This is a genomic window from Aeromonas media (assembly GCF_000819985.1).
Taxonomy (GTDB): Bacteria; Pseudomonadota; Gammaproteobacteria; order Enterobacterales; family Aeromonadaceae; genus Aeromonas; species Aeromonas media.
Window position 1 is genome coordinate 1 of the sequence record NZ_CDBZ01000226.1, and the last position, 57,671, is coordinate 57,671.

47 protein-coding genes, 4 tRNA genes and 1 riboswitch (1 of these 52 running past the window's edge) are annotated in these 57,671 nt (G+C 58.6%); of the genes, 30 read left to right on the plus strand and 21 right to left on the minus strand.

Features of this window, described 5'->3' with window-relative positions; translation table 11 throughout:
- Window positions 1–377 precede the first annotated feature (377 nt).
- Window positions 378–869, plus strand: coding sequence for an RNA recognition motif domain-containing protein (locus BN1127_RS20165; RefSeq protein ID WP_005326417.1), 492 nt, complete (start codon window positions 378–380; stop codon window positions 867–869).
- A gap of 4 nt (window positions 870–873) precedes the next feature.
- Here the strand turns inward: BN1127_RS20165 and murI are convergent, their stop codons facing one another.
- Together murI and BN1127_RS20175 are read right to left on the minus strand one after the other, a co-directional pair.
- On the minus strand, window positions 874–1,662 hold the full coding sequence (gene murI, locus BN1127_RS20170) for a glutamate racemase (RefSeq protein ID WP_042650634.1): 789 nt from the start codon (window positions 1,660–1,662) through the stop codon (window positions 874–876).
- A 115-nt stretch (window positions 1,663–1,777) separates the two neighbouring features.
- Window positions 1,778–3,613 carry a TonB-dependent receptor domain-containing protein gene (locus BN1127_RS20175; RefSeq protein WP_042650635.1) on the minus strand — a complete coding sequence of 612 codons (1,836 nt, stop codon included), beginning with the start codon at window positions 3,611–3,613 and terminating at the stop codon, window positions 1,778–1,780.
- A gap of 52 nt (window positions 3,614–3,665) precedes the next feature.
- A riboswitch (cobalamin riboswitch) is annotated at window positions 3,666–3,843 on the minus strand.
- Window positions 3,844–4,052: 209 nt separating this feature from the next.
- Here BN1127_RS20175 and purE point away from each other — a divergent pair.
- Both purE and BN1127_RS20185 read left to right on the plus strand, forming a co-directional pair.
- Entirely contained in the window at window positions 4,053–4,562 is a 510-nt protein-coding gene (gene purE, locus BN1127_RS20180) for a 5-(carboxyamino)imidazole ribonucleotide mutase (RefSeq protein WP_042650636.1), read from the plus strand.
- Entirely contained in the window at window positions 4,559–5,683 is a 1,125-nt protein-coding gene (locus tag BN1127_RS20185; protein ID WP_042650637.1) for a 5-(carboxyamino)imidazole ribonucleotide synthase, read from the plus strand. The genes purE and BN1127_RS20185 overlap by 4 nt, the downstream gene beginning before the upstream one ends.
- 71 nt (window positions 5,684–5,754) lie before the next feature.
- Here BN1127_RS20185 and BN1127_RS20190 read toward each other — a convergent pair whose 3' ends face one another.
- The 4 genes from BN1127_RS20190 to leuE form a co-directional block, all read right to left on the minus strand.
- Entirely contained in the window at window positions 5,755–6,951 is a 1,197-nt protein-coding gene (locus tag BN1127_RS20190; RefSeq protein ID WP_042650638.1) for an L-lactate MFS transporter, read from the minus strand.
- 109 nt (window positions 6,952–7,060) lie between these two features.
- Window positions 7,061–7,792 (minus strand): LytR/AlgR family response regulator transcription factor, encoded by a 732-nt coding sequence (locus tag BN1127_RS20195; protein ID WP_005326410.1) that lies wholly within the window; start codon window positions 7,790–7,792, stop codon window positions 7,061–7,063.
- Window positions 7,793–7,921: 129 nt separating this feature from the next.
- Window positions 7,922–9,595 (minus strand): sensor histidine kinase, encoded by a 1,674-nt coding sequence (locus BN1127_RS20200; protein ID WP_005326409.1) that lies wholly within the window; start codon window positions 9,593–9,595, stop codon window positions 7,922–7,924.
- Window positions 9,596–9,802: 207 nt separating this feature from the next.
- On the minus strand, window positions 9,803–10,441 hold the full coding sequence (gene leuE / locus BN1127_RS20205) for a leucine efflux protein LeuE (RefSeq protein ID WP_005326407.1): 639 nt from the start codon (window positions 10,439–10,441) through the stop codon (window positions 9,803–9,805).
- 222 nt (window positions 10,442–10,663) lie between these two features.
- Here leuE and BN1127_RS20210 point away from each other — a divergent pair, with 222 nt between their 5' ends.
- Window positions 10,664–11,884 carry an MFS transporter gene (locus tag BN1127_RS20210; RefSeq protein ID WP_005326405.1) on the plus strand — a complete coding sequence of 407 codons (1,221 nt, stop codon included), beginning with the start codon at window positions 10,664–10,666 and terminating at the stop codon, window positions 11,882–11,884.
- An 82-nt stretch (window positions 11,885–11,966) separates the two neighbouring features.
- Here the strand turns inward: BN1127_RS20210 and BN1127_RS20215 are convergent, their stop codons facing one another.
- The gene (locus BN1127_RS20215; RefSeq protein ID WP_042650639.1) at window positions 11,967–13,151 is read right to left on the minus strand and encodes a BaiN/RdsA family NAD(P)/FAD-dependent oxidoreductase; all 1,185 of its coding nucleotides are present in this window, start codon (window positions 13,149–13,151) and stop codon (window positions 11,967–11,969) included.
- Window positions 13,152–13,303: 152 nt separating this feature from the next.
- A complete protein-coding gene (gene ftnA, locus BN1127_RS20220; RefSeq protein WP_005326403.1) occupies window positions 13,304–13,828 on the minus strand; it encodes a non-heme ferritin in 525 nt (174 codons plus the stop codon).
- A gap of 209 nt (window positions 13,829–14,037) precedes the next feature.
- Here ftnA and BN1127_RS20225 point away from each other — a divergent pair, with 209 nt between their 5' ends.
- Window positions 14,038–15,813, plus strand: coding sequence for a diguanylate cyclase domain-containing protein (locus BN1127_RS20225; protein ID WP_042650640.1), 1,776 nt, complete (start codon window positions 14,038–14,040; stop codon window positions 15,811–15,813).
- Window positions 15,814–15,956: 143 nt separating this feature from the next.
- Here BN1127_RS20225 and fabV read toward each other — a convergent pair whose 3' ends face one another.
- A complete protein-coding gene (gene fabV, locus BN1127_RS20230; RefSeq protein WP_042650641.1) occupies window positions 15,957–17,144 on the minus strand; it encodes an enoyl-ACP reductase FabV in 1,188 nt (395 codons plus the stop codon).
- Window positions 17,145–17,585: 441 nt separating this feature from the next.
- Between fabV and BN1127_RS20235 the strand changes: the two genes are divergently transcribed.
- Entirely contained in the window at window positions 17,586–18,020 is a 435-nt protein-coding gene (locus BN1127_RS20235; RefSeq protein ID WP_005326399.1) for a universal stress protein, read from the plus strand.
- A 192-nt stretch (window positions 18,021–18,212) separates the two neighbouring features.
- Window positions 18,213–19,226, plus strand: coding sequence for a tryptophan--tRNA ligase (trpS, locus tag BN1127_RS20240; protein WP_042650642.1), 1,014 nt, complete (start codon window positions 18,213–18,215; stop codon window positions 19,224–19,226).
- On the opposite strand, the gene BN1127_RS20245 is transcribed toward trpS, so the two are convergent.
- Window positions 19,205–20,164 (minus strand): LysR family transcriptional regulator, encoded by a 960-nt coding sequence (locus tag BN1127_RS20245; protein ID WP_042650643.1) that lies wholly within the window; start codon window positions 20,162–20,164, stop codon window positions 19,205–19,207. The two genes, trpS and BN1127_RS20245, sit on opposite strands and share 22 nt — an antisense overlap.
- Before the next feature lie 91 nt (window positions 20,165–20,255).
- Here BN1127_RS20245 and BN1127_RS20250 point away from each other — a divergent pair, with 91 nt between their 5' ends.
- Window positions 20,256–21,155, plus strand: a complete 900-nt coding sequence (locus BN1127_RS20250; protein ID WP_042650644.1) for a DMT family transporter — start codon at window positions 20,256–20,258, stop codon at window positions 21,153–21,155.
- On the plus strand, window positions 21,140–21,301 hold the full coding sequence (locus tag BN1127_RS21900) for a hypothetical protein (RefSeq protein WP_082030184.1): 162 nt from the start codon (window positions 21,140–21,142) through the stop codon (window positions 21,299–21,301). The genes BN1127_RS20250 and BN1127_RS21900 overlap by 16 nt, the downstream gene beginning before the upstream one ends.
- A 132-nt stretch (window positions 21,302–21,433) precedes the next feature.
- Here the strand turns inward: BN1127_RS21900 and BN1127_RS20255 are convergent, their stop codons facing one another.
- Window positions 21,434–21,892 (minus strand): DUF6314 family protein, encoded by a 459-nt coding sequence (locus BN1127_RS20255; RefSeq protein ID WP_042650679.1) that lies wholly within the window; start codon window positions 21,890–21,892, stop codon window positions 21,434–21,436.
- Window positions 21,893–21,934: 42 nt separating this feature from the next.
- Between BN1127_RS20255 and BN1127_RS20260 the strand changes: the two genes are divergently transcribed.
- Window positions 21,935–22,795 carry a DMT family transporter gene (locus tag BN1127_RS20260; protein WP_042650645.1) on the plus strand — a complete coding sequence of 287 codons (861 nt, stop codon included), beginning with the start codon at window positions 21,935–21,937 and terminating at the stop codon, window positions 22,793–22,795.
- Between the two features lie 39 nt (window positions 22,796–22,834).
- Here the strand turns inward: BN1127_RS20260 and BN1127_RS20265 are convergent, their stop codons facing one another.
- Together BN1127_RS20265 and BN1127_RS20270 are read right to left on the minus strand one after the other, a co-directional pair.
- Window positions 22,835–23,698, minus strand: a complete 864-nt coding sequence (locus tag BN1127_RS20265) for a GGDEF domain-containing protein (protein ID WP_042650646.1) — start codon at window positions 23,696–23,698, stop codon at window positions 22,835–22,837.
- Window positions 23,699–23,829: 131 nt separating this feature from the next.
- A complete protein-coding gene (locus BN1127_RS20270) occupies window positions 23,830–24,534 on the minus strand; it encodes a 3-deoxy-D-manno-octulosonic acid kinase (protein WP_042650680.1) in 705 nt (234 codons plus the stop codon).
- A gap of 140 nt (window positions 24,535–24,674) precedes the next feature.
- Between BN1127_RS20270 and BN1127_RS20275 the strand changes: the two genes are divergently transcribed.
- The 7 genes from BN1127_RS20275 (at window position 24,675) to BN1127_RS20305 (ending at window position 32,148) form a co-directional block, all read left to right on the plus strand.
- Window positions 24,675–25,730, plus strand: coding sequence for a glycosyltransferase family 9 protein (locus BN1127_RS20275; protein WP_042650681.1), 1,056 nt, complete (start codon window positions 24,675–24,677; stop codon window positions 25,728–25,730).
- Between the two features lie 300 nt (window positions 25,731–26,030).
- Window positions 26,031–26,657, plus strand: a complete 627-nt coding sequence (gene gmk / locus BN1127_RS20280) for a guanylate kinase (RefSeq protein WP_005326356.1) — start codon at window positions 26,031–26,033, stop codon at window positions 26,655–26,657.
- Between the two features lie 79 nt (window positions 26,658–26,736).
- Window positions 26,737–27,012, plus strand: coding sequence for a DNA-directed RNA polymerase subunit omega (rpoZ, locus tag BN1127_RS20285; RefSeq protein WP_005307060.1), 276 nt, complete (start codon window positions 26,737–26,739; stop codon window positions 27,010–27,012).
- 135 nt (window positions 27,013–27,147) lie between these two features.
- A complete protein-coding gene (spoT, locus tag BN1127_RS20290) occupies window positions 27,148–29,265 on the plus strand; it encodes a bifunctional GTP diphosphokinase/guanosine-3',5'-bis pyrophosphate 3'-pyrophosphohydrolase (RefSeq protein ID WP_042650647.1) in 2,118 nt (705 codons plus the stop codon).
- Window positions 29,266–29,372: 107 nt separating this feature from the next.
- Window positions 29,373–30,119: a tRNA (guanosine(18)-2'-O)-methyltransferase TrmH gene (gene trmH, locus BN1127_RS20295; protein WP_042650648.1), complete on the plus strand. Its 747-nt coding sequence runs from the start codon at window positions 29,373–29,375 to the stop codon at window positions 30,117–30,119.
- Entirely contained in the window at window positions 30,109–31,149 is a 1,041-nt protein-coding gene (locus tag BN1127_RS20300; protein ID WP_042650649.1) for an alpha/beta fold hydrolase, read from the plus strand. The genes trmH and BN1127_RS20300 overlap by 11 nt, the downstream gene beginning before the upstream one ends.
- 195 nt (window positions 31,150–31,344) lie before the next feature.
- The gene (locus tag BN1127_RS20305) at window positions 31,345–32,148 is read left to right on the plus strand and encodes a Cof-type HAD-IIB family hydrolase (protein ID WP_041207118.1); all 804 of its coding nucleotides are present in this window, start codon (window positions 31,345–31,347) and stop codon (window positions 32,146–32,148) included.
- A gap of 62 nt (window positions 32,149–32,210) precedes the next feature.
- On the opposite strand, the gene BN1127_RS20310 is transcribed toward BN1127_RS20305, so the two are convergent.
- The 5 genes from BN1127_RS20310 to BN1127_RS20330 form a co-directional block, all read right to left on the minus strand.
- Entirely contained in the window at window positions 32,211–32,714 is a 504-nt protein-coding gene (locus BN1127_RS20310; protein ID WP_042650650.1) for an RICIN domain-containing protein, read from the minus strand.
- A gap of 173 nt (window positions 32,715–32,887) precedes the next feature.
- Window positions 32,888–32,964: transfer RNA gene (locus BN1127_RS20315), tRNA-Pro, on the minus strand.
- A gap of 58 nt (window positions 32,965–33,022) precedes the next feature.
- Window positions 33,023–33,108 (minus strand) — tRNA-Leu (locus BN1127_RS20320).
- Between the two features lie 20 nt (window positions 33,109–33,128).
- Window positions 33,129–33,204: transfer RNA gene (locus BN1127_RS20325), tRNA-His, on the minus strand.
- Between the two features lie 49 nt (window positions 33,205–33,253).
- Window positions 33,254–33,330, minus strand: a tRNA-Arg gene (locus tag BN1127_RS20330).
- A 258-nt stretch (window positions 33,331–33,588) separates the two neighbouring features.
- Between BN1127_RS20330 and BN1127_RS20335 the strand changes: the two genes are divergently transcribed.
- The 10 genes from BN1127_RS20335 to BN1127_RS21910 all read left to right on the plus strand — a co-directional run bounded on the left by BN1127_RS20335 (window position 33,589) and on the right by BN1127_RS21910 (window position 49,922).
- The gene (locus BN1127_RS20335) at window positions 33,589–34,179 is read left to right on the plus strand and encodes a TetR/AcrR family transcriptional regulator (RefSeq protein ID WP_042650651.1); all 591 of its coding nucleotides are present in this window, start codon (window positions 33,589–33,591) and stop codon (window positions 34,177–34,179) included.
- Window positions 34,176–35,282 carry an efflux RND transporter periplasmic adaptor subunit gene (locus tag BN1127_RS20340; protein WP_042650652.1) on the plus strand — a complete coding sequence of 369 codons (1,107 nt, stop codon included), beginning with the start codon at window positions 34,176–34,178 and terminating at the stop codon, window positions 35,280–35,282. The genes BN1127_RS20335 and BN1127_RS20340 overlap by 4 nt, the downstream gene beginning before the upstream one ends.
- A 15-nt stretch (window positions 35,283–35,297) precedes the next feature.
- Window positions 35,298–38,378, plus strand: a complete 3,081-nt coding sequence (locus BN1127_RS20345; RefSeq protein ID WP_005326341.1) for a multidrug efflux RND transporter permease subunit — start codon at window positions 35,298–35,300, stop codon at window positions 38,376–38,378.
- A 121-nt stretch (window positions 38,379–38,499) separates the two neighbouring features.
- Window positions 38,500–40,458, plus strand: coding sequence for an ATP-binding protein (locus BN1127_RS20350; RefSeq protein ID WP_042650653.1), 1,959 nt, complete (start codon window positions 38,500–38,502; stop codon window positions 40,456–40,458).
- A 76-nt stretch (window positions 40,459–40,534) separates the two neighbouring features.
- A complete protein-coding gene (gene gorA, locus BN1127_RS20355; protein ID WP_042650654.1) occupies window positions 40,535–41,884 on the plus strand; it encodes a glutathione-disulfide reductase in 1,350 nt (449 codons plus the stop codon).
- Window positions 41,885–41,984: 100 nt separating this feature from the next.
- Entirely contained in the window at window positions 41,985–43,310 is a 1,326-nt protein-coding gene (locus BN1127_RS20360) for a tyrosine-type recombinase/integrase (protein WP_042650682.1), read from the plus strand.
- A complete protein-coding gene (locus BN1127_RS20365; RefSeq protein ID WP_042650655.1) occupies window positions 43,303–45,030 on the plus strand; it encodes a hypothetical protein in 1,728 nt (575 codons plus the stop codon). Before BN1127_RS20360 ends, BN1127_RS20365 begins: the two co-directional genes overlap by 8 nt.
- Window positions 45,031–45,034: 4 nt before the next feature.
- Window positions 45,035–47,080: a hypothetical protein gene (locus BN1127_RS20370; protein WP_042650656.1), complete on the plus strand. Its 2,046-nt coding sequence runs from the start codon at window positions 45,035–45,037 to the stop codon at window positions 47,078–47,080.
- Window positions 47,077–47,535: a hypothetical protein gene (locus BN1127_RS20375; RefSeq protein ID WP_042650657.1), complete on the plus strand. Its 459-nt coding sequence runs from the start codon at window positions 47,077–47,079 to the stop codon at window positions 47,533–47,535. Before BN1127_RS20370 ends, BN1127_RS20375 begins: the two co-directional genes overlap by 4 nt.
- A 41-nt stretch (window positions 47,536–47,576) precedes the next feature.
- Window positions 47,577–49,922, plus strand: a complete 2,346-nt coding sequence (locus BN1127_RS21910; RefSeq protein ID WP_042650658.1) for an AAA family ATPase — start codon at window positions 47,577–47,579, stop codon at window positions 49,920–49,922.
- Window positions 49,923–50,356: 434 nt separating this feature from the next.
- Here BN1127_RS21910 and BN1127_RS20385 read toward each other — a convergent pair whose 3' ends face one another.
- Genes BN1127_RS20385 through BN1127_RS20395 form a run of 3 tightly spaced genes read right to left on the minus strand, consistent with a single transcriptional unit; the run spans window position 50,357 to window position 53,163 of the window.
- Window positions 50,357–51,145, minus strand: coding sequence for an SDR family NAD(P)-dependent oxidoreductase (locus tag BN1127_RS20385; RefSeq protein WP_042650659.1), 789 nt, complete (start codon window positions 51,143–51,145; stop codon window positions 50,357–50,359).
- A gap of 51 nt (window positions 51,146–51,196) precedes the next feature.
- Window positions 51,197–52,201 (minus strand): NADP-dependent oxidoreductase, encoded by a 1,005-nt coding sequence (locus tag BN1127_RS20390; protein WP_042650660.1) that lies wholly within the window; start codon window positions 52,199–52,201, stop codon window positions 51,197–51,199.
- Window positions 52,202–52,212: 11 nt separating this feature from the next.
- Window positions 52,213–53,163, minus strand: a complete 951-nt coding sequence (locus BN1127_RS20395; RefSeq protein ID WP_082030188.1) for an alpha/beta fold hydrolase — start codon at window positions 53,161–53,163, stop codon at window positions 52,213–52,215.
- Window positions 53,164–53,272: 109 nt separating this feature from the next.
- Between BN1127_RS20395 and BN1127_RS20400 the strand changes: the two genes are divergently transcribed.
- From BN1127_RS20400 to kdpB, 3 genes are all read left to right on the plus strand, one after another.
- Complete coding sequence (locus BN1127_RS20400; protein ID WP_226170909.1) at window positions 53,273–53,710, plus strand: winged helix-turn-helix transcriptional regulator; 438 nt, start codon at window positions 53,273–53,275, stop codon at window positions 53,708–53,710.
- Window positions 53,711–54,040: 330 nt separating this feature from the next.
- On the plus strand, window positions 54,041–55,720 hold the full coding sequence (gene kdpA, locus BN1127_RS20410; protein ID WP_042650662.1) for a potassium-transporting ATPase subunit KdpA: 1,680 nt from the start codon (window positions 54,041–54,043) through the stop codon (window positions 55,718–55,720).
- Window positions 55,721–55,787: 67 nt separating this feature from the next.
- A protein-coding gene (gene kdpB, locus BN1127_RS20415; protein ID WP_042650663.1) for a potassium-transporting ATPase subunit KdpB crosses the window boundary here: on the plus strand, window positions 55,788–57,671 show its 5' portion. It continues 174 nt past the right edge of the window; only the first 1,884 of its 2,058 coding nucleotides appear in the window; its start codon is at window positions 55,788–55,790; its stop codon lies beyond the right edge, outside the window.

Sequence of the window (57,671 nt, forward strand, 5' to 3'; positions counted from 1 at the left end):
TTCGCTTTTCTTTCGGCGCCCACTTCACAAGGAAGCTGGCTCATCAGTCCGGCGTGTTCCGCCGTGCTGGTAGGGGCGCATTATAGGGAGCCAGATCACGATGACAAGGGATTTTTTGAAGAAAGTCACGGAAACTTCAAATTATCCAGTTAGAAACAGCTTACCCAGTGTATATATACAATGTTATCCACAAGCCAATGATTTCAGCTCTGTTTTATTGGCATTTAACCGGGTCTTCCTTGCTTAAGGAATGCCATACTGAAGCGGATAATGTGTCCCTTGTGGTCCATGGTAGCGTCCTGTCGTAAAGCTGGTTACCATGGAGGTGAATAGAGTGTTGCACCTTTTTTGCTTTCATTTACAAAAGGTCTTTAAAGATGAATTTATCCAAGTTTCCCGTTTATGTGCAGGCGGCCGTTCTCGCTCTGGTGTTGGCGCTGGTCGGTTATCTGGTTGCCCAGGCCCTGCAGTTTTCCCTGAAAGCCGAAGTGATTTTTGCCGTAGGTCTGGCCATTGGCGGTTTCGTGGTACCGCTGTTCCTTAACCGGGCTCCTGCTGCTGCGGCCGAGCAGAATGCCAGCCAAGAAACATGCACCTTATATGTAGGCAACCTGCCCTACCGTGCCAACGAGATTGCCGTGCGCGAGCTCTTTGCCGAGCAGGGTCTGGTGATTTCCGTCCGTCTGATGAAAGACAAGGCCACTGGCAAGCGCAGGGGCTTCGGATTTGTTGAGATGCCGGTCGCCGATGCGGCCAAGGCCATAGCCGCGCTCAATGACAAGGAGTATCAGCAGCGCACCCTCAAGGTACGTGAGGCCAACGACAAGCGGGACAGGGATGAGAGGGACGGCGCCGAGGTCGACGCCTGAAGACTCAGTACAGCACCTCTTCGAGTGATGACAGCCCCCATGCTTGCAAGGGGGCTGTCAGTTTTTGGGCCCGGGCATCCAGCAGGCTGCAATAAGCATGGCCCTGTCCTTCACCGATGAGGGTGGATGGAAGCGCGGTCAGTAGATGGGCCACCCGCCTTGCCACCGCATTGCCCGAATCCACCAGTTGGCACTCCGGCATCAGTTGCCGGATTTCATCCCCCAGCAGCGGGAAATGGGTACAACCCAGTACCAGGGTATCCGGTCTCTCCTCCCCTTCTATCCAGTCAGCCAGCACCTCTCGCAGCAGAGCCATGTTGACCGGCTGTCCCGCCAGCTTGCGCTCGGCCTCGATCACTAGCTCGGTAGCCCCCTTGAGCAACACCCGCTTGCCCGGCGCAAACTGGGTGATGAGTTCATGGGTATATTCGCGGCTGACGGTGCCCGGGGTTGCCAACAAACCGATGCAGTCATTACGGGTCAGGGCGGCGGCAGGCTTGATGGCGGGCACCACACCCACCACAGGAATGCTCAGGGTGGCTCGCAGAGATGGCAGAGCTATGGTGCTGGCCGTGTTGCAGGCGATCACCACCAGATCGATGGCGTGTGCGGCCACCATGTGGCTGACCAAGCCGGTGCAGGCAGAAATCAGCTCTGGTTCGCTCAGCTCGCCATAGGGGAAGTGGGCGTTGTCGAAGCAGTAGAAATAGTTGTGTGCCGGCAGGGTGCGACGGATCTCCCCATAGACGGTCAAGCCGCCCATACCGGAGTCGAACACGAGAATATTGGCCACCAGAGCTCCCCCTTGGATGCGAGGCGGCGATCATACTCCCGCCAACGGCCAATAGAAAAGGCCCCGTACAAGACGGGGCCTCGCTTTTTCCTCTCTATATAAGCAGAGCAGCAAATCAGAGACGGTAGTCGGCGGTCAGCTTGAACTCGGTGCCTGGTGAGACATAGCCATAGGCCGGGACATAGTCACGATCGAACAGGTTGTCGATGCGACCGCCCAGGGTCAGCGCAGGTGTCACCCCGTAGCTGGCCCCCAGATTGACCAGGGTGTAAGAGCTCAGCACCACCCGCTCTGCGGGGAAGCTGCTGAAGTTCTTGTCGTCACGCTTGCCCACGTAGAGTAGCTCGGTCGACAGATCCACCTGGCCCAGCTGTACCTGCGTCAGCCAGCTCGCCTTCTGCTTGGCGCGTCGCAGCAGCGGCTGATCGCCATCGTTCTTGTCTTCGGTCTTGGTGTAATCGAAGCTCAGGTCATGATGGAGCGGACCGGTTTCCATCCCCAGCGCCACTTCCACGCCGCGGATCTCGGCATCCGTGTTGTCCGGTTTGCAGCTGGAGAAGGCGCTCTGGCAGGAAATCAGGTTCTGGATCTGGTTGCGATAGAGGTTCACTGACCAATCCCAGGCGGTGTAACGACCGGAGAAGTCCAGCTCCAGGTTCTTGCTCTCTTCCGGCTTCAGATCCGGGTTCTCATAACCGGGATAGTAGAGATCGAGGAAGGTCGGCGCCTTGAAGCCGGTGCCGTAGCTCAAGCGCACATTGTGGTTGTCGTCGATGTCCAGCCCGCTGGCGGCGGACCAGGTGTTGTGACGGCCATACTGCTCGTTGTCATCGGTACGGCCGGACAGCTCCCACAGCAGGGCCTGCCAGCGATAGCTGCCCACCGCAAACAGACCTGTATTGTCGCGATCCGGGGCATTGAAGGCCTGACCATAGCTGCGCGAATCGGACTTCATCTGCTCCTGCTGCCAATCGGCGCCACCGGTCAGGTTGAGCCCCTCGATGCCGCTCCAGCTGTTGATCCAGGAGAAGCGGGTCAAGCCGGTGTGGATCGGCTGGGCACTGGATTCCCCCTGGCTCTCCAGCCAGCTCTTCAGCTTGTTCTCGCCGTAGCTGGCTTCCAGCCGGCTGGTCAGGGTCGCGCTCTGGAACTTGAGGCCACCGTCGTACTGGAAGGCCTTCACCCGGCTCTGGTCGGCCGACTGATAGGCGTCATCCATCTCGGTCTGGTTGTCATAACCCTGGGCGTTGAAATCGGCACTCCAGGCGTCGTTGAAGGCATGGTTCATCCCGACCTGGCCATTGAGGCTATCGAAACCATCCCGATCCGGCTGCTGGGCACCGGCCACCACGTCGAACCCATCGGTCCGCTCATAGCCCACCAGCAGGTTCATGTCGGTCTGTTGGCCAAGCGCCTGCACGGTGCGCAGTTGGCCCTGACCATATCCATGGCTGCCTGCGCCCCCCTTCAGGTGGGTCTCGCTGCCATTCCTGGCGGAGGTCTTGGTGATGAGGTTGATGACGCCACCTATGGCATCCGAGCCGTAGACGGCGGCCCGCGGCCCGCGGATGTACTCGACCCGCTCTATGTTGCCGAGCGGGATCTGGCTGAGATCCGGCGTGCCAGCCACCATGGCGGCGATGGGGCGGCCATTCATTAGCACCAGGGAGTGGTTGGAGTTGGTGCCGCGGATGAAGAGGCTGCTCATATGACCCCGGCCACCCAGGGTGGTGATCTGTACCCCTGGCAGGGTCTTGAGCAGATCCGTCAGGCTCGATACCTGGCGGGATTCAATCTCGGCGCGATCGATCACCACCACAGGGGCCAGCACAGAACTGACGGGTTGTTCCACCCGATTGGCGGTGACCACCATGGTGTCATTGGCAGGAAGGGAAGACTGGGCAAAAGCCGCCGTTGGCAACAGGGCAGCCGCCAATAATTTCTTGGACATGAGAGATCCTTAAGTTCGCGTAAGCATCTACTTCGTGGCCGGTTTCTCTCGGCCCGAAATACGAACTTTGGCAGGTCTTCGGGCTTGGGGGCTGATGGCCTACGGCGACGGCTTCCCACCTGACGGCAGTGCCCTGATGTCGCTTCGTTCCCCCTTACCGCTGCGCGCCAGCTCCGGATTCTCACCGGATTCCCTTTTAAGCATGATGCGCCAAAGCGGGGGGATTATAGGCAGAGCAGGATTGGATGTATAGCCATCTGGATTTCTGTCATCATTTTTCCCACAAGAGGGTGTCGAGTGGCACAATTACCGCCCTGCACCTCTGTCATGGCCGCCGTTGGGCGCAATCTGAAGGGGTCAGACGCAAGAAATGTTGAGCCAGGTCCCACGGCTTTTTGGTAACATGCGGCAAACGTTTGACACCCCCGAGGAAGCCGTAATGACGACCCCCCCAATGATCGGCCTGGTAATGGGCTCTGACTCCGATTGGCCCGTGATGCAAGCGGCCGCCCGCATCCTCAAGAAGCACGGCGTGCCCTATGAAGCGCGCGTCGTCTCCGCCCATCGCACCCCGGATCTGCTGTTCGAATATGCCGCCAGTGCCCGCGAACGCGGTCTGCGCGCTATCATCGCCGGGGCTGGCGGGGCCGCCCACCTGCCAGGCATGCTGGCCGCCAAGACCACAGTGCCTGTGCTCGGTGTGCCCATCCCGACCCGTCAGCTCAAGGGGATGGACTCCCTGCTCTCCATAGTGCAGATGCCCAAAGGGGTGCCGGTCGCCACCTTCGCCATCGGCGAGGCGGGTGCCGCCAACGCCGGTCTGTTTGCCGTCTCCCTGCTGTCGGTTGCCCAGGATGGCGACGCCCCTCGCTATCACCAGCAGCTCGACAGCTTCCGCGCCAACGAGCGCGATCGGGTGCTGGCCCTGCAACTGGAGGACCCGGCATGATACTGCCCCCCGCTACCCTCGGCATGCTAGGAGGCGGCCAGCTCGGCCGCTATTTCGTGATGTCGGCCCATCGCCTCGGTTATCAGGTGATAGTGCTGGATCCGGATCCTGCCAGCATCGCCGGCGCCGCGGCCGACGCCCAGATAGTGGCGACCTATGACGACGCCGAGGCGCTGGCCGAGCTGGCTCGTCGCTGTGATGCCGTCACCTGCGAGTTCGAGAACGTGCCAGCAGCCTCCCTGGCCCTGCTGGAACAGCACCTGCCGGTGCGCCCTGCGGCCAGCGCCGTGCGTGTCTGTCAGGATCGCCGGGAAGAGAAAGCCTTCCTGACCCGCGCCGGGGTGCCGGTCGCCCCGAACCTGACCCTGTTGCCGGGTGAGCCGCTGCCGGCCCTGCCCAGCGACCTCTTCCCCGCCATTCTCAAGACGGCCCGCGAAGGCTACGACGGCAAAGGACAGTGGACTATCCACCAGGCCGACGAGCTGACAGCTGCCCTGGCTGTCAGCGGCGTGCCCTGCGTGCTGGAGAAGCGCCTGCCGCTGGAAGGGGAGTTTGCCCTCACCCTGGCCCGCAGCCCGAGCGGTGCCATCAGCGCCCTGCCCCTGGTGCAGAACTGGCACAGCGGTGGCATCCTGGATCAGACCCGCTCCCCGGCCAATGTCCCGGCCCTGGAAGCAGAGGCCCAGCGTATCGCCGAGCACATCATCGCCGCCCTCGACTATGTGGGGGTGCTGACGGTGGAGTTCTTCCTGGTTGGCGGCGCGCTGCTGGTCAACGAGATGGCTCCTCGCCCCCACAACTCGGGCCACCCCAGCATCGACAACGCCGGCTGCAGCCAGTTCGAGCTGCAGGTGCGCGCCCTGTGCGATCTGCCCCTGCCGGCGCAGGCTGACGTTCAGCCCGCCATCCTGCTCAACCTGCTCGGGGATCTGTGGCAAGACGGTACGCCGGACTGGGCCGGCGCCCTGGCCCTGCCCGGCGTGCACCTGCACCTCTATGGCAAGGGCGACGCCCGCCCCGGACGCAAGATGGGCCATGTGACCGTCACTGGCCGCGACTGGCCGGCGGTCGAGGCCACCGCCAGCCAGCTGCGCACCCTGTTGGGACTGCCGCCGCGCTAAGCGTCGCTGGTACCAACGAAAAGACCCGGGCCAAGGCCCGGGTCTTCTTTTTTACCGCAGTGGGGACCAGGTCAGCCCCGATCCGCCGCCACCGCAACGGGGGCCGGCAGCCGTATGGTGAGAGAGAGCACCAGGGCCACCACCAGCAACACCAGAATGAGGTTGAAGGTCGCCATGAAGCCGCCAAACAGGGAGGCCACGATAGAGCCTATGATGCTGCCCAAGCCAAAGCCCAGATAGATGACGCCGTAGTTCTTGGTCAGATTGTTGAGACCGAAGAAGTCGCTCACCAGGGAGGGATAGACGGTGATGGTGCCGCCGAAGCTGAAGGCGACGCAGGCCACCGCCACGAAGAAGAGGTTGGCATTGAGCGGCACGAACAGCAGCAGCGCCATGCCGGCCAGGGTGATCAACTGGGCGATGGTGATGACCCGGATGCGGGACATCTTGTCGGAGAGAATGCCCAGCACCAGACGGCCACCCAGATTCGCCATGGCGATGATGGCGACGGCGTTGGCGGCGACCACGGCAGGCAGACCCACCATCTTCTCGCCGATGTCCTTGGCCACGCCGATGACGTAGAGGCCGCTCATGCAGGCGGTGAGGAACATCAGCGCCAGCATCCAGTACTGCGGCTTGCGCATCGCCTCGGCCAGGGTGAAATCACGGCTCTCGGTCTGCTGCAGGGAGGCAGCCTGCTGGGGCGCATCCTTCATCAGCATGCCGCCCACCAGCACCATGGACATCGCAATCAGCCCCCACAGCTGGAAGGTGGTCTCAAGGCCGGAGCTGGAGAGCAGCAGCAGGTTGATGTACTTGAAGCCGAGGCTGCCGAGGCCATAGGCCCCGATGGAGCAGGCGGAGATCAGCCCCTTGCGCTCCGGGAACCACTTCACGCAGTTGGAGAGGGTCATCAGGTAGCCGGTGCCGTCGGCGAAGCCCACCAATATGCCGGCACAGAGATAGAGCATGGCCAGATTGCTGGCGTGAGCGGTGAGGAAGAAGCCGATGCCGAGCAGCACGCCGGCCCCCAGGGTGACATTGCGCACCCCGAACCGCTCCTGCAGCTTGCCTGCCAGGGAGGAGGCCACCGCCAGGGAGAGGCTGAGCAGACCGAAGGCAAACGCCACCTGACTGACCGGCTCGTCCAGCTTGTCGGAGAGCTGGGCGTTGAACAGGCTCCAGGTGTAGACGGAGCCCAGCGCAAACTGGGTGATGATGGTACCGATCAGGGTCAGATACCGGGTGCGATTCATCTCTTTAGTCATGATGCGTCTCGGGGAATGGCCATAAGGAAATTGAGGCCACTATAGGCAAGACGCAGCTCGCGCCGATCGATTAAGGCATGAAATGCAGATCGGCGGGCATGAATGACAATCAGAGGCGCATCAGCTGACGGAACGCCTTGATGTTGCTGCGGCTGACCGGCACCTCGAACGGCAGATCATGGAGCCGGATGAGATAGGTGCTGTTGAACCAGGGCACTATCTCGCGGATCTTGTTGATGTTGACGCAGTAGGAGCGGTGGCAGCGGAAGAAACCCTCCGCCGGCAACCGGCTGACAAACTCGCTGAGGGCCATGGTCATCACATAACGATCGGTGCGGGTGTAGACATAGGTGAGCTTCTCGTCCGCTTCCGCATAGTAAATCTGCTCGCAGGGGGTGACGATGATGCGCTCCCCCTTCACCAGATTGACGGTGCGATTGTGCGGCGTGCCCGGCTCGCTCCCCTGCCCCACCTGCGACTTGCCTGCATGTTCGAGCTTTTGCAGCAGATTGATGATGCGCGGCTCGTTGTAGGGCTTGAGGATATAGTCGAACGCCTCCAGCTCGAACGCCTCCACCGCGAACTCCTTGTAGGCGGTGACGAACACGATGTGGGGCGGATGGCTCGACTTGTGCAGGTTCTTGGCCAGCAGCAGGCCATCGATGGAGGGGATCTGGATATCCAGGAACACCACGTCCACCTCGTGATCCTGCAGGTATTTGAAGGCCTCCAGCCCATCCTCGAAGCTCGCCACTATCTCGATCTGGCTGTGCTGGTTCACCAGATAGATCAGCTCCTCCCGAGCCAGATATTCGTCTTCCACTATGATGGCTTTCAGCATGGCATTGCCCCCTGAAGGCACGCAGGAGAGGCCAGCTCCTCCCGTATCAAACATTCATCTTCGACAATAATGGCTGTCAGCATGACAACACCTCTCGCAGCACACCCTTATCCTCAACCATGATGGCCCTCAACATGGCATCGCCTCCTGATCCGGCAGATAGAAACAGACTTCGGTACCCGGCTCCAGCCGCTTGAGGTGCAGGCCGTCACCGTACAGCAGCTTGACCCGCTGATGCACGTTCATCAGGCCTATGCTGCGGCTCTCCACCCGGCCGGCGGCCACCCCGTCGATCACCGTCTGGCTGATGCCGTAGCCGGTGTCCCGCACCGCCACCCGGATACCGCCCGCCAGCTGTTTCACCTCTATGATGACCCGGCCCGGGGCGCTGCGGGGCTGGATGCCGTGCAGGATGGCGTTTTCCACCAAGGGCTGCAACAGCAGGCTCGGCACCTGAATGTGTACGTCGTCCACCTCGAACACCACCTCCAGCTTGTCGCCGAAGCGGGCCTGCTCGATGGCCACGTAGTCACGCACCTGCTGCAGCTCCTCCTGAATATCGATGAGCTCATCCCCCTTGTTGAGGTTGTAGCGCAGGTAGTCCGCCAGATTGGCGATCAGCTGGCGCGCCTGCTGGGGCCGGATGCGGATCAGCGACGAGATGGCGTTGAGGGCATTGAACAGGAAGTGCGGGTTGATCTTGCTCTGCAGTGCGGTGAACTCCGCCTTGCGGGTCATCTCCTTGAGCTGCTCGATGCGCGACACCTCCATCTGAGTGGAGATGAGCTGGGAGAGGCCCACCGCCATCTCCTTGAGGGAGCTGGTGATGCTGTGGGTGCGGCGATAGTAGATCTTGAGAGTGCCGCTCACCGAGCCGTTTTCCCGCAGCGGAATAATGATGACCGAGTGGAAATCGGAGAGGTGATACTGGCGCAGATCGTTGTTGATGATGATCTGGTCGAGCAGCACCGCCTGCTGGGTCATGCCGCTAATGGCGTGGTGCTCGTCCAGCTCGTAGTAATCCTTGCCGACCCCCACGTAGGCCAGCACGTCACGGGTATCCGTGATGGCCACCGCATCGGCATGGATCTCGCTCCTGATCACGCCGCACACCTGACCGAGGGAGTGGCGATCAACCTTCTGGAAGAAGGGCAGCGTCTGGTTCGCTATGTCCAGCGCCAGCTTGGCCTGCTTGGCGGCAATCAGCTCCTTCTCGTCATCCAGATCCTGCACCAGCTTGATGATGAGGCCGATACAGAGCGCCCCAGCGATCATGGGATAGGCGATGTGGCTGACGATTTCCACCCCCACCTCATGGGGTTCGGTCAGCAGCCAGATCAGCAACATGGTCAGCCCCTCACACAGCATGCCCGCCAATATGCCATAGAGCCAGAGCCGCGACTTGCGGCAGCGCAGGTGCAACCAGGTTGCCAGCAGACCGGCGATGATGCTGGCGATGAGACAAGGGATCGAGGTGTGACCATCCATGTCGATGAGGTAACGGTGCAGGCCTGAGATGACCCCGGCCGGAATGCCGACCCAGGGGCCGAACAGGATGCCGCCCGAGATGATGGCGATGATCCGCACATTGATCAGCGCCCCTTCCACCGGAATGCCGGTATAGGTGCTGAACACCGCAAACAGGCAGAAGATGGAAGCCACCAGCACCAGCTCCGCCGGGGTGTGATCCCGCTTCTGGAACAGTCGCTGGAACGGCCGGGTGCGGGTCAGGAGAAAGAGCGTCATCAGCATCAGCGCCGCCCGCTCAAACACCGCCAACAACATCATCTGATTTTCGAGCATGGGGCCTCCGGCCTATGGCCACGAGGGGCACACTATAGAAGGAATCTGGCCATGGACGGCTGACCCCGATCAAATCAGGGACATGAGACCACAACGGCAGGATTGAAAAGAGAGGGACCCTCTCATCGGGCCCCAGTGTACCGCAGGCAGGTACCAGAGAGGCATCGGGCTGCCATATTCAGCCCGATGGAGAAGGCAAGGACGGCATCAGGACGACAGGGTCGCCAGCCTGGCGGCGAAGCCCATGAAAAACAGGCCGATCAGGCCATTGCCCAACCGGGCAAGCCCCTGTTTACGTCGAAAGAAGCGGGCAACCAGAGTGCCGCCGAAGATCAGCAGGGTGAGATAGACGAAGCTCATGGCTTCCAGCATGCCCGCCAGCACTAGGTAGGAGATCCAGGTGTGGGCATAGCTGAAGTCGATGAACTGCACGAAGAAGGAGACGTAGAAGAGGATCGCCTTGGGGTTGGTGAGGCTCAAGGTGAGTGCCTTGGAGAAATAACGCTCCCCCAGCTCGACCGCAGACTCCTGCCCTTCACGCCGGGCAATGAAGTTGGCATGGAGGATCTTCACCCCCAGATAGAGCAGGTAGATGGCGCCGAGGTAACGCACCAGGGTAAACAGCAGGGGGGTGGTACGAATGAGGGAAGCAATCCCCAGGTAGGCGCAGAAGATGAGGATGGCATCGCCGACAAAGACGCCGAGGGCGGCGCGATAGCCCGGTCCTATGCCCCGTACGGTGGCGGTACGCAGCACATAAATGGAGTTGGGTCCCGGCGCAATGATGATGAAGAAGAGTCCCACCAGATAGGTCCAGACGTTGATGACTCCCAGGCTTTCGAACATGTTCCCTCCATGGCGGGCGATGGGCCGGATAGCGGCGGCAGGCTTTCTATACTAATCCGCCCCGCGCCAAGCACAAGATCTGACCTGCCATCCACACACCTTCAGGATGAACGCCTTGCACACCGATCGATAGCCACCCTGGCGTTCGCCCACTTTGGTTATGTCCAGATACACCGGGATAGGGCATGGTAGAGGGAGTATGAAACCGCAGATACCTCACCCATGGACAAGACCTTGATTACCGACACGCCGATCGCCGCGACACCCTCAGCCGACCCCCTGAACACCACCGCGTATCCGGTGATTGCCGCCATCAGCTTCTCGCACCTGTTGAACGACATGATGCAGTCGGTGCTGCTGGCCATCTATCCGTTGTTGAAGCTGGGGCTCGATCTGTCGTTCACCCAGATAGGGCTCATCACCCTTACCTACCAGTTCACGGGCTCGTTGTTGCAGCCGCTGATCGGCCTCTACACCGACCGCAGACCCATGCCGTATTCGCTGCCCCTCGGCATGGGCTTCACCCTGATCGGCTTGCTCTCCCTGTCACAGGCGGGCAGCTTTGGCGCCGTGCTGCTGTCGGCCATGCTGATCGGCATGGGTTCGTCCGTCTTCCACCCGGAATCCTCCCGGGTCGCCCGCATGGCGGCTGGCAACCAGCCAGGTCTGGCCCAATCCCTGTTCCAGATCGGCGGCAACCTCGGCTCGGCCATAGGCCCGCTGCTCGCCGCGCTCATCATAGTGCCGCAGGGACAAGGCAGCGCCGCCTGGTTCTCGCTGTTCGCCCTGGTGGGTGTCATGGTGCTCTGCCTGGTCGGGCGCTGGTCCAGCCATCACGGGGCCAACTTCCACAAGCGGATGAAGGCCCATGCTGGCAGTGGCCTGAGCCGCCGCCAGGTCGGCTGGTCGCTGGCCATCCTCGGTCTGTTGATGTTCTCCAAGTTCTTCTACATGACCAGCCTGAGCAGCTATTACACCTTCTATCTGATGGACAAGTTCAGCCTGTCGCTGGATAGCGCCCAGTTCCATCTGTTTACGTTCCTGTTTGCCGTCGCGGCTGGCACCGTGCTCGGCGGGCCGGTCGGTGACCGCATCGGCCGCAAACGGGTGATCTGGATCTCCATCCTGGGCGTCGCCCCCTTCACCCTGCTGCTGCCCCACGTCGACCTGTTCTGGACTTCGGTGCTCTCGGTGATCATCGGCCTCGTCCTGGCGTCGGCCTTCTCAGCCATCCTGGTCTACGCCCAGGAGCTGGTGCCCGGCAAGGTCGGCACCATCTCCGGCCTCTTCTTCGGCTTCGCCTTCGGCATGGGGGGCATAGGCGCCGCCCTGCTGGGTCAGCTGGCCGATGCGACCAACATAGAGACCGTGTACCAGCTCTGCGCCTACCTGCCGCTCATCGGCCTGCTGACCGCGTTCTTGCCAACCCTTAGAAAGGGATAGCGGGCCGCCCCGCGAGGGATACCGCCTATAAAAAACGCGGCCTGAGCAGGCCGCGTCTGAAGTTGATGAAGGCAAGGGTAGGTCAGCAGTACTGGCCAGCTACCCAGCCGGAAGACCAGGCCCATTGGAAGTTGTAGCCACCAAGCCAGCCGGTCACGTCCACCACCTCGCCGACGAAGTAGAGACCGGGCACCTTGCGCGCCTCCATGGTCTTGGAGGAGAGCTCGTTGGTATCCACCCCCCCCAGGGTCACCTCGGCGGTGCGATAGCCTTCGGTGCCGTTCGGCAGTATCTGCCAATCCCCCAGCAGGGTGGCAACCGCGTCCAGCTCCCGCTCGTTGTACTGGCGCATCGGCTTGCTGACCAGCTGGCCCAGCTCCACCAGCTTGTCGACGAAGCGCTTGGGCAGCTCGCGCCCCAGCACCGTCTTCAGCTCCTGAGCAGGGTGCGCCTGGGCCCAGGCCTTGAGGGCCGCCGGTATATCCAGCTCGGGCAGCAGGTTGATGTGGATCTTCTCCCCCGCCAGCCAGAAGGAGGAGATCTGCAGGATGGCGGGGCCCGAGAGGCCGCGGTGGGTGAACAGCATGGCCTCCTTGAAGCGGGTGCCATCCTCGGCGGTCACCGCCACCGGCAGGCTGACCCCGGCGAGATCGGCGAAGGCTTCTTTCTGTTCCTGATGCAGGGTGAAGGGCACCAGACCGGCGCGGGTGGGCAGCACTGTGAGGCCGAACTGCTCCGCCAGCTTGAAACCGTAGGGAGTGGCGCCGAGCTTGGGCATGGAGAGGCCGCCGGTGGCTACCACCAGGGAGTGGCAACGGATCTCGCCCTTGCTGGTGTCGAGCAGGAAGCCGTCATCCGTCTTGTTGACGGAGAGGATCTCGGTCTGGCACTGCAGGGTCACCCCGGCCCAGTCACACTCGGTGAGCAGCACCTCGACTATCTCCTTGGCGCTCTCGTCACAGAACAGCTGGCCCAGAGTCTTCTCGTGATAATTCACCCCGTGCCTGTCCACCAGATCGATGAAGTCCTGCTGGGTGTAGCGCGCCAGCGCCGACTTGCAGAAGTGCGGATTGCCCGAGAGGAAGGCGTGGGGACCGGCCTGATGGTTGGTGAAGTTGCAGCGACCGCCGCCACTGATGAGGATCTTGCGACCCGGTTTCTTGGCATTGTCCAGCAGCAGCACGGATCGCCCCCGATAACCGGCCTGGGCCGCACACATCAAGCCAGCCGCCCCGGCCCCGATCACCACCACATCCACTTGCTTCATCGTCACTCACCCACCAAAAGAAAAACGGCCCTGCCAAGGGGCCGTCATCGCATCCGGCAGAAACCACAGCGGCGGTTTCATGTCAGCATCAATCGAAAACGGCCCACAAGGGGGCCGTATTGTACTGGCTGAACACTAAGTGTCCACGACTATCAGGCGTTGCCGTCCATGATGCTGGCAGGGGCGCCCTTGGCCAGCTCGGCCAGCTCCTTGTCGATGAAGTAGAGACCCTTGCCATCCTCGCCCACCAGCGACAGACGATCGACGATGCTCTTGAACAACTTCTCCTCTTCGTGCTGCTCGGCCACGTACCACTGCAGGAAGTTGAAGGTGGAGTAGTCCTGGGTGGTGAATGCCACATGGGCCAGGCCGTTGATGCACTTGGTGATGTGGAACTCGTGCTCCAGGGTGGTGCGGAAGATGTCCCCCAGCGAGTTGAACTCGTGGGGAGGCGCATCGATGGCCCCCAGCAGCGGCATGCCACCGGTTTCGCTCACGTAGGTGAACAGGCGCTCCATGTGCTGGCGCTCCTCGGCGGCGTGTTTGCGCAGGAAGGTAGCGGCCCCTTCGAAGCCCTTGTCCTCGCACCAGGCGCTCATCTGCAGGTAGAGATTGGAGGAATAGAATTCAAGATTAATCTGCTCGTTCAACTTCTCGATCATGGCTTTGGCCAACATGATGATTCTCCACTGTGATTTGGTCACGATTGTCGCCACTGTTGCAGTCTGACGCAACCAGATACGACGGCCAGCACTCGCAGTTGTGACCCGGACGCATCTCATCCTGCCACCCATACGGTTATAGAGAAGCAAAGAAACATGGTGTAGGTAGCGTCAGCCATTATGATGGCGCCAGTGGTCGGGGAAAGGATTCAATGAGATTCATTATGGCACTGGCGCTGCTCTGGATAACCCAGTTGCAGGCCACTCCCTCCTTGCTGGAAGAGGCAGAATTGCAGGCGGCGCGCGATCCCGTCGGCTACCTGCAACGCCTCGACGCCAGCCCGCAGCAAAACATGGAGCTGTTCTACGCCAGAGCCCTGGCCCAGGCCGCGCTGGGCCGTTACCAGCAGGCCCTGCTGGACAACGCCCGCGCCCGCGGGCTGGCCAGTGCCCAGCAGGAGCTCCGGCGCCTGCTCGACTTCAGATTGCAGCAGATTGCCCTGACCCTGGATACCGAGGCCCCCGAGCAGGCCCTCCACCTGCTGACCCAGCTCAGGCCGGCCGTCCTGGGCCATGCCCAGCAGGAGTCCGAATGGCATGCCCTCAATGGCCTCGCACTCTACCGTACCCAGCAGCTGAAGGAGGCGATCGCCGAGCTCAAGACCGCCTTCCAGCTCAAGCAGAAAGGGCCAAGAAGCGCCCTCGCCACCCTGCAGCGTGCCCGCCTGCTGATGACCCTTGGCAACCTCTATGCCGATCTCAGCCTCCACCGGGAGGCCGAGAGCTACTATCAGGATGCCCTCGGGCAGATGGTGCGACTGAACGAGCCCAACAGCCAAGTCATCATCCGTGCCAACATGGCGCGGCTCTACATCGACATGGCACGCCCCGATCGGGCGCGCGAGCTGCTCGATGCCCTGCTGGCCGCCCCGGGGCTGTCGCCGCACTATCGTGCCATCGTGCTCGGCTATCAGGCCATGGTGTTCAACGCACAGCGAGACTGGCACTCGGCCTGGCAGAGTCTGGAAGAGGCGCAGGCCATTTATGAGGGGCTGGGTTACCCTCAGGCGGCCTCCCGGCTGACCGAGATCCGTGCCAGAACGCTGCAGGGACGGGGGGAGACCCAGCTGGCCTTGCAACTGCTGACGACCCAGCCAGGCCCGGTCAGCATAGAGGGCAAGGCGATGCAGGCCAGACTGCTGGCCGATCTGGGGCGCTACTCCGAGGCCTACGGGGTCATGACCCGCTACATGCAGCACTACAAACAGCACTTCAACCAGACCCTGAGCCAGCATGCCGCCGCCTTCCAGGTCGAGATGGACCTGGCCCGCAGCGAGGCCAGCAACCTCGCCTTGCAGCAGGAGAACGAGAACAAGCGCCAGCAACTGCTGTATCAACAGAGCGCCCGTTACTACCAGCTGATGCTGGTCGTCCTGCTGATCGGGGCCCTGATCCTGCTCGGGCTCACCACCCACAGGCTGCACCGCAGCTCGCGCCACCTCTACAAGCTCGCCACCTTCGATCAGCTGACCGGGCTGCCGAATCGGCGCGCCCTGCTGGAGCGGCTGGAACAGCAGTGGCAGCTGGATGCGCCGCTGACCCTGCTCATCATCGACATCGACCATTTCAAGCAGATCAACGACCGCCACGGCCACCAGACCGGCGATCAGGCCATCCGGCAACTGGCCCGGGAACTGAAGAACTGGGCGCCGGATCTGCAACAGGTCGGGCGCTGGGGAGGAGAGGAGTTTCTGGTGGCCATGGCGCAGGATGGCATCACCTGCTGGCGGCTGGCCGAGCAGTTGAGAAACCGGATCGCCTACCTGGCCGCCCCTCACATGACCATCAGCATTGGGGTGGCAGAGCGATCACCGGACGACGACAGCCTCAGCCAGCTGATCCACAGGGCCGACATGGCCATGTACCAGGCCAAGCGTCAGGGACGCAACCAGACCATACTGGCACCGACCTCCAACCAGCCCGTCAGCAACGTCGCCTGAGGCCGGGGCGGGAAGCCATCGTGACTGCTTGATGATCGTGCATCAGACAACAGATGCCAGGGGCGCAACCAGACCATGCTGGCGCCAGGCCCCAACCAACCCGCCGAACTCACCTGCCATGTTGCCTGAGGCAGGTAACGGACTCAGGGCAACAGCTCGGTCATGGAGGCGACATCCACCGGTGCCCCATAGTCGACGCCCGGCAGCTCGAAGCCGTTGAGCTGCATGAAGTCCTGGCGCAGCCCGGCGAAGTCCCCCAGGGCATGGAAGTTGTCCGGCGTTACCTTGGGCCAGAGCGCCGAGACGGCGGCCTGAATGGCCGGGTCGAGCTCATGGTCATCCATCCGGATCAGCCGGTTGCCGTCGGCCACCACCCCATTGGGCCCGTACATCTTGGCGGCGAACAGCCGCTGCATCTGCTCGATGCAACCCTCGTGCACGCCCCGCTCCTTCATCACCCCCATCAGCAGGCCGAGGTAGACAGGCAGCACAGGAATATAGGCGCTCGCCTTGGTCACCAACGCCTTGCACACCGACACCCAGGCGTGGCCGCCGAGCTCGGCTAGTTGCAGGTTGATGGTCTCTGCGGTGGCGTGCAGGTGCTCCTTGGCGTAGCCGATGGTGCCGTCTCTATAAAGGGGATAAGTGGATTCAGGGCCAATGTAGGAGTAGGCGACTGTCTGCACCCCTGGGGCCAGACAATCGGCCTGCTGCAACGCCTGCAGCCAGAGCTGCCAGTCTTCGCCCCCCATCACTGTGACGGTGTCGCGGATCTCCTCCGGAGTGGCAGGCGCCAGGGATTGCTGCACTAGGGCGTCCTGTTCCAGATCCAGCCCCCAGCCGCTGAAGGGCTGGCCCGTGGTCTTGAGCACGGAGCGCACCTGCCGGCCATCCGGCAGCACCCGGATGCCGCTGGCCAGGGAGTAGATCACCAGATCCACCTGCCCCAGCTGCTGGCGGATGGCGTCGATGGCCTGCTGACGCAGGGCATCGGAGAAAGCATCGCCGATCAGGTTGATGGCAATGCGCCCCTCCTGCTCCGCCGCCTGTCGAAACCAGATGTTGTTGTACCAGCCCGCGCTGCCGAGCCCCTTGTCGGAGGGCCCCCGTTCGAACGAGATGCCCAGAGTATCTGCGCCGGCGCCGAAGGTCAGCGCGATGCGCGACGCCAGCCCGAAGCCGGAGGAGGCACCCAGCACCAGCACCCGCCTGGGCCCGTTGAAGGAGCCCGCCGCCTTGACGCTGGCGATCTGCTGCTGCACGGCGGCACGGCAACCGATAGGGTGGCAGTTGCGGGCGACGCAGCCCTGGATCTGGGGATGAATGATCATGAATGAATCTCCAAGGAATCGATGGAATACGAGGAGCGGCGGCCGCTAGCACATCGATCATCGCCAGCGTCTCCACGGGAATTGGCTAGAGCATAACCAAGAAGCCGGTGATTACCTTGATGTCGGGCGGCATATGGGCAAGAAAGGGGGGCATAAAAACAAGAGGGAGCACAAGGCTCCCCAAAGCGTTATTCAGATGCTTTTTGTTGTGTTGTGTTCATTGCGAAGCACGGGCACATCCTATTCTTCTCCCTGGATCGGGGCAATAGACCGGTTGTGATCGGCTTCAAACTCCTGTTCAAAATATGTGCGACTCTGTCCCCGGGATGGCAACCGGGACGTACGGGTTTTCCATGCAAATCCCGAAACTGTGGTGACATCGCCGTTTTAGTTTCAGCGGACATTGGTATAGTGAATCCAGGATCAGTGAGGAGAACTCCCATGAGTGGAACCTATTACAAGCACATACTGGCCGCGATCGACCTGTCGGAAGACAACCGCAAGGTGATCGACAAGGCGGTCGACCGGGCCCGTTCCAATGGCGCCAAGCTGTCGGTGATCCATGTGGACGTGGACCTCAAGGATCTCTACACCGAGATGATCGATATCGACATCGACAACGTGCAGGATCAGGTGATCGCCGAAGCGAAAGAGAAGCTCGAGACCTTCCTGGCCTCGGTGGACTACCCCATCGAGAAGAAGCTGGTGATCTGCGGCGATCTGAGCGAGCGAGTCAACCAGGCGGTCAAGGATTACCAGATAGACCTGCTGGTGTGCGGCCATCGCCAGAGTTTCTGGAGCCTGCTCACCTCCAGCGCCCGCCAGCTGATGAATACGGTGCCCTGCGATCTGCTGGTGGTGCCCTTGCAGAAGTGATTAAACAGGCGTAGCTTGTTTATCCATGAATATCACAGCTTTCAATCGCAACAACTGGTGGTGCTGCTTATAAACAGGCGGCACCGCTTTTCTATGTGAAATTCCCAGAAGAAAACACCGTGACCGCCGAGAGGCGGTCATTGTTTTCATCCCTTTGTCGCCTCCCGGCCCACCCCAATCGGAGAGAGTGACATGCACGACCCCATTATCCTGACCGGCGATCGCCCCACCGGCAAACTGCACATAGGCCACTACGTCGGATCCCTGCGCCAGCGCGTCGAGGCCCAGCACCATTACCGCCAGTTCGTGATGATCGCCGATCTGCAGGCGCTGACCGACAACGGCCACAACCCGGCCAAGGTGACAGATCACGTGCTGGAGGTGATGGCCGACTACCTGGCCGCCGGCTTGGATCCGGCCAAGACCACCTTCTGCCTGCAGAGCGCCCTGCCCGCCCTCGCCGAGCTCACCACCTATTACCTCAATCTGGTCAGCGTCGCCCGGCTGGAGCGCAACCCTACGGTGAAGGCCGAGATCCAGCAGAAAGGGTTCGAGCGCAGCCTGCCGGCCGGTTTTCTGGTCTATCCCGTCAGCCAGGCCGCCGACATCACCGCCTTTCGCGCCACCCATGTGCCGGTCGGCGAGGATCAGCTGCCCATGCTGGAGCAGACCAACGAGATTGTGCGCCGCTTCAACGCCCTGGTGGGCAAGGAAGTGCTGACCGAATGTCAGCCCATCCTGAGCGACACCGGCCGCCTGCCCGGCATCGACGGCAAGGCCAAGATGTCCAAGTCCCTCGGCAACACCATAGAGCTCGGCATGTCGGCGGAAGAGATCAAGCAGGCGGTGTTTGCCATGTATACCGACCCCAACCACCTCAAGGTGAGCGATCCGGGCCTGGTCGAAGGGAATACTGTGTTCGCCTATCTGGATGCCTTCCACCCGGACAAGGCGCTGGTGGCCGAGATGAAGGCCCACTACCAGCGCGGCGGGCTCGGCGACATGCGCTGCAAGCAGGTGCTGAACGACTGCCTGCAGACCCTGCTCGCCCCCATGCGGGAGCGGCGTCAGGCGGCCATAGCCGACAAGGAGCAGCTGCTGCGCCTGTTGCAGCAGGGCACCTTGCAGGCCCGCGCCCTCACCGACGAGGTGCTGGCTGAGGTGAAGGGGGCGATGGGGCTGGACTACTTCGCCGGGTTGCGCTGAGTCGGCGCCCCCAACGCGGCTGCACCGTAGCGCTCGAAGGCGAGCCGGTGCAGCAGCCCCTTGAACCAGCCGATCGCCTCATCGTGGGCGCTGAGCGGGTGGCCCGCCATCAGATAGACGATGGGAATGGCGGGCTCCAGCTGATGCAGCCGCAACGGGTAGTAGCGGCAGAAGTGGCGCCCTATCATCTCGGGCACCACCACCAGATAGCGGCCGGTCGCCATCAGCTGCGGCACCGCCATAAAGCTCGGCAGCCGCACCCCCAGCTCCCGCGCCACCCCGAAGCGTGCCAGCCAGAGATCCACCATGGCCTGGCTGTGCCCCCAACTGGAGGTGTGGATGTGGGGGCGGCTCACCAACTCGTCCGGCCCCAGCTCATCGGGCAGCTCACTACCAAGCGGTGACAGGCAGACCAGGGGATTGCTGAACCACTCCTCGCGCCACAAGCGAGGGGAGAGATGGTTGGCGCCCGCAAAACCGATCACCAGATCCAGCTCCCCCTTCTCCAGCTCCCGCTCGTAGTCGCTGTCCGCCAGCTCGCACACCTCCAGCCGGCAATGGGACGCCTGCTGCACCATGCGCTCCACCAGGGTCGGCACCAGACCGTGCTCCACCGAGCCCGGGGTGGCGATGCGAAAGACCCGCTGCGCCGTGGCGGGATCGAACCCCTTCGCCTGGCGCAGGCCCTGCTCCAGCATGGCCAACGCCTGACGCACCGGCCCGGCCAGTGCCTTGGCGCGCTCGGTCGGCATCATCTCCCGCCGGCTCATGACGAACAGCGGATCATCCAGCGCCTGGCGCAACCGCCCCAGCGCATGGCTGACGGTGGACTGGGAGAGGTGCAGCCGCTCGGCGGCACGGGTGACGTTGTGCTCCTGCATCAGCATGTCGAACACGGTGAGCAGATTGAGATCGAGGCGGGAGAGGGGGAGTTCCATCGATGTTGGCCATAGTTGAATGACTACAATTCATTTTTGGCATAGTAGCAGATTGCATAGAATGCGCGGGCAAATTACATCGGAGATTAAAATGCGTAGCTATCTGTTGTTGCTGGCGATCGGCCTGTTGTGGGGCTCCCAGTTCATTTTCATGCATCAGGCCGTCGCCGAGCTGCCCCCCATCATGGTGGCCGCCGGACGTGCCGTGTGCGGCAGCCTGACCCTGGGTCTGCTCTGCCTGTTCATGCGCCTCAAGAGCGAGCACACGCCGTGGCGCACCTACATGATGATCGCCCTGCTCGACGCTACCATCCCCTTCATCATGGTGGCCTGGGGCCAGCAGTATGTGGACAGCGCCATCGCCGCCGTGGTCATGGGTTGTATCCCCTTTGTGACCATTCTGGCTGCGCCCCTGTTTATTTCTGGTGAAAAAATCACCAAGGGTGGCCTGATCTCCGTGGCCGTCGGCTTCGTCGGCGTGCTGGTGCTGTTCTGGCCGAAACTGGCCAACGGCATGAATGCCGGCCTGCTCGGCTCCATCGGCATACTGTTCGGCGCCAGCTGCTTCGCCATCGGCCTGCTGATGATCAAGCGCTTCGCCAAGGACCACCCCGTGGTGGTGGCTCGCAACATCCTGATCTCCTCCGCCGTGCAGTTGCTGCTGGCCGCGCCCTTCGTGACCGATCTGAGCGCCCTCACCCTGCCGAGCCAGCATGCCATCGGCGCCGTCGCCGTGCTGGGCGTGTTCTGTACCGGCCTGGTCTACTTCCTCTACATGGCGTTGATCCAGAAGGCGGGCCCGACGTTCGCCTCCTTCAGCAACTACCTGGTGCCGCTGTTCGGCGTCATGCTGGGTGCCCTGTTCCTCGGCGAGCAGATCCAGTCCACCACGGGTGTGGCGCTGGCGCTGATCCTGGGTTCAGTGGCCCTCAACCAGTGGGCCCAACAGCGCCGCACCCAGCGGGAGGCGACCCCATGTCAGGCATCCTGACCACCCTGTGCGGCGGTCTGGTGCTGATTGCCGGCTGGCAGTATCGCCACCGGCTGGCCGGCGTGCTCGGCCTGCTGATGCTGACCCTGCCCTGGTTCTTCGACAGCAAGCTGCAGGCCATGCTGAGCTATGCCCTGAGTGCCTGAATACCCGTTTCTGAATGTGTGACGAGAGTGTATCTCTCCTGTTTTTTGGGACCGTTTTAAAAAACCTCCGATTCGTCCCCGCTACCGGCGCTCTGCGCCGGTTTTTTTATGCCTCCCTTGCCCTACCGCCCGTCACACCCGATAGCGATAACTCAGTCGCTCGTTCTTGCGCGGACCGGTGATCTGCCAGCCGAGCAGAAAGCCGTCCCCGGTCGGCGTCAGCTCGGCGCTGTAGTGATCCTGACCGCACAGGTGGGGCTCGGCGGTGAGCCAGCGACCATCCCCCTGAGGCAACAGCTCGAACAGCAGCACCGGCGCCTGGTGGCGCAGGTGGGAGAGGCTGATCCCCCGCTCGCCGCGCCGCCACCAGAAGCTGTTGTGCATGGCGAGCACCCGGCCATGGGGCGTGGTATAGCGCCCCTGCTCCGTAAACAGCCAGCCCCCCTGATGATCGGTCACCCGCACCTCCCCCTCCCCACGGCCGTTCCAGTCGGTCGCGGAGCCCGCTCCGTTGCTCGCCTCGAAGGCAAAAGCGCCGATCCGTGGCAACTGTTCCCATAAACGCTGGATCGCGCTTTCCAACTCGGCCATCATAGCGCCCTCCAAATTGACAACTGACGACAATTCAATCACATGAACTACTTGATAGGGGTTACCCTGCTCTGGTCCTTCTCCTTCAGCCTGATCGGGGTCTACCTCGCCGGCCAGGTGGACGCCTACTTCTCGGTGCTGACCCGCATCGCCCTCGCCAGCCTGGTGTTCCTGCCCTTCCTGCGCCGCCGCTGGCTGCGCCCCGATCTGGTGGTCAAGCTGATGGCACTCGGCGCCATCCAGCTCGGCATCATGTATCTGTTCTACTACCACTCCTTCCTGCTGCTGACGGTGCCGGAAGTACTGGTGTTCACCATCTTCACCCCCATCTACGTCACCCTGATCCACGATCTGCTGGAAGGGCGCTTCAAGCCGACCTACCTGTGGGGGGCGCTGCTGGCGGTGCTGGGGGCGGCCGTCATCCGCTTCGATGGCCTGACCGAGAGCTATGTGATGGGATTCCTGGTGGTGCAGGGAGCCAACCTCTGCTTCGCCCTGGGTCAGGTGGGCTACAAGGTGCTGCTGGCGCGAGAGGCGCAGCAACCGCCCCAGCTGGCGGTGTTCGGCTGCTTCTATCTGGGGGCCCTGGTGATCGCCCTGCCCGCCTGGTGGCTGCTGGGCCAACCACAATACCCGACGAGTGGATTGCAGTGGGGCATTCTGTTGTGGCTGGGGATTGGCGCTTCCGGGCTCGGCTACTTCCTGTGGAACAAGGGGGCTACCCTGGTGAGCAGCGGCGTGCTGGCCATCATGAACAACGCCCTGATCCCCGCCGGTCTGCTGGTCAATCTGGTGCTCTGGGGCAAGGATACGGATCTGTTCAGGCTCAGCGTCGGTGCCCTGCTGATGCTGGCCTCCCTCTGGGTCTGCCAGCGTCAGCCTGCGGGTACAGGCCTCCTTTGACCCACAGGCGTCAGCGGGTGAGTGAGTACTGACTAAAAATCAGCCAACCACAGTGTTGCGTTCCCGTCTGGCCTGGCCGTGGCAGGAGGCCAGCCGGGCCAGCAGGTGATCGAGCTGCTCGGCGTTCTGGCTCTGCACCAGACCTATGCTGACGGTCACCGGCCGCTCGGGCAACAGGCTGGCATCGGCGATCTCGAGACGCAACCGTTCGGCAATCTCGAGACCGCTCAGCCGATCGGTCTGGGACAGCATCAGGATGAAACCGTCCTCATCCCAGCGGGCGAAGGGATCTTCCCGCCGCAATTCGCGGCGCACAATACGGGCCAGCTTGGCCAGCATGGCGTCACAGGCGGCCTCGCCAAACAGCTGCAATATCTTGCTGCGGTGATCCACGGTGAACTGCAGCAGGCAGAAGCTGCCGCTCTCGCTGGTCAGCCGCTCGTCCAGCAGCGACTCGAAGTGGCTGCGGCTCTCGAGCCCGGTGAGAGGGTCGGTGTCGTGGCGATCATCCAGCTGGGGCATGGCCGCATCCAGATGGCGCACCACCCCCAGCAGCTGGCCTCGTTCGTCGCGGCGCACCCGCTCTTCCAGCCGGATGTAGTGGCCCTGATGGTGCAGGATGCGGTACTCGAGCCGCAACCCGCTGCTGCGCCCCTCCCGACAGGCATCGATGGCCTCCCCCAGGCGGGGCCCGTCATCCGGGTGCACCCTATCCAGCCAGCCGAGATCATCCAGCTCGTTCCCCGCCAGCCCCAGCAGTTGCAGGCAGGAGGGATCGCGCCTCAGGCCCTGTTCGGCCGACCAGGTCCAGATCCCGGCCTCCAGCATCGCCATGGCTTCTGCCATCAGCGTCACCTCAAGCGGGGTAATGACCTCAACCCCGGGAGTCTCATACCTTTCCATCACGCGCCTCGACACCGGATCTGACTATCTGCCCATTCAGCAGCACTCAATAAGTAACATTGGCGATTGCGCCGAGCAACAGCGTCAACCCGCTTTTCCCTAGTGCCCTTTTATCCGCACCCGCCACGCCCTCAGCCCTGATAGCCTTTCATCAGCTCTTGCCAGTTCTCCGGCACGAAATGGAAGCTGGTGTGCAGTTGGGACTCCTTGCTGAAGGAGCGCTGCAACCGTTCCAGATTGGCCTGCTGCCAGCTGCCGGGGGAGCGGATAGCCCCCTTGTCAAAATCGATCACCCACACCTTGCCCTCCTTGTCGAGCAGCAGGTTGTGACTGTTGAGATCCGCATGATAGACCCCGGCCTCGTGCAGCCGACGCACCGTCTGACCCACCTTGTGCCACACCTCGTCGGCGAGCGGCCCCTGCTTGAGCAGGGCCACCAGATCCTTGGCGCCACGAATGCGCTCGATCAGGATGTCGGCGCGATAGAAGGGCCCCTGCTTGACCATGCGGGCCGCGAATGGCCGTGGCACCGGCAGCCCCTGTTCGCTCAACTGGGCCAGCAGACGATATTCGGCCATGGCGCGGCTCGATTCCACCCCTTCGAACCAGAAGCGATCCCGTACCAGCTTGCCCACCATGCCGCCGCGATAATAGTGGCGCAGCACCAGGTGGCGCGACTCATCCTTGACGAACCAGGTCACCCCGCGGCCGATGGCGGAGCCCACCACCTGCCGATGGGTCTGCCACCAGGCCGGATCGAACAACGCGGGGGAAGGGTCGCGGAAGGCGCCTTCGGCATACCAGCAGATCTGGTTGTGGGCGGTCTGTGTCAGCATCATGAGTATTCCGGTCAATAGTGGGGCGCAATGCATCCCGTCATGGGGACTGTGCCGGTCGGGCAGCTGGCGCAATTTTACAATCCACAAGGGAGTTTGCATAATGCCATCCATCCATTTTGCCACCGTTGCGCCACATCATGCCGCTGTTCCAAACGCCGCCCTCCTCCATCTGCATCCTGCGGCTCTCCGCCATCGGGGATTGCTGCCATGCGCTGGCGCTGGTGCGCGTCATCCAGCGAGCCTGGCCAGAGACTCGCATCACCTGGGTAACCGGCAAGATAGAGGCCACCCTGTTTGCCGATCTGCCCGGGGTCGAGGTGATCCCCTTCGACAAGAGCAAGGGCTGGCGTGGCTACCGTGAGCTCTGGCGCACCCTCAAGGGGCGCAAATTCGATGCCCTGCTCCACCTGCAGGCTGCCCTGCGTGCCAGCATCGCCACCCTGGGCATCAGAGCAAAGATCAAACTCGGGTTCGACAAGGCGCGGGCCAACGACGGCCAGTGGCTGTTCACCAACCATCAAGTGCCTTCCCCCGCCTCCCCCCATGTGCTGGATGGTTTCCTCGCCTTCGCCAAAGAGCTCGGCATCCGAGATCTGACCCCGGACTGGCAACTGCCCATCAGCGCCGAACATCAGGCGTGGGCAAAGGAGAAGATTGGCGGCAAACCGACCCTGCTCATCTGCGCCGCCGCCAGCAAGGCGTTCAAGAACTGGACCGCCGAAGGCTATGCCGCTCTGGCGGATCACGCCGCCAGCAAGGGGTTTCAGGTCTATCTTTGCGGCGGGCCAGCCAGGCTGGAGCGGGATCTGGCTGCCGACATCCAGCGCCTGAGCCAGAGCAAGCCAGTGGATCTGGTGGGGCAGACCAACCTCAAGCAACTGCTGGCACTCATCAAGGAAGCCAGCCTGGTGCTGGCCCCCGATACCGGCCCCACCCACATGGCGACCCTGGTGGGCACGCCGGTGATCGGCCTCTACGCCCATCACAACCCGGATCGCACCGGCCCCTATCTGTGCCGCGCACATGCGGTCAGCGTCTACCAGGAGTTGATCGAGCAAGAGACCGGCAAGCCGCTGGCGGCACTCGACTGGCGTACCCGTCTCAAGGATCCGGACGCCATGCGCAAGATAACCAGCGAACGTGTCATCGCCGCCTTCGATAGGCTCTGTGCCGAGCGCCAGCTGCCGGGCTGAGGGGCAACTCGGAAATTCCGAGCCCTGAGGCAGGGATAATCTGATGGCCCCAGCCGGGTGCCGGGGGCAGAATAGCGGCCGATGTGGGTAACGCTCCCGCAGCAAGCAACGAATACTTTGATCGGCTGGAATATGATTCCGGCCGTTTTTTTATCCGCCTCCATCTGCTAACATTCGCCGCCTTTACAACCCCCTGACTCAAGAATTTCCCGCGTTTTGCGAGCGACTGTCTCCCTTTCGGGCACATGACGGCAGCCTCTGCTACAACCAAAACACGGGTCATCGCTTAAAGGTACAGACATGGCGCAACAAGGCACTCTCTATATCATCTCCTCCCCGAGCGGGGCCGGTAAGTCCAGCCTGCTCAATGCCTTGCTGACCCAGCACAACGACGCCGGCAAGATGCAGCTCTCCGTCTCCCACACCACCCGCGCCACCCGCCCCGGCGAAGAGCACGGAGTACACTACCACTTCGTGCAGGTGGAAGAGTTCAAGGCGTTGATAGAGCGCGGCGATTTTCTGGAGTGGGCAGAGGTGTTCGGCAACTACTACGGCACCTCCCGCGCCGCCATCGAGGCCTGTCTGGCCCAAGGTATCGATGTCTTCCTCGACATCGACTGGCAGGGGGCCCGTCAGATCCGCGAGCAGATGCCGACCAAGTCCATCTTCATCCTGCCCCCGAGCCGGGAAGAGCTGGAACGCCGCCTGATCGGCCGCGGCCAGGACAGCAGCGACGTGATCGCCGGCCGGATGGCGAAAGCCATTGCCGAAATGGTGCACTACGACGAGTATGACTATGTCATTATCAATGAAGACTTTGAGCAGGCACTGTTCCAGCTCAGGGCCATCATAGAGTGCCAGCGGCTGGAATTGCGCCAGCAACAGCAGGCCCAACAAAACTTGCTGCAACAGCTACTGGCAGAATAGGCCAAAAACAAGTAAACTTTTGCGTCATTTTTAAACACTGCTTTTTCAAACACAGAAAGCCCAAACACTGGAGTCCTGCATGGCACGCGTTACTGTAGAAGATGCTGTAAAACAGGTAGGTAACCGTTTTGACCTGGTGCTGGTCGCCGCACGCCGCGCCCGTCAAATCGCGGTACAAGGCAAAGATCCCCTGGTCGACGAAGAGAACGACAAGCCGACCGTGATCGCCCTGCGCGAGATCGAACTGGGTCTGGTCAACAACCAGGTAATGGATACCCAGGACCGCTACGAGCAGCAAGAGCAGGAAGCCGCCGAGCTGGCTGCCGTTGCTGCCATCGCCGAAGGCCGCGGTTAAGTCAGTCATTTCTCATGGTCGGCGCCCGCCCGGGCGCCGACTGTTCTTCCCATTTACAACCGCTCGAAAACCTCGCAAACTCGAGGGCATACCCTCAATTCTACGGATTGTCGTTTCACCGCTGCGGGGACTGTCTTGTATTTATTTGAAAACCTTAAAGAAATAGCCAGTTCCTACCTGCCTTCCGAGCAGGTTGAGAAGCTCAGGCAAGCCTATGTGGTGGCCCGTGACGCTCACCAGGGACAGATGCGTTCCAGCGGCGAGCCTTATATCACCCACCCGGTTGCCGTTGCTCGCATTCTTGGCGACATGCGACTCGATCACGAAACCCTGATGGCCGCCGTGCTGCACGATGTCATCGAAGATACCCCGGTCACCAAAGACGATCTCGCCGAGCTGTTCGGCAACGCCGTTGCAGAGCTGGTCTCCGGCGTCTCCAAGCTCGACAAGCTGAAGTTCCGCGATCGCAAGGAAGCCCAGGCCGAAAACTTCCGCAAGATGGTGATGGCCATGACCCAGGACATCCGGGTCATCCTGATCAAGCTCGCCGACCGCACCCACAACATGCGCACGCTCGGCTCATTGCGGCCGGACAAGCGTCGCCGCATCGCCCGGGAAACCCTCGAGATCTTCGCCCCCATCGCCAACCGCCTCGGTATTCATACCATGAAGAACGAGCTGGAAGAGCTGGGCTTCGAGGCGCTCTATCCGATGCGATCCCGCGTGCTGCGCGAATCGGTGCGCCGCGCCCGCGGCAACCGCCGCGAGATCATCGACTCCATCCAGAGCGAGATTGAGGGTCGCCTGCGGGAGGCCGGTATCGATGCCCAGGTCAGCGGCCGCGAGAAGAACCTGTTCTCCATCTACAACAAGATGGAGAAGAAAGAGCTGCAGTTCCATGAGGTGATGGATATCTACGCCTTCCGCGTCAGGGTGAAGGACATAGATACCTGTTACCGGGTGTTGGGGCAGATGCACAGCCTCTACAAACCGCGTCCCGGTCGCTTCAAGGACTACATCGCCATCCCCAAGAGCAACGGCTACCAGTCTTTGCACACCTCATTGGTGGGGCCGCACGGGGTGCCGGTGGAGGTGCAGATCCGTACCGAGTTCATGGATCAGATGGCCGACAAGGGTGTCGCCGCCCACTGGGCCTACAAGCAGGATGGTGACAGCTCGGGCACCACGGCCCAGATCCGCGCCCAGCGCTGGATGCAGAGCCTGCTGGAGTTGCAACAGAGCGCCGGCAGCTCGTTTGAATTCATCGAGGGGGTCAAGACCGACCTCTTCCCCGACGAGATCTACGTGTTCACCCCGGAGGGCCGCATCATGGAGCTGCCCGCCGGCGCCACCCCGGTGGACTTCGCCTACACGGTGCACACCGACATCGGTCACGCCTGCGTCGGCTCCCGGGTCGACCGCCACCCCTATCCGCTCAGCAGCCCGCTGCATTCGGGTCAGACGGTGGAGATCATCACGGCGCCGGGCGCCCGCCCCAACGCGGCCTGGCTCAACTTCGTGGTGACCACCAAGGCACGCTCCAAGATCCGCCAGTTCCTCAAGAACCTGCGCACCGAAGAGTCGGTGGTGCTGGGTCGTCGTCTGCTCAACCATGCGCTGGGCGCCAAGAACATCGAAGACATTCCGGAACCACGCATCAAGCAGGTGCTGGCCGACACCAAGCACGAGAACCTGCAGGGCCTGCTGGCCGACGTGGGACTGGGCAATGCCATGAGCGTCATGGTGGCGCGCCGCATGCTGGGTGACGAGCTGCCCCCGGAAGAACAGCAGAAATCCAGCAGCAAGAAGATGCCCATCAAGGGGGCCGACGGCATGCTGGTCACCTTCGCGAACTGCTGTCGCCCGATCCCAGGGGATGCCATCATCGCCCACATCAGCCCGGGCAAGGGCCTGGTCATTCACCAGGAGTCCTGCCGCAACATCAAGGGCTACAGCCGCGAGCCGGACAAGTACCTGCCGGTGCAGTGGGAAGTGGACAAGGAGCAGGAACAGGAATTCCGTACCGGCATCAGCATCGAGATCGTCAACCACCAGGGTGCCCTGGCGGAGCTGGCCAACGTGATTGCTGCCACCGGCGCCAACATCCACGCCATCAGCACAGAAGAGAAGGATGGCCGGGTCTATCTGGTCACCCTGCTCATCACCACCAAGAGTCGCATCCACCTTGCCAACATCATGCGCAAGATCCGGGTGATGCCCAATGTGCTCAGGGTGAGCCGACAGAAAAACTGAACACAGGCGGCGCAAGCCGCCTGCTGCTTTTAAAGAGACACTCATGGCCCCATGCAGCAGGCCGCCGGCCTTGTTGCGTGCACCAGCCTCACAGCATAGAAACCGATATGACTCCTGAACGCTTTAAACGGATCTCCGACATGCTGGCCCAGCGCCAGCTCGATTTGACCGTCTGCATGGAAGAGGTGCATAAACCTCACAACCTGGCCGCCATCGTGCGCACCGCCGATGCCATCGGCATTCACCGGGTCCACGCCGTCTGGCCCAAGACCTGGATCCACAAGCGCAAGGGCACCGCCCGCGGCAGCCAGAACTGGGTCGACGTCAAGCTGCACCCGGACATCGGCAGTGCCGTGGCCGAACTGAAAGACTCCGGCATGCAGATCCTGGCGACTCACCTCTCGGAGAGCTCGGTGGACTTTCGCACCATCGACTACACCAAGCCGACCGCCATCCTGGTGGGCCAGGAGAAGCACGGCATAGGGGAAGAGGCGCTAGCCCTGGCCGATCACCATATCGTCATTCCCATGGTGGGCATGGTGCAGTCCCTCAACGTCTCGGTGGCCGCCGCCGCCATACTGTACGAAGCCCAGCGCCAGCGCGAGCTGGCCGGCTGCTATCAGCGCGGCTGCCCGCTCGACCTGGAGGAGCAGAACAGCATACTGTTCGAGGGGGGGTATCCCATCTATGCCCAGCTCTGCAAAGAGAAAGAGATGCCCTATCCCCAGCTCGGCCCGGCCGGCGAGATCCAGGCGGACGAGGCCTGGTGGCAACGGATGCAGCTGACCCGCAAGGGCTGGGCCGCACAACAGGACGATCCCCTGGATATGGAGTATCCAACCGATGAAGTTTAACGCTCTGCCCCTGCTGGCCCTGACCCTGTTTTCTGCCGGAGCCCTTGCCGTGACCAATCCCTATCAGCTGACCACGGAAGCCGACGTCCCCGCCCTCCATCAACAGAGGCTGCCGGATTTCTGGCGCGCCCATGCCGCCCCGGGGGAGTTCAAGGGCAAGGACGGGGTGACCATCCGCTATGCCGCCCTGCGCCAGGCCAAGGTGGACAGAGCCATCCTCCTCGTCAACGGCCGGGTCGAGAGCTACCTCAAGTATCAGGAGCTGGCCTGGGATCTGTGGCGTCAGGGCTACAGCCTCTATCTGATCGACCACCGCGGCCAGGGGTTGTCGGATCGCCTGCTGGCCGACAAGGAGAAGGGCTATGTCGCCGACTTCGACGACTATGTGCTGGATCTGAAGCAGTTCCATGACGAGGTCATACTGGCGGACAAACCCGCCAAGCTGTTCCTGCTGGCCCACTCCATGGGCGGCGCTATCTCGGCGCGCTATTTGGAGCGCTGGCCAGATGATGTCGAGGCGGCCGTGCTCTCCTCCCCCATGATGGGCATCAACCTCGGCGGCCTGCCCAAGTGGCTGGCCCAGGGGCTGGCGGCCACCATGGATACGGTCGGCAGCTGGTGGGGCGAGCCCCCCTATGGCCCGGGCCAGACCGGCTATGTCTCCCATGAATTTGCCGACAACGGCCTGAGCCACAGCAAGTCCCGCTACCAGGCATTCCGCCAGCTCTATGAGCAGCATCCGCAGATCAAGCTGGGTGGGGTGACGGCCCACTGGATCCGCGAGGGCATCAAGGCCGGGGATGCCGCCATCGCAGAGGCAGACAGGATCAAGACGCCACTGCTGCTGATCCAGGCCGGGGAAGACGGCATTGTCGATAACCAGGCCCAGGACAGCTTCTGTGACCGGCTCCAGTGTGAAGGGGGCAAGCCGCTGCGGATCGAGGGGGCATGGCACGAGCTGTTCATCGAGGCCGATGCCCAGCGCCTGCCAGCCCTGACCGCGACCCTGGACTTCTTCGCCCGCTTCTAGTGGCCAGTTGCATGACTTGCCAGGGGCGTGGCCAGCGTCCTGCGTCCAGTATGGCGTCACTTGCCATCCAGGCGCAGTCTGCACCGGCACGGCATCAGACCCCAGGACTGGTTATTTTTTGGATCCCTAAATAAATGGGGTCACACCGGACGCTGGGGTACACTGCCCCGGCGTTCCACTGATGCCGAGGTAATGATGTTCAAGGTAGTTGTGTCCGATCTCGATGGTACCCTGCTCAACGGGCAGCACCAGATCTCCCCCCGCACCCGGGATACCCTGCACCGTCTGGTGGATCAGGGGATCAAGTTCGTGGTGGCCACCGGCCGTCACCATGTGGATGTACGCAGCATCCGCGATGCGCTGGGGCTGGATATCTACCTCATCACCTCCAACGGCGCCGTGGTGCACGACAAGCAGGACTCTCTCGTCTTCAACCAGGCACTGCCGAGCACGGTGGCGGCCGAGCTGATCGCGCTGGAGCGTGACCCCTCCATCCACATCAACGTCTACTACGGCGACGAGTGGCTGGTGGAAGAGGAGATGCCCTGGCTGCTGCAGTTCCATCACGACTCCGGCTTCAGCTATCGCCTGACCGATCTCGCCAGCCACCCGCTGGACAAGATCAACAAGGTCTTCTACATCGGCGAACACGAGAAACTGCTGCAGATAGAGGCAGAGCTCAACCAGCGTTATGGTGATCGGATCAACGTCACCTTCTCCCTGCCGGATTGCCTCGAAGTGATGCACGCCGGGGTACACAAGGGCAATGCCGTGCGTGCCGTGCTGGAGCAGCATGGGCTTGAGATGTCCCAGGCGGTCGCCTTCGGGGATGGAATGAATGACTTCGAGATGCTGAGCATGGTGGGCCGCGGTGTGGTGATGGGCAACGCCCATGATCGCCTCAAGCTTGCCCTGCCGAACCATGATCAAACCCTGAGCTCGGACGAGGATGGCGTCGCCGTTTATCTGGAGCGACTATTCGCCCCCGTTGTCGCCTGATCTCCTCGCCATGAGTGCAAAAGGGTGGTCTATAGACCACCCTTCTTACATTCTTGGTATCCTCACCATATCGAGCTGGGGGGCATCAGACGCTCCAGCAGGCTGCCGGTCGGCGTCCAGGTGAAGCTCTGATTGGCGCCACCGTAGCACTCGGCCAGCCGCAACGGCACGGCGGATCTGTGGCGACGACCGGCCACATCCAGGCACAGTGACACCTGTCGGTTGAACAGACGATCCCCCTGCCACTGCCATTGGTGGCTGTCATTCTCGCACCCTCCCACGACGAGGCCGTCTGTGCCCGTGGCGATCAGGCAGCCCTGCGCCAGCAGCAAGGCTCCCGCATCCCAGCTAAACAGCTGGTTGGGCCCCTGATCGCAAGGCTGGGTGAGCAGGTGGCCCTGCTCGTTCAGGGCCACGCAGAAGCCACCGTCGGTCACCAGGGTGGCCGGGGGCACCGGTGTGGACCTGGGGGCAGCCCCCAGCAGCAGGTTCTCTGGTCTCGGCGGCAAGGCACAACCGCCGAGCAGCAGTGCCATCAGGGCAAGCAGTCGGATATGAAAGGGCATGAGGTGCGTAGGCCTGTGTCTGAGTGGGTCGTGAGTATCCACTGTTCTCGTGGCTCCCGGCCAAGCATAACGAACCCGTGGCGAACAGGCGCCTGCAGAAATGTAAGCAGAGGTGACAAAGACATAGATACGCAGAAAAGCAAAAACCCCGCCGAAGCGGGGTTTTCATAATGTGGTCGGTGATAAAGGATTCGAACCTTTGACCCTCTGGTCCCAAACCAGATGCGCTACCGGGCTGCGCTAATCACCGATGGGTATTTCCAAAATACAAAGATGACCATCTGGTCATCCTCGTCATACAGCAAGTATGGTGCGAAGAGAGGGACTCGAACCCTCACACCCGGGGGGCACTAACACCTGAAGCTAGCGCGTCTACCAATTCCGCCACCTTCGCATACCTGACAAGCTGTAAAATGGGGTGGCTGATGGGGCTCGAACCCACGACAACCGGAATCACAATCCGGGACTCTACCAACTGAGCTACAGCCACCACAGCTGTTTTGTTCCACAACAACGCCCGCTTAACCGGCGCACGTTGATGGTGCGCCCGACAGGATTCGAACCTGTGACCTCTGCCTCCGGAGGGCAGCGCTCTATCCAGCTGAGCTACGGGCGCTACGCTGTCGAACGGGGCGCATTATTGATGATGGCGCCCACCTTGTCTACTCTTTTTTTGTCACAAGGAATCAAGCGATTGTTTTTCAATCTTTTTGTGCAGTTTTATACCTATTCTTCACGCTTTCGAGCCAAATCATCTTCACGTGACCCGCTTGTGCATACTCATCTTGCAGTAAACTGACTGGCATCCCTTGACTTGTCCTCTCCTCCACCTAGAATGAATGAACGTTCATTCAGTCACCGAAATCTGATCACCATGGATAAGAAAGAACGCATCTTCGAGGCGGCTCACGAGATCCTCGGCGAGCAGGGCTTCTACGGCCTCTCCATCGCCATGGTTGCCAAGAAAGCCAAGGTCGCGGCCGGGACCATCTATCGCTACTTCAGCGACAAGGATGATCTTGTCCGCCAACTCTACCTGCACACCATTCTCAAGTGTCATCCCCAGATCATGGAGGGGGTGCAAATAGAGGAGGTGTCATATCGTCAGTATCGACGTCTCTGGCTCAATATCGACGCCATCTTCACCAACTATCCCAACGCACTCAAGTGCAAATTACAGTACGAAAGTTCTCCATTGGGGGCTGAATTGGAGCGGGATCCGGTCATAATGGCGACGTGGGCGCCACTTGAGCGCTTCTTCGAGCAGGGACGCCAGCAGGGATTGTTCATTGATCTCCCCGTCCTGGTGCTACAGGCATTGAGTCTGGATTGCGTGGCCAACCTGGCACAGCAACGCCGGGTTCACGATTTTGTATTGACGCAAGAACAGCTGGAGACGGTCATCCGAGCCAGCTGGAATGCCATTTTAAACCCTAATCATTCCATCACAGGAGCCTGTTCATGAAAAAGTGGATGGCCATCATGTTGCTGATAGCACTCGCCCTGTTCGGCAGTGTCATCGGCTTCAATATGTTCAAACAGAAGAAAATTGCAGAGTTCATGGCCAATCGACCCGAGCCAGAGTTCCCGGTGACCGCCATGGTGACCAAGGCGCAAGACTGGGTCCCCACCATAGAAGCGATCGGCTTCATCGAGCCGAACCAAGGGGTCACCCTCTCCAGTGAGCTGGCAGGCACCATCGACAAGATCAGCTTCGAATCCGGGGCACAGGTCAAGGCGGATCAACTGCTGCTGAGCCTGGATTCCAGCGTGGAAAAAGCCAACCTGAACTCCTCCCAGGCCAGACTGCCTGCGGCTCGAGCCAAGTTCCAACGCTATCAGAACCTGTACCAGAAAAACTCCATCTCCCGCGATCAGCTGGATGACGCCGAAGCCGCCTACCGCTCCCTGGAGGCGGACATCGAGAGCCTGAAGGGCACAATTAACCGCCGCGAAGTCCGCGCCCCCTTCGGTGGTGTCGTGGGTCTGCGCAACGTCTTCCTCGGCCAGTATCTGGAACCCGGTACCGAGATCGTGCGGTTGGAAGACACCAGCGTGATGCGCCTGCGCTTCACCGTGCCCCAGACCGACATCTCCAAGATTTCCCTCGGCCAGACCATCAAGATCAACGTGGATGCCTATCCCCAGACCCAGTTTGACGGTCAGATCACCGCCATCGAGCCAGCGGTCAACTACCAGAGCGGCCTTATCCAGGTACAGGCCAACATCCCGAACAACGGCGGCCAACTGCGCTCCGGCATGTTCGCCCGCGCCAGCATCATTCTGCCCACGGTGAAAGACCAGATAGTGATCCCGCAGTCTGCCATCTCCTTCACCCTATATGGCGAGAACGTCTATGTCATCCATGAGGCAGACGGCGTGAAACGCGCCAAGCAGGTGGTTGTCAAGGCGGGCGAGCGTCGCGGCAATGATGTCCATGTGTTGTCCGGCATCAAGGCTGGCGATCAAATCGTGCTGTCGGGCCAGGTTCGCCTGAGCAACGATACCAAGGTGCACGTGGTCGACAACGATGCCCTTGCCGTTCCGGCACAAACCCCGATGCTGTAAGCGCGGAGATCTGCGATGCGATTTACTGACATATTCATAAAACGGCCGGTGCTGGCGATCTCGCTCAGCTTCCTGATAGCCCTGCTGGGCTTCCAGGCCATCTTCAAGATGCAGGTGCGGGAATACCCCGAGGTGATCAACACCGTCATCACGGTCAACACCAGCTACTATGGCGCCAGCTCGGATCTGATCCAGGGCTTCATCACCCAGCCGCTGGAGCAGGCGGTCGCGCAAGCCGACAACATCGACTTCATGACCTCCTCCAGCCAACTGGGCAGCTCCACGGTGACGGCCTACATGAAGCTGAACACCGACCCCAACGCCGCGCTGTCCGACATCCTGGCCAAGGTCAACTCGGTGCGATCCCAGTTGCCCAAAGAGGCGGAAGACCCTTCGGTCACCTCCTCCACGGGTTCCACCACGGCGGTGCTCTACATGGGCTTCACCAGCCCTGAGCTGAACTCCAGCCAGATCACCGACTACCTGGAGCGGGTCATCAAGCCCCAGCTGTTTACCGTAGGCGGGGTGTCCAAGGTGGACCTCTACGGCGGGGTCGAGTTTGCCCTGCGGGTGTGGCTGGATCCGGCCAAGATGGCCGCCTTCGATCTGACCGCCAGCGACGTGATGACAGTGCTCAACAGCAACAACTATCAGTCCGCCACCGGTCAGGCCACCGGCTATTTCACCCTGTTCAACGGCAATGCCGAGACCCAGGTCAGCAATACCGATGAACTCAAGCGCCTGGTCGTAGCGACCCGGGATGGCAAGGTGATCCGCCTCTCCGACATCGCCAAAGTGTCGCTGGAGAAGAGCCACGACATCTATCGCGCCAGCGCCAACGGCCGTGAGGCCGTGGTGCTTGCCATCAACGCCGCGCCGACCGCCAACCCCATCAACATCGCCCACGATGTGCTGGAGCTGCTGCCTAGCCTCAAGAGCAACATGCCGAGCACCATGCAGGTCAACATCCTGTATGACTCCACCATCGCCATCAACGAGTCCATCCACGAGGTCATCAAGACCATACTGGAGGCGGCCGCCATCGTACTGGTGGTGATCACCCTGTTCCTCGGCTCCTTCCGGGCCGTCATCATCCCCATCATCACAATCCCGCTGAGTCTCATCGGCGTGGTGATGATGATGGACATGTTCGGTTTCTCCATCAACCTGATGACCCTGCTGGCCATGGTGCTCGCCATCGGCCTGGTGGTGGATGACGCCATCGTGGTGCTGGAGAACGTCGACCGCCACATCAAGGAGGGGGAAGAGCCGTTCCGGGCCGCCATCATAGGTACTCGTGAAATCGCCGTGCCCGTCATCGCCATGACGGTGACCCTGGCTGCGGTGTACGCGCCCATCGCCCTGATGGGGGGCATCACCGGCTCCCTGTTCAAGGAGTTCGCGCTGACCCTGGCGGGGGCGGTGTTCGTCTCCGGCATCATCGCCCTGACCCTGTCACCCATGATGTGCGCCAAGATGCTCAGGGCCAACGAGACCCCGAGCAAGTTCGAGAGCACGGTACATCACCTGCTGGATCGGATGACGGCCCGCTACGACAGCATGCTGCATGCCGTGATGCAAAAGCGCATCGTGGTCATCCTGTTCGCCGTCATCGTGTTCGGCAGCCTGCCGCTGCTGTTCAAGTTCATCCCGAGCGAGCTGGCCCCGTCCGAGGACAAGGGGGTCATGGCCGTGCTGGGGACGGCGCCGTCCAATGCCAACCTGGACTACATCGAAAACACCATGGCGGACGTGAACAAGGTCCTGGATGACCAGCCCGAGATCGCCTACTCCCAGGTCTTCTCCGGGGTGTTCAACGCCAACCAGGCCTTCGGCATCGCCTCCATGGTGCCCTGGAGCCAGCGTGAGGCGAGCCAGAAAGAGGTGCTGGATCGAGTGGCCGGTCTGGTGAAGGACATCCCCGGGATGGCCATCACCACCTTCCAGTTCCCCGAACTGCCGGGGGCCTCCAGCGGCCTGCCCATCCAGTTCGTCATCACCACCCCGAACAGCTTCGAAAGCCTGTTCCTGATCGCGGGTGAGATGCTGGCGGCGACCCAGGCCAACGGCCAGTTCGTCTATTCGGATCTCGATCTGAACTACGACTCGGCCACCATGAAGATCAGCATCGACAAGGACAAGGCGGGTGCCTACGGCATCACCATGCAGGACATCGGGACCACCATGGGCACCATGATGGCAGACGGCTACGTCAACCGGATCGATCTGGATGGCCGCTCCTACGAGGTGATCCCGCAGGTGGAACGCAAGTACCGCCTCAACCCCGAGTCCATCAAGGGTTATTACGTGCGCGCCGCCGACGGCAAGTCGATCCCGCTGGGCAGTCTGATCAAGATTGAAGTGGTTGGCGAGCCCCGCGCCCTGCCCCACTTCAACCAGCTGAACTCCGCCACCATAGGCGCCGTACCGGCACCGGGTGTGGCCATGGGGGATGCGATCAACTGGTTCAAGGCCACCGCCGAAGAGAAGCTGCCGCAAGGCTATCGCTACGACTTCATGGGGGAAGCCCGCCAGTTCGTGACCGAAGGCAACGCCCTGTACGCCACCTTCGCACTGGCACTGGCCATCATCTTCCTGGTGCTGGCCATCCAGTTCGAGTCGGTACGTGATCCTCTGGTGATCATGGTGTCGGTGCCGCTGGCCATCAGCGGGGCGCTGATTGCCCTGGCATGGGGCATGGCCACCATGAACATTTACTCCCAGGTGGGTCTCATCACGCTCGTTGGTCTGATCACCAAGCACGGTATTCTGATCTGCGAGGTGGCGAAGGAGGAGCAGCTGCTGCACGGCATGAACCGGATGCAGGCCGTGATGCAGGCCGCCAAGGTGCGTCTGCGTCCCATCCTGATGACCACGGCGGCCATGATCGCCGGTCTGATCCCGCTGCTCTATGCGGCAGGTGCGGGCGCGGCCCAGCGCTTCAGCATCGGCATCGTGATCGTGGCGGGTCTGGCCATCGGCACCCTGTTCACCCTGTTCGTGCTGCCGGTGATCTACACCTTCCTGGCCTCCGAACACAAACCGCTGCCGGAATTCGACGAGTCCATTCCGGCCAAGGCAAAGGGAAGTCATTGATCCTCAGCCAACACCAACAAGGCCCCGAAAGGGGCCTTGTTTTTATCCATTTCATGACCCACGACATGAGTCCATGAAGCAGTTAAACTAAGCCGTTCGCAATCCAGACCGCAAGGATGCCATGTCAGGAATCTTCTCCAGGGCCATCGGCCTTAACGGACTCTCTTATCGTCTGCTTTCCTACATTCTGATCTGCAGTACCGTGCTGGCGCTGGTCATCACGGTGCTGCAGCTCGCCTGGGACTACAACAAGGACGTGACCGTCATCGAGGCCAGCATCGACCAGATCGAGGCCTCCTTCCTGCAACCCATCTCCGCCAGTCTGTGGAACCTGGATGAGGAGCAGGTCAAGGTGCAGATCGAAGGCATCATGAACCTGCCCAATATGCAGTTCGTCATGGTCAAGGAGATGCTGGGCAACTCGGAAGTGCCGCTGCTGACCCAGGGTGTGGAGCAGGCGCAATACGACATCTCCCGCGAATTCAGCCTCACCTATCAGGGGGAAGTGGTCGGCAAGCTGTTCGTCGCCGCCACCCTGGAGCAGGTTTACCAGCGACTGATCGAGAAGTCGGTGCTGATCCTGGTCAGCCAGACCATCAAGACCCTGGTCGTCTCGCTCTGCATCCTGGTCATCATCTATTACCTGGTGATCCGTCATATCAACCGCATCGTCAGCTACGCCCAGAAATTGAGCCTGGATCGGCTGGCGGTGGAACTGACGCTGGAGGGGCGCCCCCTGCCCCGCAAGCATCCGGACGAGTTCGATGCGCTGGCCGCCACCCTCAACCAGATGCGTACCCGCCTGAACGACGAGTTCACGGCCCGCCATCAGGCGGCGGATCAACTCCAGCAGGAGCGGGACTTCTCCGCCACGCTGATCAACTCGGCCAACATGGTCATCTGCTGCATGGAACCGGATCTCAACATCGCTAGCATCAACCCGGCCGCCATCCTGCTCACCGGTTACCATCATGAGGAGTTGCTCCAGCACAACTGGCTGGATCTCTTCGTCAGCCAGGAGCAGAGGGCCGAGCTGGCAGCCATCCTGTCGGACCAGGGCTCTCTCGATGACAGGGAAATCATCATGCATGACCAGCAGGGCCACGAGCTCGTCCTGCAGTGGACCTTCGCCCCCTTCTACGAGGGACCCAATCTCAAGTATCTGATTGGTTTCGGTTATGACATCACCCGTCTGAAGAAGGTGGAGCGGGAGATCACCCTGTTCAACGAACAGCTGGAAGGCAAGGTGGTGGAGCGTACTCGCAGCCTGAGCGATGCCAACGACCAGCTGGGCAAGGCCTATGACGATTTGAAACAGGCGCAGCAGACCCTGGTGGAGTCGGAGAAGATGGCCTCCCTCGGTTCCCTGGTGGCCGGCGTGGCCCACGAGATCAACACTCCCATCGGCATCAGCGTGACCGCCTCCTCCTATCTGCAGGAGCAGGTGGCCGACTTCAAGCAGCACCTCGAAGCCAAGCAGTTGTCACGCTCCTATCTCAACGAGTTCACCCAGAATCTCGACGAGTCGATGCAATTGCTGCAGGGCAACCTGAGGCGAGCCTCCGAGCTCATCGCCAGCTTCAAGCAGGTGGCGGTGGATCAGTCGTCCGAGGCGCGCTACAACTTCAGCCTCGCCGACAATCTGCATCAGGTGGTGGTCTCCCTCGGCTACAAGCTGAAGAAGGCCCAGTGCGAAGTCGACATTCAATGCGATCCCAAGCTGGCCATCTACTCCTTCCCCGGCAGCTTCACCCAGATCTACTCGAACCTGATCCTCAACTCCATCCATCACGGTTTCGACGGCTGGGACAGGCCCAAGAAGATCACCATCAGGGTGGAGCAGCAGGGTGACGAACTGGTCATCGATTACAGTGACAACGGCCGCGGCATCCCCCCGGAGATACTGCCGCGCATCTTCGATCCCTTCGTCACCTCCAAGCGGGGCCAGGGGGGCAGCGGGCTCGGCACCCACATCATCTACAACCTGGTGGTGCAGTTGCTCCGTGGCCGCATCCATTGCGCCAGCGAACCGGGCCAGGGAGCCCAGTTCCATATTCGCCTCCCCATCCAGCAGAACTGAGCGTCGGCTCTTGTGAGCCGGCCACTTTGTCCCCATCATGCTGTGATTGCATTCTTAACGAGCGGAGAACCTCGCAATGGCACAGCATTTTGACTATATCGCCATCGGCGGCGGCAGCGGCGGCATCGCCTCGGCCAACCGGGCTGCCATGTATGGCAAGAAAGTCGCCCTGATTGAAGCCAAAGAGCTGGGGGGTACCTGTGTCAACGTCGGCTGCGTGCCGAAGAAGGCCATGTGGTATGCCGGCCAGATCGCCGATGCCCTGAGGTATGGATCCGACTACGGCTTCGATACCACCCTCAATCACTTCAGCTGGGCCAGGCTGGTCGAGTCCCGTCAGGCCTACATCGGCCGCATCCACAAGTCCTATGAGAACGTGCTGGGCAAGAACCAGATCACCGTCATCAAGGGCTTTGCCCGTTTCGTCAGCAGCAACACCATCGAGGTTGATGGCGAGCAGTACAGCGCCGATCACATACTGATCGCCACCGGCGGCCGCCCCGAGGTTCCGACCATACCAGGTGCTGAATTCGGCATCGACTCCGACGGCTTCTTCGAGCTGCAAGCCCAACCCAAGCGGGTCGCCGTGGTCGGCGCCGGCTATATCGCCGTGGAGATCGCCGGCGTGATGCAGGCACTCGGCTCCGAGACCCACCTGGTGGTGCGCAAGCATGCGCCGCTGCGCAACTTCGATCCCATGATCCACGAGACCCTGGTGGAGATCATGGCCCAGGAAGGGCCCAGGCTGCACACCCACGCCGTGCCCAAGGCCGTGGTCAAGAACGCCGACGACAGCCTGACCCTGCAACTGGAAGATGGCCGCCATCTCACGGTGGACTGCCTGATCTGGGCCATCGGCCGCGTGCCCGCCACCGACAACCTCAATCTGGCCGCCACCGGCATCACCCTGGACGAGCAGGGCTTCATCCCGACCGACAAGTTCCAGAACACCGCCGTCGCCAACCTCTATGCGGTGGGTGACAACACGGGGCGCATCCAGCTCACCCCGGTGGCCGTCGCGGCCGGTCGTCGCCTCTCGGAGCGGCTGTTCAACAACAAGCCGAACGAGCACCTCAACTACGATCTGGTACCGACCGTGGTGTTCAGCCACCCGCCCATCGGCACCATAGGGCTGACCGAGCCGGAAGCCATCGCCGAATATGGCGAGAGCCAGGTGAAGGTCTACCGCAGCCAGTTCACCGCCATGTATTCGGCCCTGACCCAGCATCGCCAGCCCACCCGGATGAAGCTGGTCTGTGTCGGGCCGGAGGAGAAGGTGGTCGGCCTGCACGGCATCGGTTTTGCGATGGACGAGATACTGCAAGGTTTCGGTGTCGCCATGAAGATGGGTGCCACCAAGGCAGACTTCGACAACTGTGTCGCCATTCATCCGACCAGCGCGGAAGAGTTTGTTACCCTTAGGTAGCGGTGTAGGAAAAGCAACCCACACACATAAGTAAATCTGGAAAAGGCCCTGCCACCGTCTATACTGTATGTATGGTCAGTGGCATCTTCTAGGTAGATTTATGTCCTATCTCATTTCTTCAGCAGACGTATGCACCAAAACTAAGCTTAAAACCGATGCCCAAGGCGCGTTGTCTTGCGATCCCATCAGTGGCAACATTGGCTCCTTGCCCACCCTGTTTACCCAGGATGGCACCTTTAATCACGAAGCGAACAGCTACCTGTTCTATCAAAAGGCCATTAATCAAGCCAAAGACCTCTCTTCTTGTGCCAAAGCTCTTTACGCCTACTATCAGTTCCTTGAAGATAACGGCTTGACTTGGGATCACTTCCCGCCAGTAAAGCGTTTAAAGCCTACATACCAGTTTCGCTCTCATTTATTGAAACAAGTCAAACTTGAAGAGCTGGCAAAAAGCACTGCAAGTGTGCGCATGAACCATGTAGTGAATTACTACAAGTGGTTGATGCACGATGGCTACCTCAGAATCAAGAATGAGAAGGAAGCGCCCTTTAAAATTGAATTTGTCTCTGTCAAAAATACAGGGATGCTGGCACATCTCTCCCCTACCTATAACGTGCAAACCAGCGATTTGAGGATAAAAGTTGCACGTGACGCGAACAGCAAAAACGTTCGCCCCTTATCTCCATTAAGTCGTGAATCATTGGCTATCTTGACCCAGCATTTACCACAAACAGCAGAGGAACTGCGTTTACAAGTGCTGCTATCTATTGATACTGGGCTACGCATTAATGAAGTCGCAACATTAACCATTGATGCTCTAAATACGGCCACGCCACTGGCTGAAAGCCAACACCGTTATGAACTATTGCTCTCACCACAAGCAACTGGTGTTCAAACCAAATATAGTAAATCAAGACAGATTGAAATCTCAGCGCAATTGTTGGCAGTGTTGAATGAATATCGAGCCTCAGAGCGCCGCCTAAAACGCTTAACCAAACTCTACGAAAAAATTGAGCTCTTGACCGCTCCCCAAGCATCTTTTCATCAAGCGGCTATAGATACTCTTCAATGGTGCAAAAAGCACGAACCACTTTTTGTCAGCAACCAAGGAAATCCCGTAACCGCTAAATCCATCGAGGCTCGCTGGACAGAGTTCAGGACTCAGCTCAAACAGGTTCATCCATCATTTACACATCGCTTTCATGATCTGCGTTCCACCTACGGCACCTATCGTCTCAATGATCTGTTGGAAGCTAATTTTCCAGCCGTGGAGTGTATGGAGCTGCTAATGGGCTGGATGGGACACAAAAACGAGTCCACCACTTGGAAATATCTACGTTTCTTAAAACAGAAAGAGGCGTTCAAAGTAAAATTTGGGATGCTCGATAGCATCATGCATGAGGCGTTGGGTGGTAACGATGAATAATGTTACCTACATCAGTGGTTGGAATCCCAAGTTGTGTATTCAGCTTGATGACTACAGGGCTGACTTCAATCGCTGCCTTTTCAAGGGATTACCTTCGACCGTAGCATTGCAACAAGGTGGGCAATTTAACGAGGCCGACCGCAAGCAAATTATTTACCAATTGAAGTCACAGTTCGACGAAAAAATTGAAGAGGGCGGCAGTCTAGCCTCACATAAAACTATATTTGTACAAACTGCTCAGTATCTAAAATGGTGTGACGAGCATAATACACCTGCATTTACCCAGCGATCTTTAGAAGGCTATATGTCTTATATGGATACTAAAGTGATGCTAGGACAATACAAAGGAAATAGCTATAAAAAAACCCGCTCAGTCATGGTCACGTTATTTACTAAGTATCTAGAACTACCGACAAGTTATTTCGATAGAATAGTGATCAGAGACGGGAGCGATTGTGAGCCATTTGAAGCCTACAGTCGCAGCGATCTAAATCAACTGCTGCCATTTCTAAGGTCGCTGTTTAAGCAAACCTATCAACAGTTCATCCAAAACCCAGAAAAACATATTAACAGTAGCTTCAAAACAAAAACGATGACGTTTCAGTGGCAAGGGCAGCAGTACCCGCTAGCCATAGGAATAACAAAAATGATGTGCGCAGCGACCTACTTACTGTCTTACTACACTTACGCCAACACCAGTGATTTGTTCAAACTCAAACAGCCGAACAACGCCTCAACAAAGGCTGGTGAAGTGTGGTACACCATGCCAGCGTTTAAGCGTCGTGCGTTTAAAACCATCCAACTTGAGATGGGTGGACATGAATTAGAAATCCCCAAGTATGCCTTGGATTTTTTTGATAAATTGCTGGCTGCATCCAAATGTATCCATGATGGTGAAAACGCCACTTTGCTGCAAACGGTTATCTCAAAAAAAACACAACCTTTAACATCAAAGGTGCTAGAGACCTTCCTGAGTATATGGGTCGAAAAGCACTTTACCTTTACCGATCAAACTAACCGCCGCTTACGGCCAGTCATAAGCCGTTTTCGCGAAACAGGAGCACAGTTAACAGCTTACCACCAAGGTGACTTGGCTAACGATCTCATGCTCAACAATACCCCTAAAACGCGCAAAAAACATTATAGCGAAGGGAGTAAAATCGCTAACAATGGCATGATGCAAGATACTATTTCCATTCGTGAGGCGCAGATAAAAAATAAGATTGACGTAAAAGAGGCACAGAAAAGCTTAGGGATTGAGGTACTAGTTATTGATGCGGAATATAATGTCAACCTCCCTAATTTAAGTCGAACACCCAACGGTGGAAGTTGTAAGGCCCCCTTTGGCGAAAGGTCTGATAAATACTCACGCAAAGCGCAACAGCATGGACTACTAAAAGAGGGGGAGCGTTTAGCCTGCGCAGATCTGCTAGCTTGCTTCGGCTGCCCTGACCAAGTAATAGTTCAGTCTGTTTCTGACATTTGGTGTTTACTGTCGTTTAAGGCATGTATTGAGGAGTCGCTGTATCTACATTTGGATGCCAGCCACTACCGAAAAAATTTCCAGAAAATCATTAACTTTATAGATATAAACATATGTCCGACCATCAATAAAAAGATACTAAAGCAAGCCGAAGAAAAGTTAAACGACGAAGGTTTACACCCAGCCTGGGACGACAGTGCATATCTGTTAAATCTGCTACCCCCACCCAGAAGGTAAAACAATGGACACGACACACCTCTATTCCAGCAGTTTTCCTGATCAGCATAAAGTTCAGGACATAGATGTGGTCAAACTCTACCATGAAGGGCAATTTGACAAACTTGATATTGTCACAGTCTGCAAAGACAGAGATGGTCAGGTTACTGCCTGCTTTGGACAAAATGTTTGGAATTGCATGCCATTTTCTCGAAAAAAAAATGCAAACAACCTTAATTTCAAAGAGTTCGACTCTACGCCAAAATTGCAACGAGAGCTTAAACTTATCACCTATGGCTGGTTATTTAACAAAAGTCCTAAGAATATAAAGGCAGTGAAATTTTCGAGTGTATATGTTCGGCTTACGGCAATTAAACGCGCTTACCAGTTTTTATTTAAAAGCAATAACAGCTCCCTAAGCGCACTATCTCATTCAAATATCTGGGTAGAGTTTGAGAACTATTTGATATCCCAAAAATTCTCCCAGAGTGCGCTCGAACAAACTTTTGTTGCAGTTAATGCTGCGACTGACTTTGCCTCGTGGCACAAGTTAGAATTGGGCTTAACTCCCATTAAAGCCAATATAAAAGCGAAGTCCCTCAGTTCGAAGGAGGCGCAACAAACTCTCGTGATTCCAGAGCGTTTATGTGATGCCATCTATGGTAAAGCGATTGAGTTAGTAGAGAGTGCTTACCCACACCGGAAACTAATTTCAGACACAGAAAAAGTCCTACAAGAAAACTATAATATAGCTAAGAGCAACTTGGATGTGAAGATTAAATCTGGCTCAATGTTTTCTTTTATTAACATGGATGGGAGCATCAACAGACATAAATACGCTTCTGCAATCATAGATAACAAACCTCAAGAGCAGAGAAAAATTCTATCCACTTTAGCCAAAAAACTCCCCAGCATTAAATTAATGCATGGAGAGCATTTCCAACGTTACTTATCAAATCTCATCACCGCAAGTTACATTATCTGTGGCGGCTTTAGTGGAATGCGAGACTCGGAACTGAATAAACTGGCTCCTGGCTGTTACTACAAAGATACGTTCGAGGGGCGGGATTACCACATGCTGCAATCTCACAGCTTTAAGCTAGGTGAAAAGCGTGAAACATGGGTGACGGCTGCATCATCAAAAATTGCCATTGAACTGATGACCGTACTTACGGAAAACTGGCGAAAAGACGTTAACTACCCGAATGAAAAATACGCCAATACACTATGGGTAAATCAATATAAACGCTCAAGACCTCCTGTACTTATCAACAATTGGAGTGAGCGATTAAAGCGCTTTTGTCGGCAGTTTGATTTCTCTGTTACCGAAGCCGACTACCAAGAGTGCCTTATGTCTAATCCTCGATCATTGGTACGCGTGAAAGAGGATGTAGTACCAGGGCAACCTTGGCCTTTGACTCCACACCAATTTCGGCGCACGCTGGCATTTTATTGCATTAAAAACCGCTTTGGCACCTTGGTTGCGCTTAAGCAACAGTTTAAGCATCTATATTTGTCTATGACGGAGTGGTACACCAATGGCGGCAAACTAGCTAATCTGCACAATTTAAAAGTTGATGACAAGATGCGTAACTTGTTGGCAGATATTAATGCCGAATGCACAGCAAATAGAATTTTCAAGCAATGGCACTCGGATGAAACACTGTCAGGAACTCATGGTAAGGCCATTATGAAGATGCGCGGTGATGTGCCAACCATTTATGGCTCTTGGGAGGTGATTTACAAAGCGGTTAAAGAGGGGAAACTAACCCTTCATGGCTCTATGCACAGCTATTGTAAGTCGGGATATGACTGCGATATGGATGGTGTGGTCACACCACAATTTTGCGTAGATTGTGGTTCTGGCAGTAGCATTATTGACGAGCAACAAGCCACATGGTGGCAGAAAAAACACAGCAGTTTAATCGCCTATATGGCGTCAGGTGACGATATTTCTGTGACCGAACGCAGCCATTACATCACTCAGATACGAGCAGCAGAAAATGTAATGTCAGACTTTGGCATGATATTTACCCTCTTTGAGCCGGGACTTAAGGTAACGACAGTATGAACAAAAGCGAGAACACCTTAATGATCTTAGAGGCGGCGTTGGAACGCATCATACAAGGTCAGCCTAAACGTATCCCTAAGAGCCGCAAACTTAGCGTCAGAGCTGTAGAGGAGGAGGCTAACCTAGGCAATGGCAGCGGCTATTACTACCCTGAGTTTGTTGCCAAGGTAAAAGCCGCCAAAGCAAAAATCTCTACAGATAGAGGCAACCTGGTAGTGCCAGAGATTCAGGCCGTGCGAGCCAAGCTCAACGAGCAAAAGCGAATTAAAACGAACTACAAGGAGAAGTACGAGGCTGAAAAAAACAAGCTGGCATTGTTTGCTGCCGCTCAGCATCACCTTAACGATAAGTTAGTTCACGCTTTGACTAGAATTGATGAATTGGAGTATGAAAATTCAGATTTAAAGAATAGGCTTGCTGAGCTAATGCGCAATAATATTGCGATTTTAAAATAAATATATAAATAAGAAAACCATCAACTTTCAAGGGATATTTTATGCTAGAAAGAATTCAAATGATTAGAGACATTGGCAACTATAGCGGAGCTGCTACTGGACAGTTTAGATTTTCTAACATAAACGTGATTTATGGAGAGAATAGAAATGGAAAAAGCACATTTTGTGACATTTTTTATTCTCTCTCATTGAATGACCCTCAACTTATCCTCGACAGAAAATCTATCATCCCAAATAGAAACCCAGCTCAGATCCAACCGCTAGTTGAACTCAAGTTTGATGGTCAAAGACAAGCCGTAAGGTTTGCAAACTCAGTATGGGAAACTCAACCACCTGTAGATTCTAAACTTTATATATTTGATCATGATTTCATCCATCGAAATGTGATGACAGGATCAACCTATAATCGTGAAAACTCCACAAATATGTCAGGGTTTATATTAGGTGAAAATGCCCAACTGTTCGAAGCACTAGAAGATCGAAATCAGCAGCTAAGATCTGACAGGAGTGCCCTAGCTGACTACGAGCGTGAGTTAAATAGACATGAGATAGGTAACTTCAATACATTTATAGCATTACCCACTCCGACTAAAACAATTCATGAGTTTGATGTAGACATTCAAAAAGCCAAAGAAGCACAGGAAGATCTAGCAGCTAAAATTGCTACTATCAATCAAGTCGCACAATACCCCAATCTTGAAACCATCACCCCAAAGTTATCTATTAATGACAAGGCACAGCGCATAAATAACCTCCTTTCTTTATCGATGGAAAATGTCCACGAAGCATCAAAAGCGATCGTTACAGCCCATAAAGCACGTATTTTAAATAGTGATTCTTTTGATGGTTGGGCCGCAAATGGTTTAACTCACTTAGATAAAGATTGTCCTTTCTGTGGCCAAACTTTGGATGAAAATGCGCAACACCTAATTGAAAGCTATCGGACTGCTTTTGACGAGGCATTCCAAAATTTTGTTGTAAGTACCAAAGCGAATATAACTCAGCTTCAAAATGAACGTCTTTTAGATTTTCCATTAGAATCCATAAATCAAAAGCATGAACGCAACTTAACTATACTAGCTAGCTACATGGACGCAGGTGTAAAAGAACAGCTAGAGGAAAATCAGTATGCTCCATTGTTGCATGAAAAACTTTTACTTGTTACGAAATCTCTAGATGAAGCAAATGCATTGTTGGCTGAGATAATTAGGTTTGTTCGGAGCTCACTAACTGAAAAATATGATATTCCATATCGCGCTATGGAAATTATTGACTTTAGTGTACTCCAATCCAAATTGGTGGAACTAAATAGCTATATCTCAGAATATGAGGCAATTACGATAGCTGCTAATGAAATTCTGACGAAATTCAAAGAGACTCTAGATGCAACAGCCATTTTGGAAAGTAAACAAAATGAATCCCAAAAAGAAGCAATATTAACAATAGAGCGCAAGAGACGCCTTCTAGACGAAGAATGTGCAAAATATATTGCTCTCAAAACAAAAATTGAAGCAGATAAAGTGCAATATGACGCTGATAAAACAGCTTTAGAACAAGCACAAGAAGTGTTTTTAGATACATATTACACCGAAATAAATACTCTCTTTAGAGCCATTGGCTCCTCAGATTTCAATATTTCCCGCAGAGTGAACAGAGGTGGGGTTAGAATTGTTTATGACCTTGAAGTAACGTTCAAAGGTCAATTGATTAACAACGCCAAACTGCACTGTCTGTTCAGTGAGTCTGATAGGAGAGCACTAGCTCTATGTATTTTTCTGGCAAAGATACACCAACTTTCGGATGAAGAAAAAGGCAAAGCAATTTTGATCATGGATGACCCTGTTACTAGCTTTGATAATGAGCGTATATCCAACATCTTGCGTGTTCTTTTTGCACTTAAACCATCGATTAAGCAAATGATTATAACCACTCATTACAGAGGCATGGCATCGGCAATAATGAAAAAATTCAATGATGCGCAGGCGTTGAAAATAATTCAAACTGCACATGGTTCTACTTTTTGTCAGACCACAAAAGAAGAAATGACAGCAACGGCTCACGATGAGCGGTACATGGAAATTATGGGTTTTGTAAATCGACTTACACAAGACAACAAAATTACAAAACTACGTCCTTTTATTGAAGATGAGATGAGACAAAGATATAGATTGCCATTGGCAGCCTTAAACCTGACTGATAGCGATACGTTTAGCGATTGTATTAATGCCCTTCGAGATAACGGACATATTCAAGATCATGTAGCAACATCTCTTCATGATTTTAGAACAACCCTTAATGTGCCTGCGCATGAATTAGATTTGTGGACTCTTGATGACTCAAGATCTTATGCAGAGGGAATGATGAATTTCATTTATCACGACTTGTAATCTCCTTCATAATCTGGAAAAAATCCAATTTCTGAATGCTTTTTAGGAAAAATTTCAATAATCTCTAATTTTTCTGGAAAAAGCTTACATGCCTTACAATTAATGGGTTTGCAGAAAACCTCCAGACTATATGTGTGTAGGTAGTTTGTCACGATGCGCTAAGCACGTCGAAGCCGGCCTGATCACCATCAGGCCGGCTTCGACAACTGAATTCTCCTTTACACCCCTACTCCCGACTGCATGAAAGAGTAGGCCACCACACGCCAACTACTTCCAGTAGCAGCGCTATCACCACACGGCGAGATTCGACCTCGGTCTGCGCATCAGTACCGCCATCACACTGCGGCTCTTCAACTGTGGGCTGTCAGGTTGGATGGCATGACGAGCGGATCTCCTCGCATTGCATCCAAGTCCAATCTGGCGGATTGAGGTGTTCAGGCTTGCGGCTGATATCGTTCGGCCGCATGGGCTTGGCGAAGATCCGACATCAGCCCTTGACGTGCATCATCCAGAGCGGTCCAGCGTTCGGCGACATGAAGCGGCGGAATCGTCACCAACTCGCGGCGATCGAACCCGACCAGTGCGGCATCCACCAGCTCACCCACTTCCATCACCTCGGGGAGAGTGTTGACATCCACACCTGCATGCGCCCAGATTTCGGTGCGGGTTGTGGCCGGCAACACGGCTTGCACGTAGACCCCTTTGGGTGACAGTTCATGAGCCAGCCCCTGCGACAAAAACAGCACGTAGGCTTTGGTCGCACCGTAGAGAGAGATGCCGAACTCGGGCGAAAAACCCACCACCGAACCAATGTTGACGATGCTCCCCGTGCCGGATTGCGCAAGGCGCGGTGCGATTGCTGCGGCGAGCCGCGTCAATGCGGTTATGTTCAGCGCGATCTGGGATTCGATGGCCTCGGGAGATTGCTCCAGAAAATGCCCAGATTGCGGCATGCCTGCATTGTTAATGAGGATACCGATACGTGCGTCATGCCGCAGGCGAGTTTCCAGTGCCGGCAGCTCTGCCGAATTGGTCAGGTCAGCATGCAGCACCTCAACGGCAATCTGGTGTTGCTCACGCAGGCGCATGGCCAGCGCATCCAGCCGCGACTTGTTGCGCGCAACAAGAACAAGATCGTGGCCACGGCGAGCAAAACGTTCGGCATAGGTGGCACCGATACCGCTGGAGGCGCCGGTGATAAAGACAGTCGGAAGTGTGGTCATGTTATTTCCTTGATATGAGTTGCGTGGGTGAACGAGCCAATGCAGCCGTGATCACGGCTTGATGCTGACGACGACCTTGCCCCTGGCGTGGCCCTTGGCAAGGTACTCCAGCGCTTCTTTGGCCTGGTCGAACGGGAATACCTTGTCGATGACCGGCTTGATGCGTTGAGCGTCGAGCAGTTCGCCGATTTCGGTGAGTTGGTCACCATCGGGACGCACAAACAGGAACGAGTAGGCGACGTTCCGCTTGTTCGCCCGCGACCTGATTTTTCTGCTCATCAACCCGAACAGGAGGCGGAGCAATACGTTCAGCCCCCGGGCACGCGCGAAGGCAGCATCCAGCGGGCCGGTGAGGGAGATAATCTTGCTGCCCGGCTTGAGGATATCGATGGCTTTTTCGATCGCATCTCCCCTGACCGTCCCCAGCACGGTGTCGTAGCCGTGCAGTTGGTGCTCGAATGCCTGTTGCTTGTAATCGACCACCTCATCGGCCCCCAGCTCGCGCACCAGCTCGATGTTACCGGTGCTGACGGTGGTGCCCACCTTGGCCCCCAGCAGCTTGGCAAGCTGGATAGCAAAGGTGCCGATGCCACCGGATCCGGCAGGGATAAACACCTTCTGGCCAGCCTGCAGATTGGCGCGCTCCTTCAGTGCTTGCCATGAGGTGAGCCCGACCATCGGGATCGAGGCGGCTTGCACGAAATCCAGATTGGCTGGTTTCAACGCCGCTGCGCGCTCAGGCACCACCGCAAATTCGGCCAGCGATCCGGTACCGAGATCGAAAATAGTGGCGAAAACGGCATCGCCCGGTTTGAAACGGGTCACCTGACTGCCAACCTCGGTCACGACACCGGCCAGATCGCAGCCCAATGTGGCGGGAAGCTGAAAATGAAGCACAGGTTTGAACATTCCGGTCGGAATCATGTTGTCGATCGGGTTCAGGCCGGCGGCATAAACCTGAACCAGCAGTTCGTCCGCCTTCAGCACAGGACGGGGGATATCCGTGATCCCAATCTCCGGCGACTTGCCGTAGCGTTTGAATGTGAGTGCTTTCATGGTTCGGTCATTTATCCTTGGCTGTGCATCGGGGTCAGGTCTGCGTCATCCGCGAGGAAGGCCAGCACCTCGGGTACAAAGGCCCGATAGTGCTGAAAGACGCCACCGTGCCCCGAGTCGGGGTAAATCGTCAGTCGGGCATTCGGCAACCGGCGAGCCATGTCTGCTGACAGTCGGCTATCGACCATCAGGTCATGGTCACCATTGGCCACGAACACCGGTTGTGTGATGACCGAGAGATCATCCGGCACACTCAATCCAGCACTCCGGATCGCCTTGAGCTGGGCATATCTGGCCTGCAGGGAGATGGGCTGGTCACGGTCAGTCGTGCGCTCTTTCAGGCGAGAAAAGTACTCTTTTGCCGCGCGCTTGCCATCCGGTGTGCGGGGGAAAAATAGGAAGTGGCGCGGATCGTTCAGCGTCAATGCCGCTTTGAGGTAGGCGGTGGCGGCAATCTTGTTGATCTCGTCGATACCGCCACCTCCCCGCGGCCCGGTTCCGGCAAGCACAATCCGGCGCACCAGATCCGGCGCCTGCAAAGCCACCATTTGCGCTACACCACCGCCTAACGAAAACCCGAGCAGATCGACCTGCGGCAATCCCATGGCGCGAATAAAGGCGATGGCATCACGTCCCATCTCCTCGATGGTATGCGGAACCACGCCACCCGAGGCGCCGACTCCGCGATTATCGAAAGCGATAACCCGGCGCTTCGCGGCGATGCCGTCGATAACACCGGGATCCCAGTCATCGAGTACCGCCATCAGATGGTGCAAAAAGATCACCGGCACACCGGTGTCGGGGCCCAGCGCCCGATAGGCAAAAGATGTTCCGTTCACATCAAGGGTGCGGGTCGGCACATCTTTCCAATGCATATGCCCTGTCTGACGTAGTGTGGTCACCGGGCGGTGACCGGCAGATCTCCCAGTTATCGAGGCGATCCCCATCTTCTTTGTAACCATGTCCGAGATCTCCGTGTTGGGTGGATTGTTTGTGGTTGCAGTGTTACTATCAAATTGATATCAACTTACTATCAATTCACAACCAAGTCACTATCAAAACAGTATGAACATGAAAAAAAGTTACGATACCCCATGCCCAATCGCGCGCAGCATGGCGATTGCTGGTGATGCATGGAGCATATTGATCCTGCGCGATGCCCATGCCGGTCTCACTCGCTTTGACCAATTTCGGAAAAGTCTGGGGATAGCACCCACGATGTTGACCCGCCGACTGGCGACGTTGACCGAAGAGGGCTTGCTGGAAAAAAGGCTTTATTCTGAACATCCACCCCGTGAGGAGTATCTGCTGACCGCCGCCGGTCGCGATTTTCTACCGATACTCTTCATGATTGGTGAGTGGGGTCGCCAATATCGGGGCGACGACAACATGATCCGTTTCTTCGATATGGAGGCCGGCACAGAAATCAAAGCCATCGTGGTCGATGAAGTGACCGGGGCAAAAATTGGGACCCGCCCGCTGCGCGTGGTGATGCCTGATGAAAACTGACAGATGATTTGGCAATCGCATCGTCTTTCACCCAAACCCGGTCCAGGCCGGGTTTTTTGATCCCTCCCCACCCGATCTCCTCTGAAACCGGTGTTCTTTACGCCGATTTTACGCTCCCCAAATGCCCCTTTATGGCGCCTTTACGGCCGTTTTACATACCCTTTCAGCGTCAATGACACCAACGGAGTCGATATGGATATGCATCGACTCTCGGCGCTAATTATCTCAACGGAGTCGTTATGAATTGGCTATACCTGCTGCTGATCCTCGCTCTGATCGGTTATCTGATGCGTGCACTGATGCACAGCGACCACGAGTGAGGGATCTGATATGTGGCAAGAAATAATCTATCCGGTGGCCTTCGTGCTGCTGGTCCTGCTGCCGGCACCCCTGCTCGGCAGCTATATGTATCGTGTGTTCGAGGGCAAGAGCCGCTGGCTCGCGCCGGTCGAGCGCGCCACCCTGGCCTGCTGTGGCACGGACGGACGGGAGCAGGACTGGAAGTCCTACGCCCTCAGCCTGCTGGCCTTCAACGGCGCCGGATTCGGTCTGCTGTTCCTGATCCTGATGGCCCAGGGCCTGCTGCCCCTCAACCCGCAACAGCTGCCGGGCCTGAACTGGCAACTGGCCTTCAACACCGCGGTCAGCTTCATGACCAACACCAACTGGCAAGCCTATTCCGGTGAGGCCAGCCTCTCCTACTTCAGCCAGATGGTGGGGCTCACCACCCAGAACTTCGTCTCCGCCGCCACCGGTGCCACCGTCGCCGTCGCGCTGTTCCGCGGCCTCTCCCGCCAGCAGACCATACACCTTGGCAACTTCTGGCAGGATCTGGTGCGCTTCTGCCTCTATGTGCTGCTGCCCATGGCGTTGATCATGGCGCTGCTGCTGGTGTGGCAAGGGGTTCCCCAGAGTCTGTCGGCCTATCTGCCGTTCCACGCCCTGGAAGGTCAGGAGCAACTGTTACCGCTCGGCCCTGCCGCCTCGCAGATCGCCATCAAGCAACTCGGCTCCAACGGCGGCGGTTTCTTCGGCGTCAACTCGGCCCACCCGTTCGAGAACCCGACCGCCCTATCCAACTGGCTGGAGATGGTCGCCCTGCTGACCATTCCCGCCGCCCTGGTCTGTACCCTGGGTCGTTATGTGAAGGATACCGGCCACGGCCGCGCCATCCTCACCGCCATGACGCTGCTGTTCGTGCTGGGGCTCGGTCTGTCCGTCTATCAGGAACTGCAACCGGATCCGGCGCTCGCCCAGCTCACCACCCAGGCAGGCAACTGGGAAGGCAAGGAGAGCCGTTTCGGCCCTGTACTCTCCAGCATCTGGGAAGTGGCGACCACATCGGCCTCTAACGGCTCTGTCAACGCCATGCACGACAGCTTCACCCCGCTGGGTGGCATGGTCGGCATGATCAACATGCTGCTGGGTGAGGTCATCTTCGGCGGCGTGGGTGCAGGTATCTACGGCATGATGCTGTTCGTGCTGTTGACCGTGTTCCTGTGCGGCCTGATGGTGGGACGCACCCCGACCTATCTCGGCAAGCGTCTCGGGATCACCGAGATGAAATGGGTAGTCGCCAGCATGCTGGTGATGCCGGTCGGGGTTCTGGTGATCGGCGGGGTAACGCTGCTGATGCCGGATGCCGCCACCATCATGGGTCACGACGGTCCTCACGGTCTGTCACGCCTCATCTATGCCTACGCCTCGGCCGCCGGCAACAACGGCTCGGCCTTCGGGGGCTTCGCCGCCGCAGACAACTGGCAGTGCGTCGCCATCGGTCTGGCCATGCTGCTCGGTCGCTTCGGCTACATCATTCCGGTACTGGCCATCGCAGGTCAGCTCTCGCGCGCCTCCCAACAGGATGCCGGCGAGGGTGACTTCCCCATCCGCGGTCCGCTGTTCATCACCTTGCTGATCATCACAGTGCTGCTGATAGGCGGTCTCTCCTTCCTGCCGGTACTGGCGCTGGGCCCCGTCGCCGAGCATCTCCTGATACTGGGAGCGCTCTGATGACCCTGTGCATGTCAGTCACTTTACCGATGCCAATGACCGAACATCTGATGCTGGGAGCATTCAAATGAGCAAGTCCATCTCCATCCCTGCCCGCACCGAAAAGGTGAAGGGCAAGAAACAGACCTCACAAGTCGTGCAGGCCATGATCGAAGCCTTCTATCGCTTCAACCCCAGGGCGCTGTTTGGCAGCCCCATACTGTTCACCCTCTGGCTGGCCGCCGTGATGGCGACCGTGGAGTCCCTGCTGGGCCAGCCCCTGTCCGGGGTCACTCCCAGCCTGGCCTGGCAGCTGACGGCCTGGTTGTGGCTGACCCTGTGGTTTGCCAACTTCGCCGAAACTCTGGCAGAAGGCCGCGGCAAGGCGCGGGCCGACAGCCTGAAGGCGGACATGAGCCAGCTCCAGGCACGCAGGGTGAGGGATCCGAAAGATGGCCAGGGCGAATGGGTCGCGGCCACCAGCCTGCAAAAAGGGGATCTGGTGCTGGTGCGCAGCGGCGAGATGATCCCGGCCGACGGTGAAGTCGTTGCCGGTATCGCCTCCGTCAACGAGGCCGCCATCACAGGTGAATCCGCCCCCGTCATCCGCGAGTCCGGCACCGACCGCAGCGGCGTGACCGGCAACACCACTGTGGTGTCCGACGAGATCTGGGTCCGTGTGACCAACAATCCCGGCGAGAGCACGCTCGACAGAATGATCGCGCTGGTCGAGGGAGCCAAGCGCCAGAAGACCCCGAACGAGATGGCACTCGATGCCCTGCTGGTGGGTCTGACCCTGATCTTCCTGCTAGTGGTCGCCACCCTGCCCTGGTTCCTCGACTACAACGGCACCCAGGTACCGCGGCTCTACCTGCTGGCCCTCTTCATCACCCTGATCCCGACCACCATAGGAGGCCTGCTCTCCGCCATCGGCATCGCCGGCATGGACCGGCTGGTGAAACTGAACGTGATCGCCAAGTCAGGTCGTGCCGTGGAAGCCGCCGGTGACGTGCGCACCCTGCTGCTGGACAAGACAGGCACCATCACCTTCGGCAACCGCATGGCCGACGAGCTGATCCCAGCCCCCGGTGTCGATCCCTCCCTGCTGGCCCAGGCCGCCATGCTGGCCTCCCTCGGCGACAACACCCCCGAGGGCAAGTCCATCCTGACCCTGGCTGGCAAGAGCATGGCCAAGCCGAGCCAGCTCGAGAGCGACAAGGTGATTCCCTTCAGCGCCGAGACCCGGTTGAGCGGTCTGGATCGCAACGGTCATCAATATCGCAAGGGGGCCGTGGATGCGGTGCTCAACTACCTCTCCCTCGATCGCAAGGGAGTGCCCGAGCTTATCCTGAAGGCGGTCGACAACATCGCCCGTCAGGGCGGTACCCCGCTGCTGGTCTGCACCCACGAGCAGTTGCTGGGGGTGGTGTACCTCAAGGACATCATCAAGCCAGGCATCAAGGCCCGCTTCCAGATCCTGCGTCACATGGGGATCCGCACCGTGATGATCACCGGGGACAACCCGCTGACCGCTGCCGCCATCGCCGCCGAGGCCGGGGTGGATGACTTCATCGCTGAGGCAACCCCGGAGAAGAAGCTGGCCTATATCCGTCAGGAGCAGGCCGATGGCCGCATGGTCGCCATGTGCGGTGACGGCGCCAACGACGCACCGGCCCTGGCCCAGGCGGACGTGGGGCTGGCCATGAACGAAGGCACCCAGGCCGCCAAGGAGGCGGGCAACCTGGTGGATCTGGACTCCAACCCCACCAAGCTGCTGGACGTGGTGCTGGTGGGCAAGCAGTTGCTGGTCACCCGGGGCGCCCTGACCACCTTCTCCATCGCCAACGATGTGGCCAAGTACTTCGCCATACTGCCGGCCCTCTTCATCGCTGCCTACCCGCAGCTGGGGGCACTGAACCTGATGCAACTCGGCAGTCCAGAGAGCGCCATACTGTCGGCCATCATCTTCAAC

Bases quoted from the DNA above. Each gene is read 5' to 3' on its own strand.
- BN1127_RS20165 (WP_005326417.1), top strand. From the start codon at position 378: ATGAATTTATCCAAGTTTCCCGTTTATGTGCAGGCGGCCGTTCTCGCT.
- BN1127_RS20175 (WP_042650635.1), bottom strand. From the start codon at position 3,613: ATGTCCAAGAAATTATTGGCGGCTGCCCTGTTGCCAACGGCGGCTTTT.
- purE (WP_042650636.1), top strand. From the start codon at position 4,053: ATGACGACCCCCCCAATGATCGGCCTGGTAATGGGCTCTGACTCCGAT.
- BN1127_RS20185 (WP_042650637.1), top strand. From the start codon at position 4,559: ATGATACTGCCCCCCGCTACCCTCGGCATGCTAGGAGGCGGCCAGCTC.
- BN1127_RS20190 (WP_042650638.1), bottom strand. From the start codon at position 6,951: ATGACTAAAGAGATGAATCGCACCCGGTATCTGACCCTGATCGGTACC.
- BN1127_RS20195 (WP_005326410.1), bottom strand. From the start codon at position 7,792: ATGCTGAAAGCCATCATAGTGGAAGACGAATATCTGGCTCGGGAGGAG.
- BN1127_RS20200 (WP_005326409.1), bottom strand. From the start codon at position 9,595: ATGCTCGAAAATCAGATGATGTTGTTGGCGGTGTTTGAGCGGGCGGCG.
- leuE (WP_005326407.1), bottom strand. From the start codon at position 10,441: ATGTTCGAAAGCCTGGGAGTCATCAACGTCTGGACCTATCTGGTGGGA.
- BN1127_RS20210 (WP_005326405.1), top strand. From the start codon at position 10,664: ATGGACAAGACCTTGATTACCGACACGCCGATCGCCGCGACACCCTCA.
- BN1127_RS20215 (WP_042650639.1), bottom strand. From the start codon at position 13,151: ATGAAGCAAGTGGATGTGGTGGTGATCGGGGCCGGGGCGGCTGGCTTG.
- ftnA (WP_005326403.1), bottom strand. From the start codon at position 13,828: ATGTTGGCCAAAGCCATGATCGAGAAGTTGAACGAGCAGATTAATCTT.
- BN1127_RS20225 (WP_042650640.1), top strand. From the start codon at position 14,038: ATGGCACTGGCGCTGCTCTGGATAACCCAGTTGCAGGCCACTCCCTCC.
- fabV (WP_042650641.1), bottom strand. From the start codon at position 17,144: ATGATCATTCATCCCCAGATCCAGGGCTGCGTCGCCCGCAACTGCCAC.
- BN1127_RS20235 (WP_005326399.1), top strand. From the start codon at position 17,586: ATGAGTGGAACCTATTACAAGCACATACTGGCCGCGATCGACCTGTCG.
- trpS (WP_042650642.1), top strand. From the start codon at position 18,213: ATGCACGACCCCATTATCCTGACCGGCGATCGCCCCACCGGCAAACTG.
- BN1127_RS20245 (WP_042650643.1), bottom strand. From the start codon at position 20,164: ATGGAACTCCCCCTCTCCCGCCTCGATCTCAATCTGCTCACCGTGTTC.
- BN1127_RS20250 (WP_042650644.1), top strand. From the start codon at position 20,256: ATGCGTAGCTATCTGTTGTTGCTGGCGATCGGCCTGTTGTGGGGCTCC.
- BN1127_RS21900 (WP_082030184.1), top strand. From the start codon at position 21,140: ATGTCAGGCATCCTGACCACCCTGTGCGGCGGTCTGGTGCTGATTGCC.
- BN1127_RS20255 (WP_042650679.1), bottom strand. From the start codon at position 21,892: ATGGCCGAGTTGGAAAGCGCGATCCAGCGTTTATGGGAACAGTTGCCA.
- BN1127_RS20260 (WP_042650645.1), top strand. From the start codon at position 21,935: ATGAACTACTTGATAGGGGTTACCCTGCTCTGGTCCTTCTCCTTCAGC.
- BN1127_RS20265 (WP_042650646.1), bottom strand. From the start codon at position 23,698: ATGGAAAGGTATGAGACTCCCGGGGTTGAGGTCATTACCCCGCTTGAG.
- BN1127_RS20270 (WP_042650680.1), bottom strand. From the start codon at position 24,534: ATGCTGACACAGACCGCCCACAACCAGATCTGCTGGTATGCCGAAGGC.
- BN1127_RS20275 (WP_042650681.1), top strand. From the start codon at position 24,675: ATGCCGCTGTTCCAAACGCCGCCCTCCTCCATCTGCATCCTGCGGCTC.
- gmk (WP_005326356.1), top strand. From the start codon at position 26,031: ATGGCGCAACAAGGCACTCTCTATATCATCTCCTCCCCGAGCGGGGCC.
- rpoZ (WP_005307060.1), top strand. From the start codon at position 26,737: ATGGCACGCGTTACTGTAGAAGATGCTGTAAAACAGGTAGGTAACCGT.
- trmH (WP_042650648.1), top strand. From the start codon at position 29,373: ATGACTCCTGAACGCTTTAAACGGATCTCCGACATGCTGGCCCAGCGC.
- BN1127_RS20300 (WP_042650649.1), top strand. From the start codon at position 30,109: ATGAAGTTTAACGCTCTGCCCCTGCTGGCCCTGACCCTGTTTTCTGCC.
- BN1127_RS20305 (WP_041207118.1), top strand. From the start codon at position 31,345: ATGTTCAAGGTAGTTGTGTCCGATCTCGATGGTACCCTGCTCAACGGG.
- BN1127_RS20310 (WP_042650650.1), bottom strand. From the start codon at position 32,714: ATGCCCTTTCATATCCGACTGCTTGCCCTGATGGCACTGCTGCTCGGC.
- BN1127_RS20335 (WP_042650651.1), top strand. From the start codon at position 33,589: ATGGATAAGAAAGAACGCATCTTCGAGGCGGCTCACGAGATCCTCGGC.
- BN1127_RS20340 (WP_042650652.1), top strand. From the start codon at position 34,176: ATGAAAAAGTGGATGGCCATCATGTTGCTGATAGCACTCGCCCTGTTC.
- BN1127_RS20345 (WP_005326341.1), top strand. From the start codon at position 35,298: ATGCGATTTACTGACATATTCATAAAACGGCCGGTGCTGGCGATCTCG.
- BN1127_RS20350 (WP_042650653.1), top strand. From the start codon at position 38,500: ATGTCAGGAATCTTCTCCAGGGCCATCGGCCTTAACGGACTCTCTTAT.
- gorA (WP_042650654.1), top strand. From the start codon at position 40,535: ATGGCACAGCATTTTGACTATATCGCCATCGGCGGCGGCAGCGGCGGC.
- BN1127_RS20360 (WP_042650682.1), top strand. From the start codon at position 41,985: ATGTCCTATCTCATTTCTTCAGCAGACGTATGCACCAAAACTAAGCTT.
- BN1127_RS20365 (WP_042650655.1), top strand. From the start codon at position 43,303: ATGAATAATGTTACCTACATCAGTGGTTGGAATCCCAAGTTGTGTATT.
- BN1127_RS20370 (WP_042650656.1), top strand. From the start codon at position 45,035: ATGGACACGACACACCTCTATTCCAGCAGTTTTCCTGATCAGCATAAA.
- BN1127_RS20375 (WP_042650657.1), top strand. From the start codon at position 47,077: ATGAACAAAAGCGAGAACACCTTAATGATCTTAGAGGCGGCGTTGGAA.
- BN1127_RS21910 (WP_042650658.1), top strand. From the start codon at position 47,577: ATGCTAGAAAGAATTCAAATGATTAGAGACATTGGCAACTATAGCGGA.
- BN1127_RS20385 (WP_042650659.1), bottom strand. From the start codon at position 51,145: ATGACCACACTTCCGACTGTCTTTATCACCGGCGCCTCCAGCGGTATC.
- BN1127_RS20390 (WP_042650660.1), bottom strand. From the start codon at position 52,201: ATGAAAGCACTCACATTCAAACGCTACGGCAAGTCGCCGGAGATTGGG.
- BN1127_RS20395 (WP_082030188.1), bottom strand. From the start codon at position 53,163: ATGGTTACAAAGAAGATGGGGATCGCCTCGATAACTGGGAGATCTGCC.
- BN1127_RS20400 (WP_226170909.1), top strand. From the start codon at position 53,273: ATGAAAAAAAGTTACGATACCCCATGCCCAATCGCGCGCAGCATGGCG.
- kdpA (WP_042650662.1), top strand. From the start codon at position 54,041: ATGTGGCAAGAAATAATCTATCCGGTGGCCTTCGTGCTGCTGGTCCTG.